Here is a 55,683-nt window from a genome sequence, read left to right as displayed (position 1 = left end):
ATGCCTTTGAGCAGCGCCACGATCTCGTCGCCGGTCAGGGTCTCGTATTCAAGCAGGCCCTTGGCCAGCGTTTCGAGGTCGGTGCGCTTCTCGGTCAGGATGGTCCGCGCCCGCTCGTAGCATTCGTCGATGATACGGCGGATTTCGGAGTCGATCTTCTGCGCGGTTGCTTCCGAAACGTTCTGCTGACGCGCCACCGAATGACCGAGGAAGACCTCTTCCTGGTTTTCGGCGAACTCGATCGGGCCTAACGCATCGGAGAAGCCGTAGCGTGTCACCATGTTGCGGACCATCCGCGTCGCCTGACGGATGTCGGAGATCGCGCCGGTCGTGACTTGGTCGTAGCCAAAGATGATCTCTTCGGCGAGACGGCCGCCAAAGGCTACCGCGATATCGGCGTACATCTTCTGGCGCGTCACCGAGAGCTGATCGTGCTCCGGCAACCGCATCACCATGCCAAGGGCACGGCCGCGCGGAATGATGGTCGCTTTGTGAATCGGATCGGAGCCAATCACATTGAGCGCCACGATGGCGTGACCGGCTTCGTGATAGGCGGTGTTCTTCTTTTCCTCTTCGCGCATGACGAGGGAGCGCCGTTCGGCACCCATCATCACCTTGTCCTTGGCGTCCTCGAGTTCGCTCATCGACACCACGCGCTTGCCGCGACGAGCTGCCAAGAGAGCCGCCTCGTTGACGAGATTGGCAAGATCGGCACCGGAGAAGCCCGGCGTGCCGCGCGCAATCACTTTGGGATCGACATCCGGCGCCAGCGGGACCTTGCGCATATGCACGCGCAGAATCTTCTCGCGACCGGCGAGATCAGGATTGGGCACGACGATTTCGCGGTCGAAACGACCAGGACGCAGCAGCGCCGGATCGAGCACGTCAGGACGGTTGGTAGCGGCAATCAGGATGACGCCTTCGTTGGCCTCGAAGCCATCCATCTCGACCAGCAATTGGTTCAGGGTTTGCTCGCGCTCGTCATTGCCGCCGCCGAGACCGGCGCCGCGATGACGGCCCACCGCGTCGATTTCGTCGATGAAGACGAGACACGGGGCATTCTTCTTGGCCTGCTCGAACATATCGCGGACGCGGCTGGCACCGACGCCGACAAACATTTCGACGAAATCCGAGCCGGAAATGGTGAAGAACGGCACATTGGCTTCACCGGCGATGGCGCGCGCAAGCAAAGTCTTGCCGGTACCCGGCGGGCCGACGAGCAGAACACCCTTCGGAATGCGGCCGCCCAGGCGCTGAAATTTCTGCGGGTCCTTCAGGAAGTCGACGATTTCCTTGAGATCTTCCTTGGCTTCATCGACGCCGGCGACGTCTTCGAACGTCACCCGGCCCTGGCGCTCGGTCAAAAGCTTGGCGCGCGACTTGCCGAAGCCCATCGCCTTGCCGCCGCCCGACTGCATCTGCCTGAGGAAGAACACCCACACCGCAATCAGCAGCAGCATCGGGAACCACGACACCAGCACATTCAGAAGCGGCGACATGCCGTCGTCCGGCTTGGCGACTGTGACGTTGACATCGTGCTCCTTGAGCGTGGTCCACATCGTCTGGTCGTTGGGCGGCACCATGCTGTTGAACTGGGTGCCGTTGCGCAGCTCGCCTTTCACCTCGTCACCCGACAAGGTGATCTTCTGCACATTGCCCTTGACGACTTCCTGGGTGAAAGCCGTGTAGCTCAGTTGCTGGGCCTGAGTGCTCTTGTTCGACCCCTGGAACAGATTGAACAGGAGGACCAAGAGAAGCGCGATGAGGATCCACAGCGCCAGATTGCGGAGATTATTCAAGGCGGTCCTTTCTCGGTGGCCATGCGGCCTCGACAAGACGGAAAAACACTATCCTATAGATAGGCCGTTTTTTCGTCCTTGCCAGATTTAGAAACGGTAAGGAATTTAACCGGCTGGGGCAAGATTATGCCGCAAGCCCTTTAAGAACCTATTTGGCCCCGGAGCGAGGTTTTCCAAGCCCGCTGCGGCCTTTTTCCGCTTCGACCAGCAGGGTTCCCGGCCCGAAAAGCCGCGCCGCCTTAGGCGCCGGCCCGACGCGGCACCCATGCAAAGTCCGCCCTCCACCAAGGGAATTCCCCGTAATTGCCGCCAACAAGGCCGACAGCCGGTCGAACCGAGGACGGTACGGATTGCGGCTCACGGTCATTAAGATTTTAGCAAGCGCCCGAAGCCCCAGTTCCAGCGGAGCACTGGCGAGCGCCGCGGAATCCACCGCAAATCCCCCGCGGCAGGGCTGACAGGCACGCGTGAGAACCGCCTGGGAGACAATCTCAAGGGATTCTCGTGCACGGGCGAGGTGGATCGCCGTCTCGGCCAGACGCTCCGGCGTCAACCCCAGCGGGGCGAGCTGCGGCCATGCCAGCCTGACACGTACCCGCGCAAAGCGGGCATCGGCATTCATGGGGTCCTCGATCCACGTTTGCCGGCGGGCGAGCAAAAGATCGCGCAAGGCGTGACGCTGGATGCCCAGCAGTGGCCGGACCACCGAGACCGCCGCGAAATCCGGATCGGGGTAAGGTGCCAATGGCCGCATACCGGCCAAACCGTCGACGCCGCTGCCGCGCGCCAATCGCATCAGGATGGTCTCGGCCTGATCGTCGCGGGTGTGGGCGACATATACGGCTGCGAGCTTTTTTTTGCGGCAGAACGCGCCGATCAGCCGGTACCGCAATTTGCGCGCGGAAGCTTCGATATCGGCAATCGGCGGCGGCGCCTCGGACGCGAGAACATGGGCCTGAAGGCCGCACTTCCGAGCCCACCGCACGACCTTTTTGGCTTCCACAGCTGCCTCGGGCCTCAGACCGTGATCGACGGTGACAACCACCGGCGGCGCCAACGCCCTCGCCTTGGCCCAGTCGCGCAGCAAATGCATCAGCGCGAGGGAATCCGAACCGCCAGACACCGCGACAGCCGCGGGCCATGGCGCGCCCGATGCGGTCATGGCATCGGCAAACGCCGTGGTCAGATCGTCACTGGCCCTTGCAGGACTTGGCGCGGACCGTTTGCGCCTGGCTGAGGATGCCTGCCGGGGCTTGCTTGTATTTGCCTTTGATCGCGCCAAGCGTGACGCAGCCTTTCTCTTTTTCCCCCAGAGCGATCAGCGACTGACCGAGTTTGAGCATGCTCTCGGCGCCCTGCGGGTTGGAGGGATATTTCTTGATCTGCTCGGCAAATGCCACCGCAGCGGCCGAATAATCCTTCTGCACGAAGGCGATGTTGCCCACCCAATAGACGGCCTGCGCGGCCATCGGGTCCTTCGGGTTGGCATCGGCAAAAGCACGGAACGCGGCGCGCGCTTCGTCGTAGCGGGCACGAGCCAGAAGGTTCATGGCTTCGTCGTACTGACTGCGCGAAGCCGGCGCTGCCGGGGCAGGCCCGGCCCCCGACTGTCCGACCGGAAGCGATCCCAGCGTGCCGCCGTGGCCCGGCGCCGCAAGCGTGGCAACCGCCGCGTTCGGATCGCAGGGAAGACTATTGCCTGAGCCATCAGCCGCCGTGCTGGCGCCCAGCTGCTGGGCGGCCAAGGTGCACAGCTTGTAGTCGAAGTCTTTCTGCTGGCGGTCGATGCGCAGGGATAGTTCCTGGATCTGATGCGCCAGAACTTCGTTTTGGCCGGTCGACTGGCGCAACGCGTTTTCGAGATCGCTGATGCGCTGGCGCATTTCGGCAATACCCGAGTCCTGATCGTTCTCACGCTGCTCGGCCTTGAGCCGGGCGGCCTTTTCCTCGTCGCTCTCGCCGAACAGGCCGCGCACCTCGATCGGATGCAGATAGCCGTAGCTCGCCGCGCCCGCGGGACACAGGACCACCATCAATGCCGCCGCGGCGGCGCTCAATCGCCAATTCATTTCGCTCTCCCGAACCGGGACATCTTAAAGCATAAATGGGGCACGGGAAAAATTACGCCCGCGAAACCCTCAAAATACAAAGGGGCGCCGTCGCCGGCGCCCCTGATACACGCGCTCGCAAGAAGCTTACGAGTTCGCGCCGGACGCGATGATCGTCACGCCGCGACGATTCTGCGACCAGCAATCTTCCGTCGAATCCGTGCAGACCGGACGTTCCTTGCCGTACGACACCGTGTCGACGCGCGCAGCGGAAACGCCGAGGCTGACGAGATATTCCTTCACGGCGTTGGCGCGCTTCGCACCCAGCGCGATGTTGTATTCGCGGGTGCCGCGCTCGTCGGCATGACCTTCGACCGTGACCTTGATGTTCGGCCACTTCGCGAGCCACGCAGCCTGACGCTGCAGGGTCGCCTTGTCCTGCTCGAGAACGGCGTATTTGTCGTACTCGAAGTGGACGGTGTCACCAACGTTGACCTTCAGATCCTGCGCCGAGCCGGGCACGATCGAAGGAGCCGGCGGCGGGGCCGGCTGAACAGCCGGAGGAGGCGGCGGAGGCGGCGGAGCCTTCGTCGCGCAACCCGCGACAAACAGCGACAAAGCGACGACGGCCATCGGGCCGACAACAAAATTCTTCATGGTTATCCCAACTCCTCAAGCAAAAGCGCGTGCCGACTGCGAGAACTCCGCGCTCCGATTTTTTCGCACCTACCCCAATACGCCCTCGGTCGACGGATTGTAAGGAGAATACACCTACTGGATCAAGGGCGACCATGCCGGATCCGATGCATCTCCCGGTGTGGAAACACGTCTTTGGTTGCGACCTGTGACATCGATAGACCATATCTGAGAGCCGCGACCGCCTTGGGCGGTGCGAGTGAACATCAGAACTCGTCCATTCGGGGCCCATGTAGGACCTTCGTCCTGCCAGCCATTGGACAGCAGTCTTTCGCCACCGCCATCCGGGCGCATGACACCAATGCGGAACTGGGCGCTCATGACACTGGTGAAGGCGATCAAATCCCCGCGAGGCGACCACACCGGGGTGCCGTGTCGGCCCTCCCCGAAACTGATGCGGTGCGGGTTGGATCCATCGACATTCATCACATAGATCTGCTGGCTGCCGCCGCGATCTGACTCGAACACGATCTGCTTGCCGTCCGGCGAGAACGACGGTGCCGTATCGACCGCCGGATCATACGTCAGCCGGCGCGTCTGCCGCGTGCGTAAGTCCATGATGTAGATATCGGAATTGCCCCCGCTTTCGAGCGACATGGCAACCAAATTGCCATCCGGCGAAAACCGCGGCGAGAACGTCATATTGGGAAAGTCGCCGAGTTTCTCCTGTCGGCCGGTTTCGAGATCGAACAGAAATACGCGCGGCTTGCCCGTGGCGTAGGACATATAAGCGATCATTTGCGCGGAAGGGTTGAACCTCGGGGTCAGCACCAGAAAGCCGTTGGTCAGGAACGACGAATTCCAGCCGTCCTCGTCCATGATGGCGAGCCGCTTCTGGCGATGCAGGGCCGGTCCCGATTCCGAGATGAAAACAATGCGGGTATCGAAATAACCCTTTTCGCCGGTGATACGCTGGTAAATGGCGTCCGAGATCATGTGGGCGACCCGCCGCCAAGTGGCCGGCTGGGTTGTGAACTGCAGACCCAGCATCTGGCTTTCGCCGTAGACGTCCCAGAGACGGAAATCGACCCGGAGCCGGCCGTCCGGCTGCAGCGTGGCCTGCCCGGTCACCAGACCCTGGGCGTTGATGACCCGCCAGTTCTGGAAGTTGGGTGCAACATTGATGTTGCTGATGTGCTCGATGAACGACTTCGGATCCAGCGGCTTGAACAAGCCCGAGCGCTCCAAGTCGGCGCGCACGACCTGCGCGATGTTCGGAATCGCGGCGGTGTTGGCGGGCCCTGCAGCAGGGGCACCTGACACCGAAATGAAATCGGGAATGGCGATCGGCAGAGGCTGAAGATTGCCCTGGTTGACGTCAACCTGCAGCGCGGCGAATGCGGGATGGCTCAACACCAGCCCTACAACGGCCACGACCATCAGACTCAGTCTTTTCATCGCCATTCTCCGACCTGCTATTCGACGGGGCTTCGTGGATCGAACGTAAACACAATATCACGCCATAAATTGTACCGGTCCGCCGGCAAGCGGTACGGGGCACATTGGTAAATGGCTCGCCGCCCTGCGTCTGCCGCCGCCCGCATATACGGATCGCCCGCCGCAGCGGCCGCCGATTCTGGCATCAATTTTGGCGCCTGTGCGACAGAACCGTCGCGATTGAGAAACAGCTCGTAGCGGACGATCAGCCGTTCCGGATGCGGGCCGTAGTCCGGCCGGGTCCAGCAGCGGTTGATCTCGCTTTGCAGCAAGGTGATCAGATCGACGGTCATCGCCGTACCGGCACCAATGCCTTGTACGGTACGCTGGGCGACCTTGGCGTTGGCGGGCTTCTTCTTGGCCAGCAGCTTTTCGATGTCGTTGATGTCGAACTTTTCGCTGTCGGTCTTTTTTTCCGGCTTCGGCTTCGGCGTGACGTCAGGAGCAATATCGATTTTGGGCGGCGCCACATCAGGCGTCGGCTCCGGCTCCTGTTGCTTAACGTCGGGAGGAGTGACGTCCTCCTTTTTGACCGTCGGTGCAACGTTGTTCTGGTCGGCAACGGTAACGAGATCGACCGGCACGATCGAGACCATGTCGGACGGCATATCGAGCTTCTTCGAAAACGACACAAAAAGAGCGACGACCAGCCCGGCATGGAGCAGGATCGAAACCAGGATACCAAGGCGAGGAGCCGCCCGTTCCGCTGTCGCCCTATTTGGTCTCATTGGGATTCTGTTTCGGCGGTCCGGTCACCAATCCGACCTTGGTGAACCCCGCCGCATTGAGGATGCCCATAACCTCGATTACCCGGCCATAGGGAACGGCGGTGTCGCCGCGCACGTAGATGCGCTCCTCGACGCCGTTCTCGGCGATGGCTTTCAGGCGCACCACGAGATCTTCGGCCGCGATCGGCTTGTCCATGAGATAGATGCGGCCGTCCTTCTTGATGGTGACCGACAAGGGTTCGCGATTTTCGCTGACCGGCTGGGCCTTGGAATGAGGAAGATCGACCGGAATGGCCGGATTAAGCAGCGGCGCCGTCACCATGAAGATGATCAGGAGCACCAGCATCACGTCGACGAACGGCGTGACGTTGATTTCGGCCAGCGGCCGGCGTTTGCCGCCGCGTCGGCCACCTCCTGGCGAGGGAATAACCGCCCCCATCTCAGCGCGCCTTCTCGTCGAGCTGACGCGACAGGATGGCCGACAGTTCGTCGGAGAAAGCGTAGAGCCGGTTGGCGTAGCGCCCGACCTCGTTGACGTACCGGTTGTAGAAAACCGCAGCCGGAATGGCCGCGAGCAGGCCCATCGCCGTCGCGAACAAGGCTTCGGCGATGCCCGGCGCCACCACGGCGAGCGAGGTGTTGTGCATGCCGGCGATGGCGGTGAACGAATTCATGATGCCCCAAACCGTGCCGAACAGACCGACGAACGGCGAGGTGGAAGCGACCGTGGCCAGGAAGCCGAGGCTCTTTTCGATCGCATCGGTCTCGCGGCTGATCGTGACGCTCATGGCCTTCTCGACGCGGTCCTTCGTGCCCGACAGAACCGCAAGACCCGGTGCGCCATGTTCGAACGCCCGGCGCCATTCGCGGACACCCGAAACGAACACCGCGGTCAGCGGATGATCGTTGGTGCCGGCAAACTGCTGGAACAGTTCATCGAGCGATTTGCCCGACCAGAAAACCTTCTCGAACCGGCCCGCTTTGCGTTCCAGGGCGGAGAGCGCCAATCCCTTGTTGATGATGATGACCCACGACCAGATGCTGGCGAGCAGGAGGACGATGAACACGCCCTTCACCAGCGGATCGGCGCGCATGAACATGTCGATGATCGAAACCCCGCGCGCATTCGGCACGATGGCGGTGGTCGACACGTCGACGCTCTGCGTCGGAGCGGCCAGCGGCGCGCTCTCGGCCGGAGCACCAGTGGGCGCGGCTCGCGGAACCTCCTGCGCTACGGCGACCGAAACCGGCGCCGTCACGCCGATCGCCAGGACCACCACAAATGCGGACAGCAAACCCCTCAACACTTTCATGGAACGCGTTCCTTTGGGCTCCCCCGGTTATTATGCCGGGCGCGGCAGGAAAATGCTCAGCAAATTTGCGGCAATCCTTACGCAGGCAATGTTAAGCCACTGTTTCAGATAGGAAAGGCAGAATTTTGTCACGAATTTCCGGCGGGATGCGTTTGGGCTTTCCTGACAAAGAAATAATGCAAGCTTGAACGAGCCCTCGCGTGAGTTGTTCCGACCCGCGCCAGATCGATTGATCGGCATCGAGCCGGACACCCGAGAGATTCACAACTCTGGTGCGTACTTCAATGACATCATCCATTTTTGCGGGACGGAGGAATTCGACTGCGGCCTTGCGCAGCGCCCAAGCGGCCGGATCGTCCGCTTCGAGGTAGGACGCCTTCAAACCGATACTGCGGAAGAATTCCGTCCGGGCGCGCTCCATATAGCGCAAATAATTCGCATGATAGACGATGCCGGAAAGATCTGTGTCTTCGTAATAAATCCGCACCGGCCAGATGAAGGTTTTGCCTTCAACACGCGCTTCAAGCATCGCCATCCTCGTCCGTAAACAGACCAATCTGGGACGGATCGCGGGCCGGCGCCGGCAATCCCAAATGGGTAAACGCGTTGGCGGTCAGAATCCGGCCGCGCGGACTCCGTTGCACGAACCCCTGCTGCAGCAGATACGGCTCGATGGTCTCTTCGATGGCGTCACGCGCTTCGCCGAGTGCCGCGGCAATTGTTTCGACACCGACCGGCCCGCCCCCGAAGCTTTCGGCGATCAGCTTCAGATAGCGCCGGTCGAAGGCATCCAGGCCGCGGCGGTCGACTTCGAGCCGGGTCAGGGCCGCATCGGCGATCTTGGCATCCACCACCGGATGCTTGGCCACAGCCGCAAAATCGCGCACCCGCTTGAGCAAGCGCCCGGCAATACGGGGCGTACCGCGGGCCCTCCCGGCAATCTCACGGGCGCCGTCGGTGGTGAGTTCAAGGCCCAGAACACGGGCGCCGCGCTCGACAATCGCGAGCAGTTCGTCGGCGGTATAGAAATTGAGCCGCACCGGGATGCCGAAACGGTCGCGCAATGGCGTGGTGATGAGTCCGGACCGCGTGGTGGCGCCGACCAGAGTGAAGGGCGCCAGCGTGATCTTCACCGAGCGCGCCGACGGCCCCTCACCGATGACGAGATCGAGTTCATAATCCTCCATCGCAGGATAAAGGATTTCCTCGACCGCCGGATTGAGCCGGTGGATTTCGTCGATGAAGAGAACGTCGCGCGGTTCGAGATTGGTCAGAATGGCGGCGAGATCGCCCGCCTTGGCCAGCACCGGACCGGAGGTCGAGCGGAAGTTCACGCCCAATTCGCGCGCCACGATCTGGGCGAGAGTCGTCTTGCCGAGGCCGGGCGGCCCTGAAAACAGCACATGATCGAGCGCTTCGCCGCGCGCCTTGGCCGCTTCGATGAAGATCGCGAGGTTTTCGCGCGCCTGGGCCTGTCCCGTAAACTCGGCAAGCCGTTTCGGCCGCAACGAGGATTCGAGCGCGTCGTCTTCGGACCGCTCGGGGGCGACATAGCGTTTGGTCTCGGTAATGGGGGGCGGCTTGGCCATTTATCGACCCATAGCCCTCAAGGCTTCGCGGATCAACGCATCCAGCGCGGCACCCTCGCCCAGATGCTGGCCGGCCCTGGCCACCGCTTCAGCCGCCACGCTTTGCGAATAACCGAGTTTCGTCAGAGCCATAACAGCATCGGCCTCGGGGCCATGAGACGCCGGAACGGCGAGCGTTTCACCCGGCTCCTGGCGCAGGATGACGTTTGGTGCCTTGTCCTTCAGTTCGGTCACGATGCGGGTCGCAAGCTTGGGACCGACACCTTGTGCCTGCCCGATCATCGCTTTGTCGCCGAGCGCAATCGCCCGACCGATAGCTTTGGGCGACAGCGTCGATAGGATGTTGAGCGCCACTTTGGCGCCGACGCTTTGCACGCTCTGTAACAGCCTGAACCACTCCCGCTCTTCGCCGGTAACGAACCCGAACAGGCGGATGGCATCTTCCGAAACCCGCATTTCGATCAGCAGCGAGGCACGCTCGCCAACCGTGAGCTTTCCCAATGTCGAAGACGGGCACTGCACCAGATAGCCAACTCCGCCGACATCGAGGATCACATGATCCTCAGCCACGGTGTCTACGATACCTGTCAGTTTGCCGATCATCGGTTTTGTTCCGCTACGTCAAAGCCGCCAGGATGCGCGCCCGCGTTCCTGCGAGAGACGCATGCGCGATGGCCGCGGCGAGCGCATCGGCCGCATCGGCCTGCTCGACACCGCATGCCGGTAAAAGGCGCTTGACCATCGCCTGGACCTGCTCCTTGCCGGCGTGCCCAACACCCACCACCGACTTCTTGATGTGATTGGGGGCGTATTCGGCGATGTCGAGCCCGGCTTGCGCCGCCGCCAGCAGCGCCACCGCCCGAGCATGCCCCAATTTCAGCGCCGCTGACGGATCCTTGGCCACGAAGGCCTGTTCGACGGCGATGGCCTGCGGGCGGTATTGCGCGATGATCCGGGCGACTTCGGTATGCAGCGCCAAGAGCCTCAGCCCTAGGGTTTCGGCGGGTTTGGTGACGATCACGCCGTGGGCCACGTGCGTCAGCTTGGTGCCAGCACAATCGATCGCGCCCCAGCCCATGCGGCTAAGGCCGGGATCAAGCCCAAGAATGCGGACGATCTGCATGTCCAACCCGAACGAATCGCGAAGGAAAGTTTCGCGGATCGGGCGCGGCGAGTCCAACCGAAGGCCGTAATTTCCTCCGATTACTGTCCTAGCGGCACGCTTGCGTCGTGCCATGCGACACCGCTCCAATGGGAGAACATCGGCAAGGACCTGAGAATGCAGGAAATACGGCTTGGCACCAGTGGTCCCGCAGTCTCCCGCGTCGGGCTCGGCTGCATGGGCATGAGCGATTTCTATGGACCGGCGGACGAGGCAGAGAGCATCGCCACCATCCACGCCGCCCTCGAGGCCGGCATCACGCTCCTCGATACCGGCGACTTCTACGGCATGGGCCACAACGAAATGCTGCTGCGTGACGCCTTGAAGGGCGGCAAGCGCGACCGTGCGGTGCTGAGCGTCAAATTCGGTGCGATGCGCTCGGTCGAAGGCGCCTTCCTCGGCTATGCCCTCAAGCCCGCCCAGATCCAGACCTGGCTCGCTTACAGCCTGAAGCGGCTCGGCACCGATCATATCGATGTCTACCGTCCGGCACGGCTCGATCCCGAGGTGCCGATCGAGGATGTCGCGGGCACGGTAAAAGACCTGATCGACAAGGGCTATGTGCGGCATCTCGGCTTGTCGGAAGCCTCGGCCGATACGGTGCTGCGCGCCCACGCGGTAACGCCGGTCTCCGACCTGCAGATCGAATACTCGCTGATGAGCCGCGGCATCGAAGCCGACACCTTGCCGAAGCTGCGCAGCGCGGGAATTGGCATCACGGCCTATGGCATCCTGTCGCGCGGACTGATCAGCAGCACCGCCCTCAACGGCCAGCTCGGCACCGGCCACCGCACCGTCTTCCCGCGATTGGCTGGAGAAAACCTGTCACGCAATCTGCAATTGGTCGAAGCCTTGGCGAAGGTCGCCGAGCAGCGCGGCGCCACACCGGCCCAACTCGCCATCGCCTGGGTACTGCACCGGGGCGAGGACATCGTGCCGCTGATCGGCGCACGCAAGCGCACCCAATTAGCGGAATCGGTCGGGGCGCTGAATGTGCGCTTGTCGGATGGCGAGCGAACGGCGATCGAAGCGGCGATCCCGGTGGAGGCCGTCCAGGGCACGCGCTACCTGCCCGATCAGATGGCGCATCTCGACAGCGAGAAAAACGGCTGAGCGTTATTCGCCCAACTTCGCCAGCAAGGCTTCCGACAGCTCGTAATTGCCGGTGACGCGCTGGACGTCGTCATTGTCTTCGAGGACTTCGATCAGCTTGACCAGCGTTTCGCCGACATTGTCGGGAACGACATTAGCCGCCTGCGGGCGGAAGAAGATGCCCGACGACGCAGCCGGACCGAGTTTTGCCTCCAGCGCATCGCGCACCGCGGTGAAGTTTTCCGGCGAGCAGAGGAATTCGTGTTCCTCTTCATCGGTGTCGACTTCATCGGCGCCGACTTCCAGGGCCAGCTCCAGCATGTCGTCGGCGCTGCCCTTGTCGAGGGGATAGGTGATGACGCCGTTGCGGTCGAACATGAAGCCGACCGAACCGGTCTCGCCAAGCTGACCGCCGAACTTCGAAAAGGCGGCGCGGACATCGGCTGCCGTACGGGTGCGGTTGTCGGTCAAGCACTCGACGATGAGCGCCACGCCGCCGGGGCCATATCCCTCGTAACGAATTTCGTCATAGCTCTCGGCATCACCGCCTTGGCCCTTCTTGATAGCGCGCTCGATGACGTCCTTGGGCATCGACTGGCTCTTGGCGGCGATCACAGCGGCGCGGAGCCGCGCATTATGGTCGGGGTCGGGCAAGCCCATCTTCGAAGCGACGATGATTTCGCGCGCAAGTTTCGAGAAGAGCTTGGAACGCGCCGCGTTCGCCTTGGTCTTCTTGAACATGACGTTGTGGGCGTGGGAATGGCCGGCCATTGGAAATTCTTCTTTGCAGGACGTGGATTTGGGGCGCTGAGATAGCCGGGGCGAGTGGAGGCTGGCAAGGGCTCGCTCTGCCGCTGCTCCCTCCCCCGGGGATTACATTGCTCCGGTCAAGGCGATTTCGGCAATATAATTGTTCGGATTTTCGAGGGGGAGGGGGGCCCCCCTCCTCCAAACCTGCCCGCCATTCGGCGACTTATACCCTCATATGGGATGGGAAACGGTGCCGGACAAGGGCCCCGAATTAGCTTCCGCTCCGCACACGCGAGCGGCCTTTACCGCTGAGGCCGGTCGGAGGCACAGGGGACCGGGTCAAACCCTCCGGTCAGCACCGTAATGCGGCGGCTCTGGGCGCGTTCGCGCTCGGCGGCTTCCTGGCGGTTATTGTCCTTCCAGGCGGCATAAACGAATTGCAGCCCGACGCCGATCACCGCTGCGACGGTCTGTACCACCACATTGGCCCCAGTCAGGACCCAGGTCACGGCCGTGATGCTCGAAAGCAGCGCGCCGAACGAGAACACCTGGAGCGAGAACCGGCCGCATTTCAGCACCGGCTGGCACCAGCGGTTGGCGCTGAACACGCCGTTGGCCGGTACGAGGTGCCGCACGATGATCGCCAGGGAGAAGAAGCTGACCAGCCGCAACGCGCCGAGCGAGGTCTTGTCGAGCATGGCTGTGTTGGGACGCATCGAATGCAGCCAGCCGATATAATGGCTGAGGGTATCGGTCGCCTGGATGCAGGCCGCCGGGATCGCCACCGCCACGGCACCCACCAGCAGCCACTTCGAGTTGACGAAGCCGAACTTGCCCTCGTTGGCGGGATGGCCGAACACCGCGCCGATCACGAACAGGAACTGCCACGCAAAGGGATTGAAGAACCAGCGGTCGCCGTTGGTGGTCCACAGCGTCAGGCCGGTCGTCTGCACCGCAAGCCACAACAGGAAGGACGGCACCAGCACCACCCAGATGTTCCGGTTCAGTCCCCACAACACCGCCGGGAACAGTGCGAGCAGCACGACATACGCCGGCAGGATGTCGAGATAGCCGGGCTGATAGTGCATCGTCAGGGCGGGCAGGAAATAAGCGAGCGGATCGTCGAACACCCACTGGATGCGGAAGATCCAGCGATAGGTCTCGTCGCCGGTGGCGTGCAGGAACACCCACACCATCGCGAGCACGGTCCCCATCAGGAACATTTGCGCGCCGTAGACGACAGCCGCCCGGCGCCAGACCTTGCGGGTGGCGGCAACGAAACCGGTCTTCAGCATGGCGCGCCCGTAGACCAGCGCCGCGACGTAACCCGAGATGAAAAAGAACACTTCCGCCGCATCGCAGAACGCGAACGTGTGCAGCGTCATGGGTTCGAAAAGATTTTTGGGAACGTGATCGATGAAGATCACCAGAAGGGCGAGGCCCCTCAGGAAATCGAAGCGGTCGTCGCGTCGGGATTGGCCCCGAAACGCCATCTCAACTCTCCCATGCGCGCTCCCGCGATCCACGGCTATAACTCTCCCATGAGGGCGAAACTAGGGCGATCGGCAGCCGTTGCGCAATCTGACAAAACCTTCACGGCCTGCTGTTTCCACAAAGCCGCAAGCCGTCCGATTCCGTCGCCAATCGCGGGTTATTTCCGGTTAATGTGCCGCCAGCGGGAGAGGTTCCGCTCAGCGCAAATCCAGGAAAAAGCTATCCGCCAGAACCGGTTTCCCGGCGCGAGTTACCTGGTAGCGGGCGGTATACCGGCCAGGCGCGAAGCCGTTGGGCGGACGTTTCTTACCGCCGAACAACATCCACTGTGCCTTATTGGCATCGAGCGGGGCGTTTTTTTGTGCCACCAGCACGCCGCCGCCCGGCGCCAGAATGGTCAATTCCTGAACATCTCCGGCCTTGAGTGCGATGGTGCGAACATAGGCGACCAGCGCGGCGCTTTGCCCATCGGGCGGCGCAATCGGGCCGCTCTCGATCTGGTCCATGCTGACGGGGGCGCCAGCAAAACCCGTATTGATGATCTGGGGGGCGCGATAGGCGAGCGTCGCTTTCGCCTTGGCCGACCATAGCGACGCGCCCTTGCCGCAGGAGGCCTCGGTGGCGAAGGGATCGAGCTTGGCGCCGTCGTGGCGCACCGAGAAGTGCAGGTGCGGAAACGCAGCATCGCCGGACTCGCCGATGCGTCCGAGTACGGTTCCCGCCGCAACCCGATCGCCCACCTTGGCCCGCACGGAGCCGTTCGCCATATGGCAGTATTGCGTCTCCCAGCCACCGTCATGGGCGATCACCACGCCGTTGCCGCACTCCCGCCCCTTGACCGACGCCGCTCCGGCGAGGCGCACATCGGCATCCTGCATGCCGTCACGAACGCCCTTCACCACACCCGGCGCCGCGGCGAGAACGTCGACGCCCTGGCGCATCGCCGCTTGCGTCGGCAGGCGGATGTCGACGCCATCGTGGCCGTCGTAGCTCTTGACCCCGCAGGTGTAATCGGTCGCGCCGGGGCCGGGATCGTGGTCGAAGTACTGCTGGATGAAACAGGTCTTCCCGACCGCACAAGCAACCGGCAGATCGAACGCGATCGTGTCGGCGGCAAAAACCGGGACGGCGGCGGCGGCAAAAAGGGCGATCCAGCGCATGTCGCCACTATGCCACGCGCGGGAGCGGCTGTCAGGGCTGGTGCGTTGCGGTTTCGCGCCGGAATGATTAGCTGAAGATCGAACCCAAGCGGGAAATTCCATGCACGGCCCCTCCCCCACCGATCCGCATCCGATGGCGGGCTTTCCGCAAGTCTGTTTCATCAAAAACACGGTGAAGAACCCGGCCATCGTGATCGGCGATTACACCTATTACGACGATCCCGAGAACTCGGAGGATTTCGAGCGCAACGTGCTCTATCTCTTCCCCTTCATCGGCGACAAGCTGGTGATCGGAAAGTTCTGCGCCATCGCCCGCGGCGTCCGCTTCATCATGAACGGCGCCAATCACAAACTGACCGGGCTTTCGACTTATCCGTTCGGGATTTTCGGCCAGGGCTGGCAAGCGGCCATTCCCAAGCCGGGAGAATTGAAGATCAAGGGCGACACAGTGATCGGCAACGACGTCTGGCTCGGCTACGAGGCGGTCATCATGCCTGGGGTGAAGATCGGCAACGGCGCCATCGTGGCGGCGAAGAGCGTGGTCACCCGCGACGTGCCCGCCTATGGCATCGTCGGCGGCAATCCGGCCAAGCTGATCAAGAAACGCTTCGACGACGACACCATCGTCGCCTTGCAGACGCTGGCGTGGTGGGACTGGCCGGTGGAAAAGATCACCGCCGCCATTCCCGCCATCATCGGTGCCGACATCGAAGCCTTGAAGCGTTGCCGCTAATCAGCCCATCACCACGACGACAGCATTCTCATCCTTCAGCTTGTCGGCTGGGATGACATTGCCCGGCAGCACTTCGCCGTTGAGGGTGAGCGACTTCACGCCCTTCTCGACGCCGTTCGGGTTCTGCACATCGATCTTCACCGTCTTGCCGCGGAAGCGGCGCGTGGCCGAGAAGCCTTTCCAGGCGGCCGGAATGCACGGATCGACGACAAGGCCCTGCCAGTCGGCGCGGATGCCGAGGACGTATTGCGTACCGGCGACGTAAGCCCACGCCGCCGAGCCCGACAGCCACGGCACGCGGGAGGCACCGGCGCGCGGGCTCATCGGCGCGTTGGTGAACTGGCAATAGACGTAGGGCTCGATCTCACGCGTTTCGGCGCGATCGTTCCAGGCCGCCGGCATGCTGGCGCGATAGTAGCGGTACGCCTTGCTGCCATGCCCCAGCATGGTCTCGGCAATCACCGCCCAGCCCTGGGTATGCGTGAAGATGGAGCCGTTCTCTTTCATGCCCGGCACGAATAGCACCGCGCGCATCACCTTCATCGAGGTTTCGACAAACGGCGGCGTGCACAGCATGACACCATGATCGGTGGCGAGATGCTTTTCGACGGAGGCCATCGCCTGGCCCGCGCGCGCACCCGTGGCATGACCGGACAGCACCGCCCAGGTCTGGGTGTTGAGGAAGATGCGGCCTTCCTTCTGTTCGGCGGAACCGTATTTGATGCCGTCGTCGCCGAAACCGCGCAGATACCATTCGCCGTCCCAGGCGCTGGCTTCGAGCAGCGGATCGAAACGCGCCAGCGCGGCGTCGGCCCACGCCTTCTCGCCCGCCTCGCCGATCAGCGCGCAAATTTCCGCGTAGGTCTTGAGGGCAAAGCGCAGCTGGAAGGCGACCATGACGGTTTCGCCTTTGGCGCCGAGGCGGATGCAATCGTTCCAGTCGGCGGACAAGCCGCACGGCAACCCGTGGGCGCCACAGCGTTCGAGATTGAACTCGATGGCGCGGCGCAAATGCCCGAGCACGCTCGCCTCACCTTTGTCGGCGTAGGGGAGCACCTTTTTCAGGAATGCGAAATCGCCGGATTCCTTGATGTAGGCCGGCACCGTGAGGAACAGCCACATACCGTCGTCGGAACGCAATTCGGTGTCCGGCGGTACGCTCTCATGGCCAGGGCGATGGGCAAACTGCTTGACCACCGGCATGCAGCCGCCGGTCGAAAGCTGGCCCGTCAGCATCAGTTCGAGACGCTTCAACGCTTCGGATGGGATGGCATGCATCACGCCGAGCATATCCTGCACGGTGTCGCGATAGCCGAGCCCATCGCGTTCGCCGGCATAGATCAGCGAAGCGGCGCGCGACCAGGCATAAGTGATGAGACAGTTGAACGGCCCCCACATCGCCAGCATCGAATTGAACGCCGGATCGGGCGTCGTGGCGGTGAGGCCTTCGAGGCGGCCGTGCCAATAGGCTTTGAGCTTGGCAAGCTCTTCCTCGACGCGCGCGGGATTGCCGAACTCCTTCGCCGCTGCCTTGCCCTCGGCGCCGGCGCGGCCGACGCCCATCAGCACCACAAACTCCTTGGTCTCGCCCGGCGCGAGCGTCACTTCGGCCTGCAGCACGCCGCAGACATTGTCGCCTGCCGCCAGCGAATTGGTGCAGCGACCGGTCTCGAGAATGTGCGGCTTGGCATAAGTGCCGTAAGGCCCGAGGAACGCGGTGCGGTCGGTGTCGTAACCCGCGATGGGAGCGCCGACGAGCGCGAGAAACGAATGGCGGCCCTGGTCGGCGTTCTCGAAATTATCCGGATCGGCCGGGATATGGACGTTGGTGCCGTGATCGATGATGCCGTCTTCCACGCCCATCGTCGCGATGAACTGGCTGTATTGCAGATTGACCAGATCGTTCACCGACGACCAGTTGTTGGCATACTCGACATAGGTGAAAGCGCCGAGCCGCCGCGGCGTCTTGCCGGTGTTGGTCAGCTTGACCCGCCAGACCTCCATGGCATGGCCGAGCGGCACGAAATAGGTCGTCTCCGAGCGGATGCCGGAATACTCCGACGTAATGACGGTATAGGCCGTGCCGTGGCGGCATTCGGATTTGTATTCGTCGAGCGGCTTGCCGACCGGCTGCCAAGCGGCACTCCAGAAGTCGCCGGACTCCGCATCGCGCAGATAGATCGTGCGGCCCGGCTGATCGACCGGCACGTTGTTGAACCGCACCCGGAGGAAGCGGCCTTGCGCCGCCGACTTGTAGAACGAATAGCCGCCGGCATTGTTGGTGATGATGGCGCCGTATTCGGTCGAGCCGAGATAGTTCGACCACGAGCGCGGCGTATCCGGCCGCGTGATCACGTATTCGCGCGCGGCGTCGTCGAAGGTGCCGTATTGCATCTCAGCTTTCCGTAGCGTTGGCCGCGCGCTTGGCCGCGAGTTCGGCCGAGATTTGCGGCATTTTGGATTCGAGCTTGTAGAACAGCATGCCGAAGCCGCAGGCAAGCGCGCCGATTGCCGGCACCACTGCCATCAACAGGCGAATGCCTTCCTGAGCGTGGGCCGTCTGCGCCACATTGGCCTGATAGCCGTAAGCGGCCAGAAGGCTGAGCGCCAGCGCGCCGCCGATCGCCCAGCCGAGCTTGTTCGACATGCCGGAGGCGGAGAACACCAGACCCGTCGCCCGCCGTCCGGTCTTCCACTCGGACCAGTCGGCGCTGTCGGCAAACATCGCCCAGAGCAAGGCCGCGGTCGGGCCGGTGAAAATCGAATAGAGGAAGTGGAAGCCGTAAAGCAGCAACAGCTGATCGGGGCGTACCCAGAACGAGGCGATCAGCGATATCGCACCCAGCACCATGCAGCCGATGAACGCGTTCTTGCGGCCGGTATAGGGCGTCACATACTGGATGAGGAAGGTCGCCACCATCGAGGTGAGCGTACCCATGACGATGAACGGCCCGGTGCCGAGCGCGCCGCCGAGATGGATCGTCCAGCCGAACGGTCCGGCAAAGGTCGCGTCGTTCATATAGTACTTGAAATAGTAGATCATCGACGAGCCGCGGATCGCGACGAAGAACACCTGCAGGATGCCGAGCGCGCAAAGGATCTGCCAGTGCCAGTTGTGCGCCAGATCGATGAGATCCTGCTTGCTCGAGGTCTTCTGCTTCGGCGGCGGGACGACGCGCTCGCGCGTGGTGGCGAAGGTGCCGAGGAACATCAGCACCGCGACGATCGAAAACAGCCCCACCGTCAGGACATAGCCATTACGGTCGTTGCCCTGGCCCAGGGTGGCGACCAGCGGCATGGCCAGCATGGCGACGACGAATCCGGCGCCTTGAGCGAAGCTAAAGCGATACGCGGACAGCGCCGTGCGCTCCTGCGGATCGGGCGAGATCACGCCCATCAGCGCGCCGTACGGAACATTGATCGCCGAATAGGCCAGCATCAAAAGCGTCAGCGTGACATAGGCGCTGATCAGCTTGCCGGTGTCCCCGAACGGCGGCGTGGTGAAGGCAAGCGTCGCGACAATGCCGAACGGCAGCGCCATCCACAAAAGGAAGGGGCGGAATTTGCCCCAGCGCGTCTGGGTGCGGTCGGCAATCATGCCGATAATGACGTCGACGAAAATGTCCCAGGTGCGGGTCACCAGAAGCATGGTGCCGGCGGCGGCCGCCGCCAGTCCGTAGACGTCGGTGTAGAAGTTCAACTGATAGTAGATGAAAATCATCCAGATCAGGTTGGATGCGCCGTCGCCGAAGCCGTAACCGATCTTCTCGATTACACTGATTTTGCCGTTTTTCATGGTCGTCCCCCAGGGTCGCGACAGCGCTTACCTTTTGGCGGAGCCTAACCTGTCTCAGAGGGCATGACCATGCCCTGGACGCCGCACGGGTCAGGCAGCCTGCTCCAGAGAAACCGCCGCCGCCTTGGCCGCCGGACTGCCATGGCGCCGCGACCACACCTTGGTGATTTCCGCCCCGAGCAGGAAGACCTGCGCCGAATAGTAGAGCCAGATCAGGATTGCCATCGCGCCGCCGGCAGACCCGTAGCGATGGCTGAGCGCCGTCTCGGCCAGATAAAAGGCAATGGCATACTCGCCCAGAAGGATCAGGACTGAAGTGATGATCGCGCCGGCAATCACGTCGCGCCACTCAAGCGGGCGGTTCGGCAGCACGCGGTAGATCGCGGCGAACAGGAACGTGATGAGGCCGGCCGAAAAGGCCGCATTTAGCAGCCAGACCAAACCGCCGCCGATCCCGATCAGCGCCTCGAAATAGGTGCCGAAAGCCCGCACCAGCGTGTTGACCATCAGCGATACGCATAAAAGCAGCCCCAACCCGCCGACCAAGGCGAGCGACAGCAGATAGCTTTTCACAGCCCCCCACCAGGAAAACGGCGGCGTGGGGGTTTTCCAGATGCAGTTGAGGGCGGACTGGACCTCGACGAATACGCCGCCCGCGGTGAACACCAGCACCGCCACCCCCGCAAGCGTGCCGAGCAAGCCGCCCTGAAGATGACCCGCAGCAGCAATGGCAGCTTGCAGCATGGTAGCCGTGTCGTACCCGATGACCCGGCGGACTTCATAAAGAAGGTGGGTATGGGCGGCTTTCGCGCCGAGAAAAATCCCGGCCACCCAAGCCCCGATATAGAGCACCGGACCCATTGCCGTCATGGCGTAGAAGCTGATGGCGGCGCCACGGCTGTAGGCGGCGTCCTCGAAGAACTCTTCGACGCCCTCCCGGATTAGCAACCAAAACTCCCGAAGCCTGTCCACGGACGCAAAAACCACAGCGCTGCAGACACGCAACGCGGCATCGGCGGAAAAGGTCCGTGTGCGTCAGGTCATTCGTCGCTGAAACCGTCGGCGTCCGGCAGGAGCGCGATGATCCCGAACAGGCAGGCGATGATGCCGACGGCTAATCCGATCATGCCCGGAGCATCCGCGCATCCACGGCAAAAGGAAACCGCTTCGCTGTGACTTTCGGAGGAAATCGTACGCGATACGATCAAATGCTGCCGCGCGCCGCCGCGTGAGGCGCGGATTTCATCACTGCCTCTTTGCCGGGCAGCGCTTTACGTCAGGGACTCTTCCATCGGACGCATCTGAATTTGGATGATGCGTGCCAGTTTCGGCTGGGTGCAGGCGAACAGGATGGCTTGCGCGACGTCGGCCGGGTCGAGCATGCCGGATGCCGCCACCTCGTCTTCGGTGCGGCCCTTGCCGATGGCGAATTCGGTCTTCACGCCGCCGGGGTTGATGGTGCCCACCTTGATGCCGTGCGGCCTCAGCTCCTTATCGAGACCTTGCGCGAAGCCGACCTGGGCAAACTTGGTGGCACAATAGGTGGCTTCGCCGGCAAAGCCGTAAACGCCGGCCATCGAGGAGACGAGGAGAATGAGGCCGTCCTTCTGGGCAATCATCACCGGCACGGTATGGCGGGCGATGATCCAGGACGACTTCATGTTGCCGTCCATCATGTCGTCGTATTCGGCGACGGAGGTATCGACCAGGTCCTTGTAATTGCCGACACCGGCGTTGGCGACGAGGATATCGATCCGGCCGAACTCCTTTTGCGCGGCGTCGACGGCAGCGATGGCGGTCGCCTCGTCCCGCATGTCGCCGGGCACCGCAATCGCCTTGACGCCGAACTTGGCGACGTCTGCCGCAAGCGCTTCAAGCCGTTCGGCGCGGCGTGCGGTGACGACGAGATTGGCACCTTCCGACGCCAGAGCCAGCGCGGCGGCATGACCAATTCCAGCGCTCGCACCCGTAATCAGCGCAACTTTTCCCGTCAGCTTGGCCATGACCGTCTCCTATGAATGATACGGGTCACGTAACCCTGCTCCCGCAGGCGACGCAAGATGGCATCGACCAAAGCCGACCACTAAGGCCGACGGAATTCCGTGAACAGACTGGCGTTGAGGAGGATGTGAACCGCGATCCCCACCGCATAGCCGATCGCCACCGCCCAAATCCATTTGAGATGCGAGCCGAACGTATAGCGTCCGTTGCTGGCCCCCATCAGCGCGACGCCCGCAGCCGATCCGATCGACAACAGCGAACCGCCGGTGCCGGCCGTGAGGGTCACCAGCAGCCATTCGCCATGGCTCATGCTCGGCTCCATCAACAGGACGGCATAGGTCAGGGGAATGTTGTCGACCACCGCCGACAGGATGCCAATGATGATATTGGCGACCGTGGGACCGAGGTCGCTATAGAGCAATGTCGACAGACCGTGCAGATAGCCGACGGCCGCCAATCCTCCGACGCACAGCATGATGCCGTAAAAGAACAAGAGCGTGTCCCATTCGATCTTGGCGAAAATGCTGAAGATGTTGAACGGCTCACGATCATCATCGGAGCAAAGGACGCGCGTTTCCCAGCCGTGCAGAAAATAACCGTAGAGGTTCAAGGCACCAAGCCCCGTCATCATGCCGAGGAAGGGCGGCAGATGCAGGGTGTGATCGAGCGTCACCGTCAGCGCGATGGTGCACAAGAACATTCCGGCGATCACATATCCACCCTGACGGACCTTGACCTCAGCGGTGCCGCCTTCGATCTGGCTTCGGGGCAGGAAAAGGCTCATGAGCAGCGCCGGCACCAGCCAGTTGAGAACCGACGGCACGAAAAGATCGAGAAACTCGAAGAATTCGACTTTGCCCTTCTGCCAGACCATCAAGGTGGTGATGTCGCCGAACGGCGAGAAGGCGCCACCGGCATTGGCCGCAATCACGATCGAAACCAGCGTGACGACCACCGCCTTTTTGTGATGCCCAAGCGCGGCGAGCGCCACGGTCCCCATGACCAGCGCCGTGGTCAGATTGTCGGCGACAGGCGAGAGGAAAAACGCCGCCGAACCGGTCAGCCAGAAAATGCCGCGCACCGATATGCGTGCCGCGGTGAGCCGGGCTCTGAGGGCATCGAACAATTGGCGCTCGACCAGCGCGTTGACGAAACTCATGGCCGACAACAGGAACAGCAACAGTTCGGCATATTCGAGCACGACGTGCCGGATGCTCTCCGTCACCTCGGGCCCGCGGCCTTCGCTGACAAAGCCGGCCGCGACCAAAATCCAGATCAGTCCGGCCGCCACCATCACCGGCTTGGACTTGCGCAGATGCAGCTTTTCCTCCGCAAAGACGAAGGCGTAAGCGATGCAGAACACGGCCAGTACGGCCGGTGCGGCGAAGGTCATCGAAGAGCCCCGTTGACGGCGTCCTCAACAGGTAGCGCGGAACCCGTTCTCAATCAAACGCGTAAGCATCCATTCTGAGCGAGCCGAACGTGGCACTCTTGTGCAGACGGCGGGAGGTTTCGCCAGCGCCGTAAGCGACGAACAGCGGCAGGATATGATCTTCGGAAGGATGGGCGCGGGACGCCTCGGGCGCGCGGGTGCGATAGTGAACGAGATCGTCGTCACGCCGCTCGGTCAGCGCCGCATCCATCCATCCGGAAAAGCGCGCCGACCAGTCGGGCTCTGCACCACCCTCCCAATCGAGGGCCATCAGATTGTGGACGAAGCCGCCGCTGGCCAGGATCAATCCGCCTTCCCGGAACGGACGCAACGCCTTACCGAGCGCGATGTGATGGGCAACGCCAAGACGCGGCTGGATCGAAAGCTGCACGACCGGAATATCGGCAGCCGGAACCATCAGCATCAACGGCACCCAGGCACCGTGATCGATCCCACGCCGTTCGTTGAGGCTCGCCGGAATGCCGGCCCGCTCGAGGCTCTGCGCCAGACGGGCCGCAATGTCCGGCGCGCCGGGGGTGTCATAACGAAGATCATAAAGCGGTTTCGGAAAACCGCGAAAATCGTGAATGGTGGTATTGCGCGGAGCCGCCGTGAACGCGGGACGCTCGGTCTCCCAATGCGCCGAAACCGCCAGAATCGCTTTAGGCCGCGGCAGGCTTTGGCCGAGGTCGCGGAGAAAATCGCGCGCAGGCGCATCGTCGAGCGGCAGCGTCGGGGCACCATGGGAAACGAACAGGGCAGGAAACATCGCCGGCCTCCTTTTGACAGGAATCTGGCGATGCGCCCCGGATCATTCAATGGAAAAGATCGTCTTCCATCGTTTCCGAATTTTTACCTACGGCTTATAGGAAACGAACGCGAACGTGCTGGAATCCGGCGACCAGGACGGGACGTTCAGCGTGCCCTGCCCGCCGAACACGTTCGCGATGATCTGCGGTTTGCCGCCCTCGAGCGGGATCAGGCGCAAAGTGATGTCCTTGTTGGCGGGATGATCGTTCACCGCGACGTCGGTACCGAACGCGACGTAGACGATCCATTTGCCGTCCGGCGAGGAATGCGGAAACCAGTCGCGGGTATCGTCCTCGAACGTGATCTGGGTCGGGTCGCTGCCGTCGGCGCCGATGCGCCAGAGTTTCATGTTGCCGCTGCGCGTCGAGTTGAAGAAGACGAACCGGCCATCGGGCGAATAATCGGGGCCGTCATCCATCCAGTCGCCTTGCGTAAGCCGCCGCTCCGCCCCGCCTGCCGCCGGGCAGGCCCACAGGTTCAAGATCCGGTCTCCGCGCGCAGCCACATAGGCGAGCGTCGCGCCATCCGGCGACCAGCCATGCCAATAGGAGGGACCGTTCGGCGTGACGAGACGCGGCGTACCGCCTTCGGCCGGCAGGATCGAGACGCGCGACAGGCCATCGGCCTCGCTCTTGTCCGAAATCACGATCCATTTGCCGTCGGGCGACAGACCGTGGTCGTTGTTAAGGCGATTGAGGGTGCCGGTGTTGATCTTTGCAGGCACGCCGCCGTTGACCGGCAGACGATACAGCAGTCCCTCGCGGTTGAAGATGAGATGAGCGCCATTCTTCGACCAGTTGGGCGCTTCGATCAGACGGTCGGTACGATAGACGACACGCCGCTTGCCGGTCGCGATCTCCATCACTTCGAGAATGGATTCCACTGCCGCCTCTCCCGCTTGATTCGCGGCACCAGAAAACGCGGGAAGCCCGGCTTTTTCAAGTCGGCGCTTGCGCAAATGGTGCGAAAGAGGCAAACCAAAGGCCAGAGGGGATGGGCGCCGCCTTGATTCACTGCGGGCGGCGCTCTTTTCATTCGACCCCGAAAATCACGCCCTCCAGCGCTTCGGTGAGAGCCTTCGGCTGCTCCAGCCAGATGATGTGGCCTGCCTTGGCAATCTTGATCATCCGGGTCGCCGGAAACACGCGCAGATATTTCTCCGCTTCGGCAGAGGCGATGTAATCGGACTCGGCGCGTACGACGATGCCGGGCGTGCGGTTGCCCGCCAGTCTCTTCTGTACCGGGAAGGGATGGGTCGACAGATCCCAATTGGTCATGAGATACGACCACCACCCCATGCCATGCATCGCGAGTTTGCTCGCTTGCGCCGGATCGTGGACGGTTTCGCCGCGCACGGCGACATTGACGAAGTCGTCGAGTATCGGATCCATTTCGGCATCGGGAGCCAGCGCGTAAGCGGCGTGAACATCCTTCGCCAAAAGGCGATCCAGTTCCTCGTAATGGCGCATCGCTCCCGGACGGGTGGCGCGCAGGAACGCCATGATGTCATCGGGCATGCCGAGACGGGGAATGGCTTCGGTGCGATCGATCGGGCCGGGCGATACGAAGGCGACCCGCACCACCACACCGGGATGGGCCGCCATGTAGTTCGCGGCCAACGTCGAACCCCAGGACTCGCCGATCAACACCATATGCTCGGCCTTGATCCGCTGGCGGATCGCATCGAGGTCGTCGACATGGCGCTTGGCGGTATACTGGGTGGGATCGCGAAGGCGCGCCGACAATCCGCTGCCGATCTGGTCGTAGACGTAGATGTCGGCCCCGCGAGACCCGAGACGCTGCCACCAATCCGGATGGTCGCGGACCGCGGTCACAAAATCGGCGCCCGGCCCACCGTGAAGATAGATCACCGGCGCCGGATTTCGGCCCACCCCGAAATGAACGATGGCAATATGCGAGCCGGTCGGCAGATCCCAATATTGCAGCGGCGGCGCAGCCGATCTCTGCTCCGCGGCGCCCGCAGCAGCCGCTGCGACGATAAAGACAGCAGCCATAGCCGTCCTGAACAGTCCCATGTCCGGCCCCTCGCTTACCCGCGGAACGGGAGATTAAGCCGACACGGGCCGGGTATGCCGCTCACATTGCTGCGATTTCTCGCCGGACGTTTACGGCCAATACGAACTCCCCCTTTGCCAGGATCATTCCTTAAATGAGTTCTAGAACAGTCCCGGTTCTGCCGCGGCGGCAGTGTGGAACTTGACACTTTGTTGCCGTTCTGGCATGAATACTTTTGCGAATGGCTCGCAACTAGACAGGTCCAAAAATGCTCCGTGAAAGTCCGCCGGTCACATCTCAGCGCACGCCGCTCGGCCGCGCGCACCCCGGATTCCGCGGCCGCATCGATGCGATCGACGCCACCGGCAATGCCAGCGGCCTCTCCTCGGAAGAGCTGGAACGTCGCCTGATCGAACTCGGCTTCGTCGAGGGCGCGTCGGTCGAAATCCTGCACGAGGGGGCCATCGGACGCGATCCGATCGCCGTTCGCGTAGACAGCGCCACCGTTGCGCTTCGCCGCCGCGAAGCCATGGCCGTTCTCGTCGTCTAATACCCTGGAGGGGACTTTCCACTGATGAACGCGATGACCGACGCCGGGATCATTCGCTGTGCCCTGGTCGGTACGCCGAATTGCGGCAAGACCGCTCTGTTCAATGCCCTGACCGGCAGCCGCCAGAAGGTCGCCAATTATCCCGGCGTGACCGTCGAGCGCAAAGCCGGCGTTGTCCATACGCCCGCAGGGCTCTGTTATTCCGTCATCGACCTGCCCGGCACCTATTCCCTGCGCGCCCGCAGCCCGGACGAAGAGATCACCCGCGACGTGGTGCTCGACCGGCTGGCCTCGGAAACAGCCCCCGACTTTCTCATCTGCGTTGCCGATGCCACCAATCTGCGTCTGGCTCTTCGTCTGGTGCTGGAACTGAAGCGCGTCGGCCGGCCGATGATGCTGGTCCTCAACATGATGGACATCGCCAAGCGGCGCGGCATCGAGATCGACGTCCAAAAACTGTCCGCCGCACTCGAAATGCCGGTGGTTACCGCCATCTCAGTCCGCAAGGGCGGCATCGACGCGGTGATGGCCGAGCTCGACCGCTTCGTGCTGTCGGCAGCCACCGACTGCGCCTGGACGGTGCCGTCGGCCGCCAATCTCAGAGCCGATCAGCGCGACGCCGATGCCATCATCCGTGCCGTCGTGAAGATGCCCTTGCGGCCCGATACGCTGACATCGCGGCTGGACGCGGTGCTGCTTCATCCGGTGGCGGGCCTCATCTGCCTGTTTGCGATCCTGTTCGTGATGTTCCAGGCGGTATTCACCTGGGCGCAGCCGCTGATGAACCTCATCGAGCAAGGCTTCGCCGTGCTCGGCACCACCGCCCACGATCTGTTGCCGGCCGGGATCGTCCAGAGCTTCATCACCGACGGCGTGATCGGCGGCGTCGGCAGCGTGCTGGTGTTCCTGCCGCAAATCCTGATCCTGTTCCTGTTCATCCTGCTCTTGGAAGACCTCGGCTACATGGCGCGAGCGGCGTTCCTGATGGACAAGATCATGGGCGGCGCCGGACTGCACGGGCGGGCCTTCATTCCGCTGCTGTCGAGTTTCGCCTGCGCCATTCCCGGCATCATGGCGACGCGCGTGATCGACAACAGAAAGGACCGGCTCACCACCATTCTGGTGGCGCCCCTGATGACCTGCTCGGCGCGCATCCCGGTCTATACCCTCATCATCGCCGCCTTCATCCCCGACACGACGGTGGGGGGCGTGCTCTCGCTGCAGGGCTTGGTGATGTTCGGGCTTTACGCGGCCGGCATCCTGTCGGCGCTTGGCGTATCGGCGGTGGCCAAGTTCCTCTTCTGGAGCCAGGAGATGAGCCCGCCTTTCATGCTGGAGATGCCGGACTACAAGCTGCCCGATCCCAAGAGCGTGCTGTTCGGCCTGTTCACCCGCGCCAAGGCGTTTCTCTATCGCGCCGGCACCACCATCTTCGCCATGACCGTGCTGATCTGGTTCCTGGCGAGTTTCCCCTCCGCCCCGGCCGGTGCCACCGCTCCGGCGATCGAGTACAGCTTCGCCGCCATGATCGGCCATGCCATCGCGCCGGTGCTGGCCCCGATCGGTTTCAACTGGCAGATCGCGATCGCACTGATCCCCGGCATGGCGGCGCGCGAAGTGGCGGTGGCCGCCCTCGGCACCGTCTATTCGATTTCGGGCGGCGCCGAAAATCAGATCGGCCACATGCTGGCTGCACAATGGAGCCTGGCCACGGCGCTCGCCTTCCTGGTCTGGTATATTTTCGCGCCGCAATGCGCCTCCACGCTCGCCGTCATCAAGCGCGAAACCCAGAGCTGGAAGTGGATGTGGATTACCTTCGGCTACATGCTGGGTCTTGCCTACCTTGGAGCCTTTGCGACCTTCCACATCGCGCGCGCACTGGGCGGCTGAGAGACTGTCAGCGGCGCTTACAGATTCCGCCCTGCGGAACGCCGCGGAAGCGTTCCAAGCCGTTGAACTTGCGCGGCGCCGTCATTTGGCGCGCGAGTTGCACACTTCCCGCCAAACTGGACGTGAATTGCGGGAGGGTTCGACATGCGATGGCTCAAGGCACTTATCGTAGCGGCAGCGATTACGGTACCGGCAGCGGCCAACGTCATCACCTTTGAGACGGCCCCGACAGGGGTCTTCACCGGTCCCATCACCGAAAGCGGGTTCACCTATGAACTCGGCATCGGCAACATCGTCGTCAACACCCCCGGTCATCCCGGCCAGGACCTTGAAGCCGTCTCGGACGGCGGCGGCGTGCTGATCATCCGGCGCGCCGACGGCGGCCTGTTCCAGTTCGACAGTGTCGACTTCGCCGCCTACAACCGTCCCGGCACGGGGACGCAAGACTTGATCGTCGCCGGTGGCATCGGCGGCGGCTTCATCGGCTTCGATGTCTTTACCCTGGCCAACACGGCCGACCAGCCCTATTCCAACTGGACGACCGAAACCGCCTTGGGTTTGCACGGCATCCTTGTGGACACGCTGCTCGTGCTCCTGGGCGGCGGCACGGACTCGGAGCCTTACAACAGCGCCATCGACAATGTGACCCTGACGCCCGATGTGCCCGAACCGGCGAGCCTCGCGCTTCTGGCGGGCGGCCTCGTGCTCCTGCGGCGGCGGCGCCGCATCTGACGCATTGGTTGGAGTCCCTTGCGGGTGCAATGTGCGCCCGCATTTTCACGCGGGGATTTCCATGACCGGCAAAACCACAGGCATCGTTCTCGGAGCCATGATCGCAGGCGTTTCGGCAGGCGCTGCGCCGGCCGATCACTACACGGTCGGCGATCTCGCCAAGGCCATGGAGGCGCTGAAGGCCAAAGCCGCCGCGACCGGCGGGGCCGCCGATACGCTGGCGACCTACAACAACCATCACACCATGCTGTCCTATCGCACCAAGGACGGCACGGCCGAGATTCACGCCCGCTACGCCGACATGTTCTACATCGTGCGCGGCAAGGCGACGCTTGTCACCGAAGGCACGCTGGAAGGCGGCCACGAAGAAAGCCCCGGCGAAGTGCGCGGCAGCAGGGTGGCAGGCGGCAAGACGACGATGCTCGGCGAAGGCGACGTGGTGCACATTCCCGCCGGCACGCCGCACCAGCTTCTGATCGCACCCGGCGAAGAGCTGCTCTACTTCGTCATCAAGATCAAAGAGCACGACTGACATACCAGAAGCGGGCCTTCCGATTTTGGAAGACCCGCTCCGGTGGATACTCGGCGAGGTCGGAGCGGATTGGAATTCGCTCCGACCTTATTTCTTATTGACCCAGATGACGGTCGAAGAACTTCACGATCACGTCATAGCAATCGCGCGATTCCGGAACATCGGGATTGTAGAAGAAGCCGTGGAACATCCCTTCCCAAACATGCAGGTCGGCCTCGACGCCCGCCTTTACGAGCTGCGAGTGCGAATATACGGCGTTGCTCAGTTCGAAGCCGCGCGTTCCGGTGATCACCAGCGTCGGCGGGAACTTCGCCAAAACCTCCGCTGACATCGCCGGCGACACCAGCGGATCCGACAGATTGGCAGCCGCCAGATAATAATTCATCGGCATGCCTTTCTTGTTGTTGCGGAAGCCCGGCGTCGGAGCCCGCGGGGGCATGCCTTCGCCGAGCGGCGTCGACATGTAGGAAGCATCACCGCCGAAACCGCCTGGCGGGTTCATCAGACCGGCGCAGAATACGCCGGCAGCCGCCGGACGCGGCAGACCGTGCTTCTGGAACCACGCGAGCGACATGCCCGTCAGACGGCCACCCGCCGAACAGCCGTAAATACCGATGTTCTCAGGACGATAGGTTTTGAGCAGTTCGCGATAAACGGCAGCAACGTCTTCGCTTGCCGCGGGGAATTGCGCCTTGGGTGCCTGACGGTAATCGATACTCACGACCTTGATCTGACCAAGCGCGGCGACCGGAATCGACTCCGCTTCGGCGCAGCCGGGGAAGCAGCCCTGGAATCCGCCGCCATGCAGATTGATCAAAACCCGCTTCTCGTTCTTCGCCGCGATCCCGGTCTTCGGCGTGTAGATATAGGTATGAACCCCGGCCACCGAAGTGTCCTGCCGGTCGACCGGATAAAGGGTATGCAGCCGTTCGATATAGGGCTTCATGAACCGCGGCACACCCTGATCCTGCACCAGCTTCGGCGGGTTCTGCATGTCGCGCAGATGATCGGCCATATAGGCCTTGGCTTCCGGCGTAGAGAATTCCGACAACGGCACGGCCATCGCGGGCACGTGCACCGTGCCGTCGACATCGAGCTTCAGCGGCACCGGCTGGTCTTGCGCAGAGGCTGCCGTGAGCGTCAGCCCCAGAGCCAATGCCGCGACGCCCGCCTTCAGACCACTGGTGTACCGACGGGCCTTGTTCGTTTCTGCCATGCTACCCTCCTGGTGTTTTTCCGGCGGGTGTCATGCATCATCTCGGTGCGAAGCTTGCCGCCAGTGCTTTCCGACTATGCAATCGTTTGCATGCAGCCCTGGACAAATCAAGGCTCATCTTCCGTGCTTCATCGCATGGGACGCAGGCAGCCTGCTTTCATAATTGCGAATACGTCGCATACTCAAATTTGAGGGAGTAAAATCAAGGCCTTGTATTTAGAATTGGTCAAAATTGCCGCAGGTGTCAGTTTGGTTTTGACAACAGTTTAGAGTTATTCTAATTTAAGCGCAGTCACTCACCGAGACATTCAAGGAGATACCCCGTGCTGACCGTTGGCGACAAGTTTCCCGCTTTTTCCGTGAAGGGCGTCGTTTCGACCGATCCCAAGACCGCCTTTGCCGATTTCACCGAGGCTTCGGATGCCGGCAAGTGGAAGGTCGTGTTCTTCTGGCCGAAGGATTTCACCTTCGTATGTCCCACGGAGATCGCCGGCTTCGGCAAGGTCAACGGCGACTTCAAGGATCGCGATACCGTCGTCTACGGCGTATCGGTCGACTCCGAATTCGTCCACCTCGCCTGGCGCAACAATCACGCCGACCTGAAGGATCTGCCCTTCGCCATGCTGTCCGACGTCAACCGCAAGCTCTCGACCGCGCTCGGCGTGCTCGATGAGGAAGCGGGCGTCGCCAAGCGCGCGACCTTCATCGTCGATCCCGAAGGCATCATCCGCTTCGCCTACGTCACCGACATGAGCGTCGGCCGCAATCCGCAGGAAGTGCTGCGCGTGCTCGATGCTCTGCAGACGGACGAACTCTGCCCCTGCAACTGGCACAAGGGCGAAGAGGTCATCAAGGCCTGATCTCAGGCCGACTGTACACTCGCGGGTCATGGCTGATGTCCCCCCTCCCTTCGGCCGGACCCTAAAGTGAGCCCCGCCGGCGCTCCCCCCCTCCACGCCGGCGGGGTTTCCTTCTCCCAGCACCAAGGTCACCCCGCCATGTCTATCGAAACGCTGAAGGATCTGCTGCCCGAATACGCGCGCGATCTGAAGCTCAACCTCTCCAGCCTCGCCACCGAGACGCTCTTGAGCGAGCAGCAGCGCGCCGGCACCTTCATCGCCTGCGCCCTCGCCAGCCGCAACAAGACGACCACCAACGCCCTGTTCAGCGAGTTCGCGCCGAAGCTTGCGCCCGAAGCGCTGACTGCCGCCCGCGCCGCCGCGGCGATCATGGGCATGAACAACATCTATTACCGCTTCACCCATCTTGCCTCCGCCCCGGACTACAAGACGCTGCCGGCGCGGCTGCGCATGAACGTCATCGGCAAGCCCGGCGTCGACAAGGCCGATTTCGAGCTGTGGTGCCTCGCTGTTTCCGCCATCAACGGCTGCGGCGTCTGCATCGACAGCCATGAAAAGGTGCTGCGCAACGCCGGCATGACCGCCGAACAGGTTCAGGCCGCGGTACGCATTGCCGCCACCGTGCATGCGGTCGCTGCCGTGCTCGAGGGCGAAGACGCCGAGCCGAGCGTGGCTCAAGGCGGCTGAGTTTCTTTGTTTTTCTCTGCCTGTTGAAACTGAAGGCGCGGGATTCCTCCTCCCGCGCTCTTTTTTTGGTCGCGCGCCCCGCACACCCCCTCCGTCGCCTGCGGCGCCACCTTCCCCGCACTTTCGAAATCGTGCGGCGCGTGCATTTGCATCCGCGGGGGAGGAACGAATCCGTCTACACCGGCGGCGGATTGCGGGAGAACTGGCGCTGGTGCCAATAGGGATAGGCCGGCATCACCGCGCTGGCGGCATCGAGCCTGGCGATTTGATCCTTGGTCAGCGCCCAGCCGACTGCGCCGAGATTGTCGCGCAGCTGCTGCTCGTTGCGGGCGCCGATGATGAGCGTCGCCACGCCGGGCCGCTGCAACAGCCAATTAAGGGCCACCTGCGGTACCGTCTTGCCGATCTCGGCCGCGACGCCGTCGAGCGCATCGACCACCTTGAAGAGGTGTTCGTCGCCGACATGCGGACCGATGTCGTTCTGCTTCTGGTCGCGGCGGCGGCTGGTTTCCGGCAACGGCGCGCCGCGGCGGATCTTGCCGGTCAAGCGGCCCCAACCGAGCGGGCTCCACACCACCGCGCCGACGCCCTCGGCAAGTCCGAGCGGCATCAACTCCCATTCGTAATCGCGCCCGACCAGCGAGTAATAAGCTTGGTGCGCCACATAACGCGCATAGCCGTAACGGTCCGAGACGCCGAGCGCCTTCATCAGATGCCAGCCGGAAAAATTCGACACGCCGATGTAACGCAGCTTGCCCGCCTTGATCAGGGTGTCGAGCGTCGACAGCACCTCCTCGTGCGGAGTCTCGGCGTCGTAACCGTGGAGCTGCAACAGGTCGATGTAATCGGTGCCGAGACGCTTCAGCGAGGCCTCGACGGCGCGGATGAGATAGTGACGCGAGGAGCCGCAATCGTTGGGGCCGCGACCGGTCGGAAACGTCACCTTGGTCGAGATCAGCACGGAATCGCGCCGGCCGGCGACCGCCGCCCCCAGCACGCGCTCGGATTCGCCGCGCGAATAGATGTCGGCGCTGTCGAACATCGTGAGCCCGGATTCGAGGCAGATGTCGACGAGGCGGCGCGCTTCCTCGGGCCCGGTGGTTCCCCACGACGAAAATCCGCCGACCCCGCCGAACGTGCCGGTGCCGAGCGTGAGCACGGGAACTTTCAAACCGGAGCGGCCGAGAGAGCGGTATTCCATGGGATGCCTCGCACAAGAACGCGCGCGACGTTAGCGCGGCGATCCCAACCTGTCATCCCGGACGCCGCCTAGAGTTCCGGCAGTGCCTGCTGCAGCCTTCCGCCGACGCGGATCATGTCGATGCGGGTGGCGAGGCCTTTTTCGTTGGTCTCGACGAAGGCGCCGCACAGCGTCGCCGGGCCCATCGCCGGCGTGAAGCGGCTGCCGTGCATCTTGCGGATGAAGCGCTGCACCGGCTCGTATTTGTCCATGCCGATGACGGAATCGTAGTCGCAGCAGCCGCCGGCATCGGTGAGATAGGCGGTGCCGCCTGGCAAGACCTGCGCGTCGGCGGTCGGGATATGCGAATGGGTGCCGATCACCGCGGAGGCGCGGCCGTCGCAGAAGTGACCCATCGCCATTTTCTCCGACGTGGCTTCGGCGTGCATGTCGATGATGATCGCATCGGCGGCTTCGCCCAACGGACAGGCGCCGAGCTCATGTTCGGCGGCGGCGAACGGATCGTCGAGCGCATCCATGAAGACGCGGCCCATCAGGTTGACGACCAGAACATGCTGGCCGGACCGGGTCTCGTAGAACCCCGCGCCCTTGCCCGGCACGCCGGCGGGATAATTGCGCGGACGCAGGATGCGGTCTTCGTCGTCGATGAAAGTCAGAATCTCGCGCTGATCGGCCCAGTGATTGCCGGTGGTGAGGCAATCGACCCCGGCGCCGAACAGATCGTCGGCGATGGCGCGCGTGACGCCGAAACCGCCGGCCGCGTTCTCGCCGTTGGCGACCACGAAGTCGGGCTTCAACAAATCCTTGAGCCGGGGCAGTTCGGCCGCCACCACATCCCGTCCGGGCCGGCCGATGATGTCGCCGATAAAGAGAATGCGCATGGCGCCGTCATAGCATATTAGAGGCCGCGAGCCAGCCTTTTGCGGCCATTACCGGGGGGAGCCATGATCGCCAAACTGATACTGCAATTTGCCGCGATTACCGCTTTGCTGGCGGGCCTGTTGTTCGGGCTGGCGGGAACCTTGGCCTGGACCGGCGCCTATGTTTTGTGCGGATCCCTTCTCGGCGGCGGCGCGGCGATGTCGGTCTGGCTGGCGCGTCGCGATCCGGCTTTGCTCAAGGAGCGCATGGGACGCGGCCGTCGCGACAAGCCGGCCTTCGATCGCATCCTGTTGCCGCTCTCCAATCTCGTGCTGTTCGGCTGGATCGGCGCGATGGGGCTCGATGCGCGCTGGCACGGCACCGCCCAATGCCCGCTGTGGCTCAACCTGATCGGCGGAGTGCTGGTCCTTTTGGCGTTCGCCCTCGTCATCCGCGTGATGGCCGAGAACACCTTCGCCACCGCCATCGTGCGGGCGCAACCGGAGCGCGGCCAGCATGTGATCTCTACCGGGCCTTACCGGTTCGTGCGCCATCCGATGTACAGCGCCGCGGTCATCGCCTACGCCGCCATTCCGCTGGCCCTGGGCTCGCGCCTGGGTTTGCTCGGCATCCCGCTGCCGATCCTCGTGCTCGGGGTGCGGGTATTGTTCGAAGAAGGCTTGCTTCGGCGAGAGCTTCCCGGCTACTGCGACTATATGGCGAGGGTGCGCTACAGATTTGTCCCATTTGTCTGGTAATCGCCGCGCCACCAGACGGGAAGAGTTCATGCAAGCCATCGTCTTCGACTTTTTCGGTGTGATTTGTTCCGAGATCACGCCTTTCGTGTTGCCGCGCTACATGTCGGCGGAGGCGGCCGTCGCCTACAAGGCGAGCGTGGTGGAACGCGCCGACCTGGGCGAGATCGACCTCGCCGAAGTGCTGGATCATTTGTCGGCGCTGACCGGCGCGGTGCCCGCCGCCCTCGAAGCCGAATTCTGGGCCTGCGTGAAGATCGATCCCGAGGTCGTGGCACTGATCGAACGGCTGAAGACGCGCTACCGGACGGCGCTGCTCTCGAACGCGATGCGGCCGTTCCTGCGCCAGATCCTGGAGAAGCACGATCTGCCGCGTCTGTTCGACGAGATGGTCATCAGTTGCGAAGAGCACGTCACCAAGCCGAACCCCGCGATTTACCGGCTGATGACCGGGCGGCTCGGTCTTGCTCCGTCGGAATGCTTCTTCACCGACGACAATCCGGCCAATGTCCGCGCGGCGCGCGGGGTCGGGATGCAGGCGGCGCAGTTCACCGGCGTCGAGACGCTGAAGCGCGATCTTCTCGCCGCGGGCGTCACGCTGTAAGCATCACGAACCAAATCGGTTGAGCCCGTTTTCGGTCAGCACCGCATCGAGACGCTGGTCGTGCGCGCCGTGCGGCACGTCGGTGCGCAACTGGCCGGCATAGGCGATGCCGACGGCGTAAACCGGCCGCACCGCGCGCAACGCCTCCAGCGTGCGGTCGTAGAACCCGCCGCCATAGCCCAGCCGGTAACCTTCTGCGTCGAACGCCAGCAGCGGTACCAGCAGCACGTCGGGAACCACCACCGGACAATCGGGATGCGGCTCGCGGACGCCGTAGGGATGCTCGACCAGGGCGTCGGTCTCGCACCAGGCATGAAACCGCAGCGGCTGCGCCTTCGCCACCATGACGGGAAGCGCCAGTCCATGACCGCGGGCGGCGAGCGCCAGCATCAAGGCTTTGGGATCGGCCTCGTCGCGAAAGGCGGCGTAACCGGCAACGACGACGCCGGGCGTCAGCGCCAAGGCCTCCGCATACTCCGCCAGCACAGCGGCGTGCCCCGGCACGACCAGCGTCTTGCGATGCGCCTCAGCAAGACGGCGCAAATCCCGTTTTTCCATCATGAATGCACGATAGCCTCCTGCGGACGGCGCCGAAACCTTCGTTTTCTCGGGGGAAGCGGACAGGACCGCCAACGCCGTTGGAATTGGATCCTCACGGGCCTGCAGTGCAGGTGGGCGCCATATGTCCGAGGCCACGGCCTCGGTCAGGGACAGCTCCCGGTGAGTAACATTAAGGCCCCTGGGCATCGCTATCCTGACGCACGAGGCAGTACCTGTCCAAGACTGAACTTAAGGGTGCGCACCCGTTCCTACAAGCCGGGATCGTTCCAATTCTCAAAAAGGCAGGAAAACGGACAAATCAGGGCCTGCGCACGCAACTGGTGAATCCGGCGATAACCAGAAGCACAAGCATTACGGCGGCCAAACCTGCGTGCGCGGGCAACATCGCCGGTCCATGCAATGCGATCTCGGTGAAGAAACCGGTCCAGCCATAAGTGAGGAGCGCGCCTGCCGCGGCGGCGTAGATCTGTGCCGGCGTCCAGCCGGAGCGGCGATGGGAAACGAATACCGCTGCGAGCATCAGGACCAGCAGCAACACCATGCCGAGCGCCACCGCCTGCCACGGCCAGATGCGCACGCCCAGCCCGTAAAGCTGAACGAAGGCGGAGGTCGCGGCGAAACTCGCGACACCCACCAGCCACGGGCGCGGTCCTGCTCCTGCCGGTTTCGGCTGGGGACGCGGCAGCATGAAAGCGGCCACCACGAAGACAACGGCCGCAGCGGCCGAGGCCGCGATCTGGGCCGGTGGCGCAAAGAATGTCTTGGCGAAGAACAGCGTGATCAGCGCTACGCCGCCGGCATAGAAAAACGCGGCGACAGCCACGCCGACCCGCCCCGTCCACGGCTCGCGTCGAATGCTGGGGAACAGACTTTCGGCGAGCGCGATCGGCACCATGATGCTCCAGATGACGTGGATGGCGAGGACGTAGAGCGTCCACGGCACGCCGATGCCGAGGGCCGGGAGGAAGCCCGGATCGAGAAGGCGCAGACCTTCGAAATTAGGATTGAACAGCGACTGGTCGGCGATCCCCTCTTCCACCAGCGCATAGGCCAGGCCCAGGAGCAGGATGGACGGCCAGCCGCGGCCGCTGCGCCGTACGGTTTCGCGGATCAAGACCGCGCCGCCGCCGTACATCGCCAGCATCACCGGCATCGCGGCGATCTCGGCCAGCGACAGGCTGCCGCTCAGATATTCGGCGATCAGAGGCGACAGCAACGCCAGCGTGACCACGGCCGCGATCCGTTTCATTCCAGCCATCCTTTCGCGAACTTTCGCCAGAAGACTAGCGCCGGCGGCCGATATTGTCTATTATTAGACGATCTAATGGTAACCGATTTACCCATGCCGCCGCCCGCCCCCCGCACCGACCGCCCCAGCCGGGAAACCCCGTCGCTGACCAGCATCGGATTTCTGCTGCATCTGGCGCAAAGCCGACTCTATGCGGGCGTCATGGCGGCGATCGAAGGCAGCGGCCTGCACGGCGGGCAACTCGCGATCCTCGGCGCGCTGGCGGACAAAGGCCCGATGAGCCAGCGGCAACTGGGCGAGGTCGCTCAGATCGAAAAGTCTTCGCTGGTGCTGTTTCTCGATGCCTTGGAAGACGGCGGCTGGGTCAAGCGCGACGCCAATCCCGCCGACCGCCGCTCGCATTGCGTCCGCCTGACCGCGAAGGGCGCCGCCAAATTCCACCGCCTCGGCCCGCCCTTGAAGGCGGTGCAAGACCAGTTCCTCGCCCCTCTTACCGCCGCCGAAACGCGCCAGCTTGTCGACCTGTTGCAGCGCTTGGCGGAAGGAGTGCGCTGAATGTTGGTATACATGCCTTACGCCACCGCAGAAACTGTCGCAAAGCGATCTTGCTCAGCGCTGCGCTAGCGCGCATATTTTCGCGAGGGGGCAACATGAACAGATTCACACGACTTATCGTTGCCGCTGCAATTTTTGCCACGCCTTTGACTGCGGCCGGTGTTCCATCCGGTCTGGAAGTTCGCGCCCCGACCGCTCTGGAGCCGTGGGATGGCAACGCCAAAATTTTCTGGCGCAAATCCGAATATCCCGAACTTTATCAGCCGACCATTCGCCTGCGCGGGTTCCGGGTGCCCGGCGCCGCACACTCCGATTTCGCGGTTGCACTTGAAGAGCGTTCCGGCCGGTACATTCTGATCGCCATCGAACGATCCTCCGTTGCTCAGATGTTTCAACGCGAACAAAAAGGCATGGAAACAGCAGGGTCGCGCGCGTCCGGACGAAAGGCGCCGGAAAAAACGTGGGGGCGCCGCTGCACGATCGGGCTGCACCGCAACATCGCCGAGAAGCTGATCGAAATCTGGACCAGAATGCTGCGCGATGTGCGCCCAATGGATAGCGATTGGGTCGTGTTGGATGGCAGCACAGACTATTTCTGGGTGGCACTCAACGACAAGAGCCTGGCAGGAAGCACGTTTGCCCCAAGGGACGACACCAATCCCGGCATGCAGTCTGAAATACTCGCGGCGTTGCCCGGCTATTGCCAATCCGGGACCGCCAATCTCAACGGCATCCAGACGGTGGACAAAGCCCGTGCGGATCGGAACAGGATCGAGGCGTTGGCCGACCACCTGTTGGCGAGACTTCGCGACAAAGCCATTCCATAGCGATCTCTTCCGCGCCACAAGATTTTGTTTTCGCGGCCAATGCGGAGCAACGCGACCTGGGTCGCCCGCAGTCGCTGGCGATGACACCGAAGGAGTAGCAGCGGACGCGATAGCCCTGCCCCAATCGGTTCCGATACCGCTTTTGGAACATGGCGCCTTCGGCGGCGTATGAACAAGGATCAACCTCAAAACCGGCACCGGCCGGCGAGAAGCGCACAGGACACGAACCATGAGCGAAACCCTGGACGGCGCCTGCCATTGCGGACAAGTGCGCTTCACCGTCAAGCTGCTCGACGGGTTCATGTCCATACGCCGCTGCACCTGCTCGTATTGCCGAATGCGCGGCGCCGTTGCCGTTTCGGCGCGGGTCGACGACCTTGTCGTGACCGCGGGCGCCGAGGCGTTGACGCTCTATCGCTTCAACACCGGCGTGGCGGAACACTATTTTTGCTCAAAATGCGGCATCTATACCCACCACCGCCGCCGCTCCGATCCGACCCAATACGGGGTCAATGTCGCGTGCCTGGCCGGCGTGAGCCCGTTCGATTTTCCGGACGTTCCCGTGGTCGATGGCGTCAATCATCCGAACGATGGCGGCCGCGCGGGGATCATTGGCCACCTGCGGTTCATTCCCGACTAAGCGGCCAGGCAAAATAGGCGTTCGGACGTGATGCCTATGCCGCCTTCAGCTTCGCGGCGATGTCTTCGATGCGTTTGACGGCGTTCTCCAGCACGTCGGCGGCGATGCTTTCGGAGTGTTCCATCCGGTCGCTGGCTTCGACCTGCGCCGCCTTGGCGGCGGCGAGTTCCTGTTTGGCCGTTTCGAGATGGGCGGTGGCGACGTGCAGTTCGTCGGCGAGCAGGAGCGCGGCCATCAGGATCAGACGCTGATCGCCGACCTGGCCGACCGACCCGAGCAGCTCGCTGACCTTGGAATCGACTTCGCTCGCCAGCGCCTTCAGATGGTCTTCTTCGCCTTCATCGCAGGCGATCGTGTAGGCCCGTCCGTTCACCATCACATTGACGAGGGGCATGCAAACCTCCGAATCGAAGCGAAATCAGCGTTCCAAGCGGCCGGTGTCAGCCGGAAGTGACAAGTTTGAGTCCGAAGCGCTTCCAGGATGTCGGCCAGGAAGCCCCGCCATCCAAAGCTATCTCCCGAGCGCGGCACGGATTTCGGCGATGGCGCCGTCGAGCCGGCCTTCCACTTCCTCGGTCAGACCGGTGAGAGAGCGGGCATCCTCTTCGAGAGCGGCAACACGCGCCACCAGTTCGTCGCGTTCCGAGTCGAGATGGGCGATCCGGGCCTCGGCGGCCGCGGCGGATTCGCGCGCCTTGACCAGCGGTTCCGCCGCTTCTTCCAGCGCGGCCAGAGCCTTGGCCAGCCGCTCCGCGGCCAATTCCAATCTGCTCATGACGCCTCCTCTGTTCGCTACGCCAAATCCATTAACTATCGCGCTTTTCGGGTGGAAAAACCGGCGGCTTACGCTGTCGCTAACGGCCCACCTTTCCGGAATGCGCTCTAACGCGGTCAAGGCCTTAACCGACCTTAGCCACGCCGTCGAACGGGGGTCAACGCGGAGTCCGATAGTTCCTGTGGGAAGAACGAGGCCGGTTTGGTAAAAATCCGGCGCCGCGCCGGTGTCGTGCGCGCGCAAATGGCCGATTTGCCTTTCGGGCCAATACTGGTATTTGTCTGACAAGTTCTCCGTCAGTGCCTGTTGCCGGAAGTCCGGCGATCCGCCTTTTGGGGCGGCATGGTTGCAGTTGCGGTCGCATCCGGGACCGGGCATGACGGTTTTACGTTGAATTTCAGAGAATGGCCGCTACGGTAACGCTACCATAAACAGCCCGAACGGCACCAAACGACGACCAGAGAAGGTACTCCCGATGAGCAGCACTCCCAGTTTCCAGGACCATACGCGCCTCCTTGCCAACGCCATCCGCGTCCTTGCCATGGACGGCGTCCAGGCCGCCAATTCCGGTCACCCCGGCCTGCCGCTGGGCATGGCCGATGTCGCCACCGTGCTGTTCTCGAAGTTCCTGAAATTCGACGCCGCCGACCCGCAGTGGCCGGATCGCGACCGCTTCATCCTGTCGGGCGGCCACGGCTCGATGCTGCTCTATTCGCTGCTCTATCTGAACGGCTATCCCAAGATCGTCCTCGACGACCTTAAGGGCTTCCGCAAGCTCACGAGCCACTGCGCCGGCCATCCGGAATACGGCATGCTGCCGGGCATCGAGACCACCACTGGCCCGCTCGGCCAGGGTCTGGCCAATGCCGTCGGCTTCGCCATGGGCGAGCGCATCATGGCGGCCCGCTATGGCGACGAACTCGTCAACCACAAGACCTATGTGTTCTGCGGCGACGGCGACCTGATGGAAGGCATCAGCCACGAAGCCATCACGCTGGCCGGCCATCTGAAACTGAACAAGCTCATCGTGCTCTACGATGACAACCACATCACCATCGACGGCGCCACCTCGCTGTCGGATTCGACCGATCCGATCGCCCGCTTCGAAGCGGCCGGCTGGGCCACCCGCCGTGCCGATGGCCATAACGCCGACGACGTCGCTGCCGCCCTCGAATGGGCCCAGAATTCCGACAAGCCGGTGATGATCGCCTGCCGCACCAAGATCGGCTTCGGCTCGCCCAAAAAGGAAGGCACCTCCAAGGCCCACGGCGAACCGCTCGGCCCGGATGAAGTGCTCGCCACCAAGAAGAATCTCGGCTGGCCGTCGCTCGAACCCTTCTTCGTCCCCGACGAAATCCTCAAGGAATGGCGCAGCATCGGCACGCGCGGCAAGGACGCTCATAAGGAATGGGCCACCCGCTTCAACGCCTCGGCGAAGAAGGCCGAGTTCGAAGCCGCCCTCAAGGCCGACCTGCCGCAGGCGACCATCGACGCGCTGAACGCCGTGAAGAAGAAGGCCTCGGAAGAAAAGCCGGCCGTCGCCACTCGCAAGGCGTCGGAAATGGCGCTCGAAGCGATCAACGGCTCGTGGAACCTGACCATCGGCGGTTCGGCCGACCTGACGCCGTCGAACAACACCAAGACCAAGGACCTCAAGGACATCACGCCGGACGATTTCTCCGGCCGCTATATCCATTGGGGCATTCGCGAGCACGCCATGGCGGCGGGCCTCAACGGTCTCGCCCTGCACGGCGGCATCGTTCCGTACGCCGGCACGTTCCTGGTGTTCTCGGATTACTGCCGTCATTCCGTCCGCCTGTCGGCGCTGATGGGCATCCGCGTCCTTTATGTCTTCACCCATGACTCGATCGGCGTCGGCGAAGACGGCCCGACCCACCAGCCGGTGGAACACGTGGCCAGCCTGCGTGCCATTCCGGGCCTTCGCGTCTATCGCCCGGCCGACGTCGTCGAAACCGCCGAAGCCTGGGCCTCGGCGCTGGCCGACAAGAACCATCCGAGCGTGTTCGTGCTGTCGCGCCAGAACATGGCGACGTTCCGTACCGAGCACACCGAAGAAAATCTGACTGCCAAGGGCGGTTACGTGGCGGCCGACGCGCCGAACGCGAAAGTGACGCTGATGGCAACCGGCTCGGAAGTCGAAGTCGCGTTCAAGGCGCGCGACCTGCTCGCCGCCGAAGGAATCGCGGCCCGCGTGGTCTCGATGCCGTGCTGGGAACTGTTCGAGCAACAAAGCGCAACATACCGTGAAAGCGTGCTCGGACCGGGTACCGTAAAAGTGGCAATTGAGGCAGGATTGCGGTTCGGTTGGGATCGTTACATCGGCCGGGACGGCGAATTCGTAGGCATGTCGGGCTTCGGCGCCTCGGGTCCGGCCAAAGAAGTTTACAAGCACTTTGCCATTACCGCCGAACATGCGGCCGAGGCGGCAAAAAGTGCATTGAAACAGTAATGTTTCGAGCTTAAGTCAGCGCTGTCAAATGAAGGGATTCTAGGAGGTACACATGGCAATTCGTGTTGCTATCAACGGCTTCGGCCGTATCGGTCGGTTGGTACTGCGTTCTATCGTCAAGTCGGGTCGCCGCGACATCGAAGTCGTCGCGATCAACGATCTCGGCCCGGTCGCGACCAACGCGCACCTTCTCAAGTACGACTCGGTGCACGGCCGGCTCGACGCGCAAGTGTCGGTCGATGGCGACTACATGACGGTTGCCGGTCACAAGATCAAAGTGACGGCGATCAAGGATCCCACCCAGCTGCCGTGGAAAGACCTCGGTGTCGACATCGCGATGGAATGCACGGGCATCTTCTCGGCCCGCGAGAAAGCCGCGATGCATCTCGCCGCCGGCGCCAAGCGCGTGCTGGTCTCCGCTCCGTCGGACGGCGCCGACCTGACGGTCGTCTACGGCGTCAACCACGACAAGCTGACCAAGGATCATCTGGTCGTGTCGAATGCCTCCTGCACGACCAACGGCCTTGCCCCGGTCGCCAAGGTGCTGAACGACAACTTCGGCATCGAGAAGGGCATCATGACCACGATCCATTCCTACACCGGCGACCAGCCGACGTTGGATACGCTGCATAAGGATCTCTATCGCGCCCGCGCTGCGGCGTTGTCGATGATCCCGACCTCGACCGGCGCCGCCAAGGCCGTCGGCCTCGTGCTGCCGGAACTGAAGGGCAAGCTGGACGGCATCTCGGTGCGCGTCCCGACCCCGAACGTTTCGCTGGTCGACCTCAAGGTCGTGCTCAAGAAGAACGCCACGAAGGAAGAGATCAACGCCGCCATGAAGGCCGCGTCGGAAGGCTTCCTGAAGGGTATTCTCGACTACGTCGAAGATCCGCTGGTTTCGAGCGACTTCAATGGTTGCCCGGCCTCGTCGTCCTTCATGGCGCCGCAGACCAAGGTGATCGAAGGCAACATGGCCGCGGTCTACAGCTGGTACGACAACGAGTGGGGCTTCTCGAACCGCATGGTCGACACGGCCCTCTGCCTCGCGAAGTTCATCTGAATGTAATTCGAGGGGCGCTCCGGCGCCCCTTACCTTTCGGGCGCGCGAGGCTTCCATCAGCTTCACGCGCCTTTTTCTTTCGTCCCGCACGCCCATGACGGTGTGCCTGTAGCACTTGGCAGGCCCTGACGGCCGCCGTATTCAAGAAGGACCTCTTCCCATGGCCACCACGTTCCGCACCATCGACGACCTCGACGTCGCCGGCAAGCGCGTGCTCGTCCGCGCCGACCTCAACGTGCCGATGAAGGACGGCGTCGTCACCTCGACGACCCGCATCGAGCGCCAGGCGCCCACCATCCGCGATCTCTGCGCCAAGGGCGCCAAGGTCATCGTCTGCTCGCACTTCGACCGCCCGAAGGGCAAGGTCGTGCCCTCGATGAGCCTGAAGCCCGTCGCCGAACCGCTGGCGAAGATCGTCGGCAAGCCGGTTGCGTTCGCCGAAGACTGCGTCGGCCCGGTCGCCGAAGCCGCCGTCGCCAAGCTGAAGGACGGCGAAGTCCTGCTGCTCGAAAACACCCGCTTCCATGCCGGCGAAGAGAAGAACGATCCCGAACTCGCCAAGCAGATGGCGGCGCTGGCCGATATCTATGTCAACGACGCGTTCTCCTCGGCCCACCGCGCCCATGCCTCGACCGAGGGTGTCGCCCACCTGCTGCCGAACGCCGCCGGCCGTTCGATGCAGGCCGAACTGACCGCGCTGTCGAAGGCGCTGGAAGAGCCGGTGCGTCCGGTGATGGCGGTCGTCGGCGGCGCCAAGATCTCCTCGAAGATCGGTGTCCTCGAGAACCTCCTGAAGCGCGTCGACATCCTCGTCATCGGCGGCGCCATGGCCAACACCTTCCTGGCCGCTCAGGGCACGAAGGTCGGCAAGTCGCTGAAGGAAGACGATCAGTTCCCGACCGCACTGAAGACCCTCGAAGCCGCCAAGGCCGCCGGCAAAAAGATCGTGCTGCCGGTCGACGCCGCGTTGGCCAAGGAATTCAAGGCCGGTGCCGAATGCCGGATCGCCTCGGTCAATGACATTCATGACGACGAAATGATGCTCGACGTCGGCCCGGCGTCGATTGAAGAGTTCAAGAAGATCCTCGCCACCACCAAGACGGTGGTGTGGAACGGCCCGTTCGGCGCCTTCGAAATCCCGCCGTTCGACAAGGGCACGGTCGGCGCGGCCACCGCGGTAGCGGAAGCCACCCAGGCCGGCAAGCTCCTGTCGGTTGCGGGCGGCGGCGACACCGTGTCGGCGCTCAACACCGCCAAGGTCGGCAACAAGTTCAGTTACGTCTCGACCGCGGGCGGCGCGTTCCTCGAATGGCTGGAAGGCCTGGAACTACCCGGCGTCGTGGCGCTGGCCGTGAAATAACTTTCAAGAATTCGCTCTTCGCAACCGAAGGGCGAGAGTCTTAAAGTGAGCCCCTGTTCCCACCGGAACGGGGGCTTTCTTTTTGAGGTGCGATGATGAGTGATGCCGTCGAGAAAATCCTGAGCTGGTACGAGAGCGACAATCCGGGCGTGAAGACCAATCTCGCCAGGATGCTCTACCACGGCAAACTTGGCGGCACCGGCAAGCTCGTGATCCTGCCGGTCGATCAGGGCTTCGAGCACGGCCCCGATCGCTGCTTCGTGCCCAATCCGCCGGCCTACGATCCGCATTACCATTTCCAGCTCGCGATCGGCGCGGGCCTGTCGGCGTTTGCTTCGCCGCTCGGCATGCTGGAAGCGGGCGCAGCGACCTTCGCCGGACGCATTCCGCTGATCCTGAAAGTGAACTCTGCGAACCTGCTCTATCCGAAAGAAGGCCCCAAGACGCAGGCGGTGACCGCAACGGTGCACGATGCGCTCCGGCTCGGCTGCTCAGCCGTCGGCCTCACCATCTATCCGGGCTCGCTCAAGTCGTACGACATGTTCGAGACCGCGCGCGAATTCGTTGCCGAAGCCAAAGACGTCGGCCTGCCGACGGTGATCTGGTCCTACCCGCGCGGCGAGGATCTGACCAAGGAAGGCGAAACCGCGATCGATATCGCCACCTACGCGACCCAGATGGCGGCTCTGCTCGGCGCGCACATCATCAAAGTGAAACTGCCGACCAGTTTTGTCGAAGCGCACGATGTCGAGGAGCTGTATCACAAGGGCAATGTGCCGATCGCAACCCTGACCGACCGCATCAAGCTGATCATGAAAGCCGCGCTCGGCGGACGGCGGATCGTGGTGTTCTCGGGCGGCGCCAAGGCGGACGAGGCCGGCATCATCGAGCAGGCCAAGGCGATCAAAGCCGGCGGCGGCAACGGCTCGATCATCGGCCGCAATTCTTTCCAGCGGTCGAAGGATGACGCGATGAAACTGCTGGGCGCTTTGGTGGACGTGTATCGGTCCTAATCACCTCCCCATTATGGGGGCCGGAGTATGTGATTGCACCGTCCCCCACCCCGGATCGCTTCGCTCTCCGACCTCCCCACAAGGGGGAGGTGATTTGAAATGCGCAAATTGGACCTCCCCACAAGGGGGAGGTAAAAGAAACGCATGACCACACCCTGCCGCCTTTACATCATCACCCCGCCCTCGCTGGACCCCAAGCCGTTCGCCGAGACGCTGAAAGCCGCGCTCGATGCCGGCGACGTCGCCTGCCTGCAGCTTCGCCTCAAGGATGTTCCGGAGGACGAGATCGCGCGGGCGGCGGATGTGCTGATGCCCATCGCCCAAAGCCATGATGTCGCGTTCATCCTCAACGACCGGCCCGATCTGGCGGCCAAGCTCGGCGCGGACGGTGTCCACGTCGGACAAGAGGACACCCCATACGTAGAAGCCCGTAGGCTGGTCGGCAAAGACCGCATCGTTGGTGTTACCTGTCACAACTCGCGCCACCTCGCGATGGAAGCGGGCGAGGCCGGGGCCGATTACGTCGCTTTCGGCGCCTTCTACCCCACCACCACCAAGGATCCGAAAACATCGTGTGAAATCGAGGTGTTGCAGTGGTGGGCCGAAGTGATGACGGTTCCCTGCGTGGCGATCGGTGGGATTACAGTCGAAAACGCTCCGCCCCTGGTCGCGGCCGGTGCCGATTTTTTGGCCGTTTCGAACGGAATCTGGGCGTACAAGGACGGTCCCGCGGCCGCCGTACGGGCCTTTAATGCTTTGTTTTAGCTGATTATCTTTGACGCACATCGCTGGCGTTGTTTTGCCGCAATCACGCGGCTATTTAAGCCCCGAAACGATGATGAGGACGATATGACCGTCAAGCTGAAGCCCGGCGTCGTGACCGGCAAGGAATACCGCCAACTGATCGCCGCCGCGAAAGAAGGGGGTTATGCCCTTCCGGCCGTGAACGTGGTCTCCACCAACGTCCTCAACGCGGTGCTCGAAGGCGCAGCCAAGTACAAGTCCGACGTCATCATCCAGATGTCGAACGGCGGCGCCCGCTTCTTCGCCGGCGAAGGCGCTCCCGATGCGCACCGCGCGCGCGTTGCGGGCTCGACCTCGATCGCCCAGCACGTCCATCTGCTCGCCGAGGAATACGGCGTCTGCGTCGCGCTGCACACCGACCACGCCAACCGCAAGCTCTTGCCGTGGGTCGACGGCCTGATCGACGTCTCGGAGAAGTATTTCGAGAAGCACGGCAAGCCGCTCTACTCCTCGCACATGGTCGACCTCTCCAGCGAGCCGCTGGAAGACAACCTCAAGGAATGCGCCCGCATCCTGAAGCGCCTGGCCCCGCTCGGCATGAGCCTTGAAATCGAACTCGGCGTCACCGGCGGCGAGGAAGACGGCATCGGCGCCGAACTCGAAGAAGGCGATGTCGGCAATCCCAAGCTCTATACCCAGCCGGAAGACGTGCTGCGCGCCTATGAAGTGTTGTCGCCGATCGGCAACTTCTCGGTCGCCGCGTCGTTCGGCAACGTCCACGGCGTCTATGCGCCGGGCAACGTCAAGCTGCGCCCGATCATCCTCAAGAACTCGCAGGATCTGGTCGCCAAGAAGCACGACCTCAACAAGAACCCGCTCGACCTCGTCTTCCACGGCGGCTCGGGCTCGGAAAAGCACCTGATCAAGGAAGCGGTCGGCTACGGCGTGTTCAAGATGAACATCGACACCGACATGCAGTTCGCCTTCGCCGAAGCAGTCGGCAAGGAAGTCGACGCCAATCCGAAGGCCTTCAAGTACCAAGTCGATCCGGAAACCCACACGCCGTACAAGAAGCTCTACGATCCGCGCAAGTGGCTGCGCGCCGGCGAGCTGGGCATCATCGCCCGCCTGGAAGAATGCATGCAGGACCTCGGCTCGATCGGAAAGTCGGTCGCCCAGTAAGGCCGTCCGATACTCTGGAAAGGCGCTCCGGTTTCCGGGGCGCCTTTTTTGTTGGGTGCGTGCTTTCGCCGTGGCGGGCCGGCAAGTCTTCTTTCCTTTCCCGCGGTGCCGTACCATCCGAACCGCAAAATGGAAGGATAGCGGGGGGAGGAAAGAGTGCCGGTAACCACGCTTGCGAACAGGCGCGACCGTACCGGCCTCGTCGTGGCGCTGATCGCGCTGGCCGCCCTGATCTTCTATGTCGGCACCTATCTGGCGCTGTCGCACCCGCCGCGCGATCAGTACGGCCACGTCATCGGCCGCGATTTCGTCAACACCTGGATGGGCGCGCGCGCCGTCCTCGCGGGGAACCTTCATGCGCTTCTGAATGTCGATCTGCACAATCAGATGCTGACGGCCGTGCTCGGCCATATGCCGCCGCACAACTGGTCTTATCCGCCGGCGCTGCTCTTGTTCATCTGGCCGCTGGGTTTTCTGCCTTATATGGCGGCGTTGGCGGCGTGGTCGCTGGCGGGCCTTGCGGCCTATCTCGGCGCATCGGCGACGCATCACCGTTCGGCGAAGTTCCTGTTGTTCGTGGCGGCGGCGCCCGCGATTGCGGTCAATCTCCACAGCGGCCAGACCGGCTTCTTCACCGCCGCGATCCTGATCCTGTTTTTCCGCTTCCTCGACGAGCGGCCGATCCTGGCCGGCGCGCTGCTCGGCGTAATGCTGTGCAAGCCGCACCTCGTGGTGCTGTTCCCGCTGGCGCTGGCGCTCTCGGGACGCTGGCGCGTGTTTGCGGCGGCGACCGTCACGGTGGTGGTTCTGATCGCCGCGACCGCCCTCGCCTTCGGCGCCGACATCTGGAGCGAGTATTTCCGCCTGGTGGTTCCGGTCCAGCGCGGCGTGCTCGATACCGGCACCGGCTTCCTTTCCATGATGCCGACCGGTTTCATGCACGCGCGCATGCTGGGCGCCTCCAACGCCACCGCCTGGATGGTGCAGACCCCGTTCACGGTGCTGGCGCTCGCCGCGGTGATATGGACCTTCGCCAAAAGGCGCGACCCGCTGCTGTCGGCCGGGGTGCTGCTGACGGCCTCGGTCGTCGTCAGCCCCTACGCCTTCGCCTACGACATGGTGGTGTTCGGCTGGCTCGTCGCCATGCTGTGGCCGCGATTACCCGCCTGGGGCGACCGGGTATTGCTCCTGGCGGTGTGGACGCTGCCGGTTACCATGCTCGTCCTGGGCGACCTGATGCTCCCTGCCGCAGCCCCGGTTTTGGCCCTGTTCCTGATCCGGCTGGCGGTCCTGGCGCGGCCGCAATTGCCCTCTTAGGGCATCCCTGCTATCACCCGCGCGCTCTTTCTCACGACCTGAAATCATCGCGCCGAGAGCGATCCCGGAGGTCCGGTCTCGAACGAGACCGACCGCCAGAAAACGAGGAAATTCCATGGCCAAGATCGCCGGTAATGAAATCCGTCCGGGCACGCTCGTCGAGTTCGACGGCGGCTTGTGGATCGCGGTGAAAACCCAGGCCGTCAAGCCCGGCAAGGGCGGCGCCTACAACCAGGTCGAGCTCAAGAACATCATCACCGGCACCAAGCTGAACCAGCGTTTCCGCTCGGACGAGACCGTCGATGAAGTCTATTTCGAGAAGAAAGACTATCAGTTCCTCTATGCCGAAGGCGAAATGCTGGTGTTCATGGACACCGACACCTACGAGCAGATCGAACTGCAAAAGGATTTCGTCGGCGAGCGCGCCCAGTTCCTCACCGACGGCATGAAGGTCATGGTGACGAGCTACGAGGGCCGTCCGATCGGCGTGCAGATGCCGCTGCAGGTCGTGCTCACCGTTACCGAGGCCGATCCGGTGCTGCGCGGCGGCACCGCTGCGCCGTCCTACAAGAGCGCGATGCTCGAAAACGGCCTCAAGATCCAGGTGCCGCCGTTCATCGATGCGGGCACCAAAGTCGTCGTCTCCACCGAAGACGGCAGCTATGTGAAACGGGCCGAAATCTGAAGCCCGTCTGAAGGAATTCGTGATGCCTTATCTTTCTCCCGCTCTCAACGTCATGGTCGCCGCCGCCCGCAAGGCTGCGCGCCCCCTGATCCGCGATTTCGGCGAACTCGAAAACCTGCAGGTCAGCCACAAGGGACCGGCGGATTTCGTCTCCAATGCCGACGAGCGCACCGAGCGCATCCTCTACGAAGAACTGACCAAGGCCCGTCCCGGCTACGGCTTCCTCGGCGAGGAAGGCGGTTTTCGCGAAGGCCCGGACAAGACCCATCGCTTCATCATCGATCCGATCGACGGCACCACCAATTTCCTTCACGGCGTGCCGATCTTCGCCATCTCGATCGCGCTCGAGCGCGAGGGCCAGTTGCAGTCGGCGGTGATCTACAATCCGATCTCGGATGAACTCTACGTTGCCGAGAAGGGCCATGGCGCCTACCTCAACGACAAGCGGCTGCGCGTCGCCGCCCGCAAGAGCCTGCCCGAAACCCTGATGGCCACGGGCATTCCCTACATGGCCCGCGGCACCGACGAAGAACGCGAACGCAGCCTCGCCGAAGTGAAGGCGATCGTCTCGCGCACTTCGGGCATCCGGCGCTGCGGCGCGGCCTCGCTCGACCTCGCGTTTACCGCGGCGGGACGTTTTGACGCGTTCTGGGAACGCGGCCTCAATCCCTGGGACATTGCCGCCGGTATCCTCCTGGTGCGCGAAGCCGGCGGGCTGGTTACCAATCTCAACGGCTCGTCCGACCCGTTCTCGAACGGCGACGTTCTGGCCACCAACGAGACCCTGCATCCCCAGCTGATGGCGATTCTTCAAAATCCATTCAGTTGAGGCGCGACGTGGACGTGACTATGGTTATCTTCCGCACCGAGAGGATCGGCTGATTCCATGCGCATCGTCCCGTTCCTGATAGGCCTCGCCTTCGCCGTTCCCGCGGCCGCACAGAGCGACAGTGTCATCGTCGGCGGCGACGGCAGCGGCCAGACGCTGATCGACCCCGCCACCGGCCAAGGCCGCTACGTGCCGTCGCTGTTGCAGCCCTGGCAGGACGACGCCGTCCGGCTCAAGCCGCCCGGCCATCACCGCGTCCGCAAGGCGGCCGCGCCGGCCACGACCGCCATCCCGTCGAGCGAGCCGGACATCGCCGCCGCACCGCCGCCGCCGAAAAAGAAGCGCGTCGCGGCCGTGACGCCGGTGCAAACGCCGACGCCGGTGCAAACGCCCAAGCCGGCCGCACCCAAGCCCGCCGCTCAGCCGACGCCGAAATCTTCGATCAACGGCTTTGCCGATATCGACCTCATCACCGGGACCGGCCAGCAGGCTCGCCAGCCGCAAGCCGCGCCGCCGCCGCCCAAAGCCGCCAGCGTGCCGAAGCCGACCAAGACCGCCAGCATCGAAAAGCCGAAGGTCAAAACCCCGTCAGGTACCCGCAAGGATTCGATCACCTTCACGACGGGCGCGTCGGAGCCGTCCGGGTCTGCCGTAGCGTCGGTGCGGGCTATCGCTTCGTCGCTGAGCAACGCCATGGGCGAAAGTGCGCGCGTCCAGTTGATGGCCTATGCCGGCGGCAAAGGCGAAAAAACCTCGGATACGCGGCGTCTTTCGCTCAAGCGGGCACTGGTGGTGCGTCAGCTTCTGATCGACGACGGCATTCCGTCCGAACGCATCGACGTGTTCGCGCTGGGCGGCGCCGACGACGACGGTCCGCACGACCGGGTCGACGTCTTCCTCAAGAGCTGACCCGCAAAATCACACGTGACAGCGGCCACAGAACCTGCCTCTATTGGTTCTAAACTGCATCAGAGGTTCGTATGAAGCGTTTCGTGTGCGCCGCGCTGACCGCTGCCGTTATCGCCGGACCCGCAACCGCCAAAACCACCGAGACCCTGGGGACGGGACTTGCCGTCGCCCTGCCGGTGGTGGCCGGCGGCGTGACGCTTCTCAAAGAAGACTACACCGGCACGGCACAGCTTGCCGTCACCACGCTGCTCACGGTCGGTACGGCCTACGGTCTCAAGCATCTGGTGCGCGAGTGCCGTCCCTTCGCCGAACCGTGCACGCATGGCGGCTCCAACTGGGATTCGTTCCCGTCCGACACCAGTGCACTGGCCTTCGCACCGGCGGAATTCCTGCGCGAGCGTTACGGCTGGTCGTATGGTCTTCCCGCCTATGCCGCCGCGGGCTTCGTCGGCTGGAGCCGCGTCGATGCTGAGAAGCACCATTGGTACGACGTCGCCGCCAGTTTCGGCATTTCGCTGATGTACAACGAGCTCATCACCACGCGGTATCACAAGCCCTATGGGCTCTACAGCGATATCAAAGCCGATTCGCGCGGCGTGTATGCGTCGCTGGATTATAAGTTCTAGGCCTGCTCGACCTTCACGTCCTTGAGCCGGTCCACGGTCCTCAGCGGCGGGAACAGTTTCATCCACGTCCCCACCACGGCGAGCGTGCCGAGGCCGCCGACCACCACGGCAAGCACCGGCCCGAACAGCGCCGCGGTGATGCCGCTTTCGAATTCGCCGAGTTCGTTGGAGGCGCCGATGAACAGCATGTTCACCGCCCCGACGCGTCCGCGCATGTCGTCGGGCGTGGCGAAGGTGACCAGCGACTGGCGCACAAATACGCTGATCATGTCGGAGGCGCCGAGCACGAACAGCGCGCCCATCGACAGCCAGAAATCGGTCGAGACGCCGAACACGATGGTGGCGACGCCGAAAACCGCGACGGCGCCGAACATCTTGACGCCGATCTGCCGTTCTACCGGCCAGCGCGCCAGCATCAGCGCCACCACGGCAGCTCCGACCGCCGGTGCACTGCGCAACAGACCGAGGCCGACCGGAGTCGAATGCAGGATGTCGCGTGCATAGATCGGCAGCAGCGCGGTGGCACCGCCCAAAAGTACTGCAAACAAATCGAGCGAAATGGCGCCGAAGATCACCGGCCGGTTCCGCACGAAACGGATGCCTTCCTTGACGCGATCGAGGCGGCTCATCTCGGTATCGGAATGCGGCGGTTTTCTGCGTCCGCCGAGAACGGCGATCAGCACGGCACAGACCAGAAGGTTCGCCATGCACAAACTGTACGTCACTTCGGGGCCGAAGACGTAGAGAAAGCCGCCCAGCGCCGGCCCTGCGATCACCGCCACCATGAAGACAGAGGAATTGAGCGCGATGGCGCGCGGCAAGCGCTCCGGCGGCACCAGGAACGGCAGCAACGACTGGCCCGACGGCGATGCGAAACCGCGCCCGACGCCGAACAGCACCAGAACCGCGTAATAGGCGAGCGCGCTCTTCACCGCGAAAATGCTGAGCACGAGGAACAGGCCGCTGCACAAACCCATCATTACCTGCGCGATGGCGAGGAGCTTGCGCTGGTCGAAGCGGTCGCTCATCTCGCCGGCGGGCAGCGTGAACAAAAACATCGGCACGAACTGGCAAAGCCCGACCAGGCCGAGCGCCAGCGGCGTCCGCTCCATGTCGTAGATCTGCCAGCCGATCGCCACCGACTGCACCATCATCGCGGTGGTGCCGAGAAAGCGGGCGATCGCGAAGAACAGAAAATCGCGGTGACGATAAACGGTAGAGTCGCTCATCCGCGGGCGAGCCACTCCGCGCGCGTGATGAACCAGACGTCGACCTTGAAGGTCTCGGCGCCGACGGTGAGATCCGCCTCTGGACCTTTCTGTTCGCCCAGCCTTTTCGCCACCGCTTGCGAAGCGGTATTGCCGGGATCGATGTTCGACACTACGCGGTCGACCGGCTGGGTGAGGAAGGCATAGCGCATCGCGGCGGCACCCGCTTCGGTGGCGTAGCCCTGCCCCCAATAGGAACGGCCCAAGGTCCAGCCGACTTCGAGACCGGTCCAGCCTTCGGGCTGCAACAGACCGACGCGGCCGATCAAAGCGCCGTCGCTTTTGCGCTCGACCGCCCACATGCCGTAACCCTTGAGCATCCAGTGGCCGAGCGTCGTCGCCATGGCGCGCCAAGCATTGGTGCGGACCATGGGGCCGCCGAGAAACCGCATGGTTTCCGGGTCGGCGTTAATCGCAGCCCAGGCATCCAGATCTTCCTCGCGGAAGGCCCTAAGGACGAGACGGTCGGTTTCGAGACGCGGGATCATGCCTTTGTCATACGCAATTTGCGGCGCACGGGCAATTCACGAAGATCGGAAGCGCTTTTCCCAGTCCGCGCGCGAGATCGCCCAGACATCGCAGGTGTAGACCGTGCCGCCGCCGACATCGATGTCCACGCGCGGGCCGTTGCTTTCGCCGATGTTCTTGGCGACGCCTTGGCTCGCTTTGTTGTCGGGATGGATGGTCGAGATCACCTCGGCGACCGGTTGGGTGAGGAAGGCGTAATCGCGCGAGGCCTTCGCCGCTTCGGTGGCGTAGCCCTTGCCCCAATAGGCGCGACCCAGCGTCCAGCCGATTTCGAGGCCCGGCCAACGGTCGGGATGAATGAGACCGATGCGGCCCATCACGGCGCCGTCGGATTTACGCTCTACCACCCAGGTGCCGTAGCCGCGCATCGTCCAGACGCCGATCATGCCGGTGACGAAACGCCAGGTATCCATGCGGCCCATCGGATGGCCGCCGGGCAGATAGCGCGCCACTTCGGGGTCGGCCATGATGTCGACGAACGTTTCGAAGTCTTCGGGGCGCCACTCGCGCAAGCGAAGGCGCTCGGTTTCCAGTCGCGGGATCATCATGGTTCGCCATTAGCGGGTAAGCTGCCGCTGCGCCAATCACATGATGTTCGCGACCTTTACCGAATGCGACGGCTTATTGCAGGCGGATGGTGATCTCGTTGTCGCCGTCGCCGACCGTAAACTTGGTGCGATCGAACGACGGCTGCGACAGGCGCGGCGCGGCATCGCGCGAGAAGCCGTAACGCTCAAGGGGAAGCCCCAGGAAATTCTGATCGAAACGGCCGTTGTTGTTGTAGTCCTGGAACAGTTTGATGCCGTAAACGCCGGGCTTGATGTCCTTGAGCGTCACGGTCGTGACCGGCATCGCCGCCGGCACATTGGCGCTGGCGATGGGTGTGTCGTCGTCCTTGTCCCAGCCGGCCTGATCGTAAAGCGACACCCGCAAGGTGCCGCCTTTCTTGTCGATCGCGGAAACGTGAACGGTAAGGGTCGCAGCCAGCCCGGATTGCACCGGCAGCGCCATCATCAGGAAGGCCGCTGCCAGGGCTTTCATGGCGTATCCTTTACCCCGCCAGACGCGGGTCCAGTTGCTTGCAGGCATCGATCAGAGTCTTGACCGAATCCGCCGACTTTTCCAACGCGGCTTTTTCTTC

59 protein-coding genes and 1 other RNA gene (2 of these 60 only partly in view) are annotated in these 55,683 nt (G+C 63.1%); 24 read left to right on the top strand and 36 right to left on the bottom strand.

Annotation, left to right across the window (positions count from 1 at the left end; all coding sequences use genetic code 11):
• The 12 genes from ftsH to ruvC form a co-directional block, all read right to left on the bottom strand.
• Nucleotides 1-1,799, bottom strand: partial view of an ATP-dependent zinc metalloprotease FtsH gene (ftsH, locus tag FHS84_RS17005; RefSeq protein ID WP_166936582.1) — the 5' portion only. It extends 124 nt beyond the left edge of the window; only the first 1,799 of its 1,923 coding nucleotides appear in the window; the start codon lies at nt 1,797-1,799; the stop codon falls past the left edge of the window.
• 148 nt (nt 1,800-1,947) lie between these two features.
• Nucleotides 1,948-2,961, bottom strand: a complete 1,014-nt coding sequence (tilS, locus tag FHS84_RS17000; protein WP_166936580.1) for a tRNA lysidine(34) synthetase TilS — start codon at nt 2,959-2,961, stop codon at nt 1,948-1,950.
• Nucleotides 2,962-2,989: 28 nt separating this feature from the next.
• Nucleotides 2,990-3,868, bottom strand: coding sequence for a tol-pal system protein YbgF (gene ybgF, locus FHS84_RS16995; protein WP_166936571.1), 879 nt, complete (start codon nt 3,866-3,868; stop codon nt 2,990-2,992).
• A gap of 126 nt (nt 3,869-3,994) precedes the next feature.
• Nucleotides 3,995-4,504: a peptidoglycan-associated lipoprotein Pal gene (gene pal / locus FHS84_RS16990; protein WP_166936569.1), complete on the bottom strand. Its 510-nt coding sequence runs from the start codon at nt 4,502-4,504 to the stop codon at nt 3,995-3,997.
• A 114-nt stretch (nt 4,505-4,618) separates the two neighbouring features.
• The gene (gene tolB / locus FHS84_RS16985; protein WP_208393923.1) at nt 4,619-5,941 is read right to left on the bottom strand and encodes a Tol-Pal system beta propeller repeat protein TolB; all 1,323 of its coding nucleotides are present in this window, start codon (nt 5,939-5,941) and stop codon (nt 4,619-4,621) included.
• A 17-nt stretch (nt 5,942-5,958) separates the two neighbouring features.
• Nucleotides 5,959-6,588: a hypothetical protein gene (locus FHS84_RS16980; protein ID WP_166936565.1), complete on the bottom strand. Its 630-nt coding sequence runs from the start codon at nt 6,586-6,588 to the stop codon at nt 5,959-5,961.
• Between the two features lie 106 nt (nt 6,589-6,694).
• Nucleotides 6,695-7,147, bottom strand: coding sequence for a protein TolR (tolR, locus tag FHS84_RS16975; RefSeq protein ID WP_166936563.1), 453 nt, complete (start codon nt 7,145-7,147; stop codon nt 6,695-6,697).
• A 1-nt stretch (nt 7,148) separates the two neighbouring features.
• The gene (gene tolQ, locus FHS84_RS16970; protein WP_166936561.1) at nt 7,149-8,021 is read right to left on the bottom strand and encodes a protein TolQ; all 873 of its coding nucleotides are present in this window, start codon (nt 8,019-8,021) and stop codon (nt 7,149-7,151) included.
• 91 nt (nt 8,022-8,112) lie between these two features.
• Entirely contained in the window at nt 8,113-8,550 is a 438-nt protein-coding gene (gene ybgC, locus FHS84_RS16965; protein WP_166936559.1) for a tol-pal system-associated acyl-CoA thioesterase, read from the bottom strand.
• Nucleotides 8,543-9,610 carry a Holliday junction branch migration DNA helicase RuvB gene (gene ruvB, locus FHS84_RS16960; protein ID WP_166936555.1) on the bottom strand — a complete coding sequence of 356 codons (1,068 nt, stop codon included), beginning with the start codon at nt 9,608-9,610 and terminating at the stop codon, nt 8,543-8,545. Before ruvB ends, ybgC begins: the two co-directional genes overlap by 8 nt.
• Nucleotides 9,611-10,213 carry a Holliday junction branch migration protein RuvA gene (gene ruvA, locus FHS84_RS16955; protein WP_166936552.1) on the bottom strand — a complete coding sequence of 201 codons (603 nt, stop codon included), beginning with the start codon at nt 10,211-10,213 and terminating at the stop codon, nt 9,611-9,613.
• A 13-nt stretch (nt 10,214-10,226) separates the two neighbouring features.
• Entirely contained in the window at nt 10,227-10,733 is a 507-nt protein-coding gene (gene ruvC / locus FHS84_RS16950; RefSeq protein ID WP_166936550.1) for a crossover junction endodeoxyribonuclease RuvC, read from the bottom strand.
• Nucleotides 10,734-10,889: 156 nt separating this feature from the next.
• Here ruvC and FHS84_RS16945 point away from each other — a divergent pair, with 156 nt between their 5' ends.
• Nucleotides 10,890-11,885, top strand: a complete 996-nt coding sequence (locus FHS84_RS16945) for an aldo/keto reductase (protein ID WP_166936548.1) — start codon at nt 10,890-10,892, stop codon at nt 11,883-11,885.
• A gap of 3 nt (nt 11,886-11,888) precedes the next feature.
• Here the strand turns inward: FHS84_RS16945 and FHS84_RS16940 are convergent, their stop codons facing one another.
• From FHS84_RS16940 to FHS84_RS16930, 3 genes are all read right to left on the bottom strand, one after another.
• Nucleotides 11,889-12,635 carry a YebC/PmpR family DNA-binding transcriptional regulator gene (locus tag FHS84_RS16940; RefSeq protein WP_166936545.1) on the bottom strand — a complete coding sequence of 249 codons (747 nt, stop codon included), beginning with the start codon at nt 12,633-12,635 and terminating at the stop codon, nt 11,889-11,891.
• A 281-nt stretch (nt 12,636-12,916) separates the two neighbouring features.
• Entirely contained in the window at nt 12,917-14,107 is a 1,191-nt protein-coding gene (locus FHS84_RS16935) for an OpgC family protein (RefSeq protein ID WP_166936543.1), read from the bottom strand.
• 198 nt (nt 14,108-14,305) lie between these two features.
• On the bottom strand, nt 14,306-15,268 hold the full coding sequence (locus tag FHS84_RS16930; protein WP_166936541.1) for a M23 family metallopeptidase: 963 nt from the start codon (nt 15,266-15,268) through the stop codon (nt 14,306-14,308).
• Nucleotides 15,269-15,368: 100 nt separating this feature from the next.
• Between FHS84_RS16930 and FHS84_RS16925 the strand changes: the two genes are divergently transcribed.
• Nucleotides 15,369-16,001, top strand: a complete 633-nt coding sequence (locus tag FHS84_RS16925) for a Vat family streptogramin A O-acetyltransferase (protein WP_166936538.1) — start codon at nt 15,369-15,371, stop codon at nt 15,999-16,001.
• On the opposite strand, the gene FHS84_RS16920 is transcribed toward FHS84_RS16925, so the two are convergent.
• The 8 genes from FHS84_RS16920 to FHS84_RS16885 all read right to left on the bottom strand — a co-directional run bounded on the left by FHS84_RS16920 (nt 16,002) and on the right by FHS84_RS16885 (nt 26,076).
• Entirely contained in the window at nt 16,002-18,395 is a 2,394-nt protein-coding gene (locus tag FHS84_RS16920) for a glycoside hydrolase family 94 protein (protein WP_166936536.1), read from the bottom strand.
• A 1-nt stretch (nt 18,396) separates the two neighbouring features.
• Nucleotides 18,397-19,797: an MFS transporter gene (locus FHS84_RS16915; protein WP_166936533.1), complete on the bottom strand. Its 1,401-nt coding sequence runs from the start codon at nt 19,795-19,797 to the stop codon at nt 18,397-18,399.
• A 90-nt stretch (nt 19,798-19,887) separates the two neighbouring features.
• A complete protein-coding gene (locus tag FHS84_RS16910) occupies nt 19,888-20,745 on the bottom strand; it encodes a YihY/virulence factor BrkB family protein (protein WP_166936531.1) in 858 nt (285 codons plus the stop codon).
• Between the two features lie 323 nt (nt 20,746-21,068).
• Nucleotides 21,069-21,800: an SDR family oxidoreductase gene (locus FHS84_RS16905; RefSeq protein ID WP_166936529.1), complete on the bottom strand. Its 732-nt coding sequence runs from the start codon at nt 21,798-21,800 to the stop codon at nt 21,069-21,071.
• A gap of 80 nt (nt 21,801-21,880) precedes the next feature.
• Entirely contained in the window at nt 21,881-23,191 is a 1,311-nt protein-coding gene (gene nhaD / locus FHS84_RS16900) for a sodium:proton antiporter NhaD (RefSeq protein ID WP_166936526.1), read from the bottom strand.
• Nucleotides 23,192-23,240: 49 nt separating this feature from the next.
• Nucleotides 23,241-23,999 carry a DODA-type extradiol aromatic ring-opening family dioxygenase gene (locus tag FHS84_RS16895; RefSeq protein WP_166936524.1) on the bottom strand — a complete coding sequence of 253 codons (759 nt, stop codon included), beginning with the start codon at nt 23,997-23,999 and terminating at the stop codon, nt 23,241-23,243.
• 87 nt (nt 24,000-24,086) lie between these two features.
• Entirely contained in the window at nt 24,087-24,923 is an 837-nt protein-coding gene (locus FHS84_RS16890) for a TolB family protein (RefSeq protein WP_166936522.1), read from the bottom strand.
• 148 nt (nt 24,924-25,071) lie between these two features.
• Nucleotides 25,072-26,076 carry an alpha/beta fold hydrolase gene (locus FHS84_RS16885; protein ID WP_166936519.1) on the bottom strand — a complete coding sequence of 335 codons (1,005 nt, stop codon included), beginning with the start codon at nt 26,074-26,076 and terminating at the stop codon, nt 25,072-25,074.
• 248 nt (nt 26,077-26,324) lie between these two features.
• On the opposite strand from FHS84_RS16885, the gene FHS84_RS16880 reads away from it, so the two are divergent.
• The 4 genes from FHS84_RS16880 (at nt 26,325) to FHS84_RS16865 (ending at nt 29,760) form a co-directional block, all read left to right on the top strand.
• Nucleotides 26,325-26,606 (top strand): FeoA family protein, encoded by a 282-nt coding sequence (locus tag FHS84_RS16880; RefSeq protein ID WP_166936517.1) that lies wholly within the window; start codon nt 26,325-26,327, stop codon nt 26,604-26,606.
• A 24-nt stretch (nt 26,607-26,630) separates the two neighbouring features.
• Nucleotides 26,631-28,496 carry a ferrous iron transporter B gene (gene feoB, locus FHS84_RS16875; RefSeq protein WP_166936515.1) on the top strand — a complete coding sequence of 622 codons (1,866 nt, stop codon included), beginning with the start codon at nt 26,631-26,633 and terminating at the stop codon, nt 28,494-28,496.
• A gap of 144 nt (nt 28,497-28,640) precedes the next feature.
• Complete coding sequence (locus tag FHS84_RS16870; RefSeq protein ID WP_166936513.1) at nt 28,641-29,228, top strand: PEP-CTERM sorting domain-containing protein; 588 nt, start codon at nt 28,641-28,643, stop codon at nt 29,226-29,228.
• 61 nt (nt 29,229-29,289) lie between these two features.
• The gene (locus FHS84_RS16865) at nt 29,290-29,760 is read left to right on the top strand and encodes a cupin domain-containing protein (RefSeq protein WP_166936511.1); all 471 of its coding nucleotides are present in this window, start codon (nt 29,290-29,292) and stop codon (nt 29,758-29,760) included.
• 94 nt (nt 29,761-29,854) lie between these two features.
• Here FHS84_RS16865 and FHS84_RS16860 read toward each other — a convergent pair whose 3' ends face one another.
• A complete protein-coding gene (locus FHS84_RS16860; RefSeq protein WP_166936509.1) occupies nt 29,855-30,976 on the bottom strand; it encodes an alpha/beta hydrolase fold domain-containing protein in 1,122 nt (373 codons plus the stop codon).
• 323 nt (nt 30,977-31,299) lie between these two features.
• Between FHS84_RS16860 and FHS84_RS16855 the strand changes: the two genes are divergently transcribed.
• Both FHS84_RS16855 and ahpD read left to right on the top strand, forming a co-directional pair.
• Nucleotides 31,300-31,836, top strand: a complete 537-nt coding sequence (locus FHS84_RS16855; protein WP_166936507.1) for a redoxin domain-containing protein — start codon at nt 31,300-31,302, stop codon at nt 31,834-31,836.
• Between the two features lie 138 nt (nt 31,837-31,974).
• The gene (ahpD, locus tag FHS84_RS16850; RefSeq protein ID WP_166936505.1) at nt 31,975-32,523 is read left to right on the top strand and encodes an alkylhydroperoxidase, AhpD family; all 549 of its coding nucleotides are present in this window, start codon (nt 31,975-31,977) and stop codon (nt 32,521-32,523) included.
• 175 nt (nt 32,524-32,698) lie between these two features.
• Here ahpD and FHS84_RS16845 read toward each other — a convergent pair whose 3' ends face one another.
• Together FHS84_RS16845 and FHS84_RS16840 are read right to left on the bottom strand one after the other, a co-directional pair.
• Complete coding sequence (locus tag FHS84_RS16845) at nt 32,699-33,724, bottom strand: aldo/keto reductase (RefSeq protein ID WP_166936503.1); 1,026 nt, start codon at nt 33,722-33,724, stop codon at nt 32,699-32,701.
• Between the two features lie 68 nt (nt 33,725-33,792).
• Complete coding sequence (locus FHS84_RS16840; RefSeq protein WP_166936500.1) at nt 33,793-34,605, bottom strand: TIGR00282 family metallophosphoesterase; 813 nt, start codon at nt 34,603-34,605, stop codon at nt 33,793-33,795.
• A gap of 63 nt (nt 34,606-34,668) precedes the next feature.
• On the opposite strand from FHS84_RS16840, the gene FHS84_RS16835 reads away from it, so the two are divergent.
• Nucleotides 34,669-35,343 (top strand): methyltransferase family protein, encoded by a 675-nt coding sequence (locus FHS84_RS16835; RefSeq protein ID WP_166936497.1) that lies wholly within the window; start codon nt 34,669-34,671, stop codon nt 35,341-35,343.
• 28 nt (nt 35,344-35,371) lie between these two features.
• Nucleotides 35,372-35,944 carry an HAD family hydrolase gene (locus tag FHS84_RS16830; RefSeq protein ID WP_166936495.1) on the top strand — a complete coding sequence of 191 codons (573 nt, stop codon included), beginning with the start codon at nt 35,372-35,374 and terminating at the stop codon, nt 35,942-35,944.
• Between the two features lie 3 nt (nt 35,945-35,947).
• Here FHS84_RS16830 and FHS84_RS16825 read toward each other — a convergent pair whose 3' ends face one another.
• The 3 genes from FHS84_RS16825 to FHS84_RS16815 form a co-directional block, all read right to left on the bottom strand.
• Nucleotides 35,948-36,505, bottom strand: a complete 558-nt coding sequence (locus FHS84_RS16825; RefSeq protein ID WP_166936493.1) for a 5-formyltetrahydrofolate cyclo-ligase — start codon at nt 36,503-36,505, stop codon at nt 35,948-35,950.
• Between the two features lie 58 nt (nt 36,506-36,563).
• Nucleotides 36,564-36,720, bottom strand: a non-coding RNA gene (gene ssrS, locus FHS84_RS16820) — 6S RNA.
• 83 nt (nt 36,721-36,803) lie between these two features.
• Nucleotides 36,804-37,754 (bottom strand): hypothetical protein, encoded by a 951-nt coding sequence (locus FHS84_RS16815; protein ID WP_166936477.1) that lies wholly within the window; start codon nt 37,752-37,754, stop codon nt 36,804-36,806.
• Between the two features lie 93 nt (nt 37,755-37,847).
• Between FHS84_RS16815 and FHS84_RS16810 the strand changes: the two genes are divergently transcribed.
• The 3 genes from FHS84_RS16810 to FHS84_RS16800 all read left to right on the top strand — a co-directional run bounded on the left by FHS84_RS16810 (nt 37,848) and on the right by FHS84_RS16800 (nt 39,776).
• Nucleotides 37,848-38,309, top strand: a complete 462-nt coding sequence (locus tag FHS84_RS16810; protein WP_166936475.1) for a MarR family winged helix-turn-helix transcriptional regulator — start codon at nt 37,848-37,850, stop codon at nt 38,307-38,309.
• A 95-nt stretch (nt 38,310-38,404) separates the two neighbouring features.
• Complete coding sequence (locus FHS84_RS16805) at nt 38,405-39,136, top strand: hypothetical protein (RefSeq protein ID WP_166936473.1); 732 nt, start codon at nt 38,405-38,407, stop codon at nt 39,134-39,136.
• A gap of 229 nt (nt 39,137-39,365) precedes the next feature.
• Nucleotides 39,366-39,776: a GFA family protein gene (locus FHS84_RS16800; protein WP_166936471.1), complete on the top strand. Its 411-nt coding sequence runs from the start codon at nt 39,366-39,368 to the stop codon at nt 39,774-39,776.
• A 34-nt stretch (nt 39,777-39,810) separates the two neighbouring features.
• On the opposite strand, the gene FHS84_RS16795 is transcribed toward FHS84_RS16800, so the two are convergent.
• Nucleotides 39,811-40,170, bottom strand: a complete 360-nt coding sequence (locus FHS84_RS16795; RefSeq protein WP_166936468.1) for a cell division protein ZapA — start codon at nt 40,168-40,170, stop codon at nt 39,811-39,813.
• 117 nt (nt 40,171-40,287) lie between these two features.
• The gene (locus tag FHS84_RS16790; protein WP_166936466.1) at nt 40,288-40,551 is read right to left on the bottom strand and encodes a DUF4164 family protein; all 264 of its coding nucleotides are present in this window, start codon (nt 40,549-40,551) and stop codon (nt 40,288-40,290) included.
• A gap of 475 nt (nt 40,552-41,026) precedes the next feature.
• Between FHS84_RS16790 and tkt the strand changes: the two genes are divergently transcribed.
• From tkt to FHS84_RS16735, 11 genes are all read left to right on the top strand, one after another.
• On the top strand, nt 41,027-43,021 hold the full coding sequence (gene tkt, locus FHS84_RS16785; protein ID WP_166936464.1) for a transketolase: 1,995 nt from the start codon (nt 41,027-41,029) through the stop codon (nt 43,019-43,021).
• A 52-nt stretch (nt 43,022-43,073) separates the two neighbouring features.
• Nucleotides 43,074-44,081 (top strand): type I glyceraldehyde-3-phosphate dehydrogenase, encoded by a 1,008-nt coding sequence (gene gap / locus FHS84_RS16780; RefSeq protein ID WP_166936462.1) that lies wholly within the window; start codon nt 43,074-43,076, stop codon nt 44,079-44,081.
• Between the two features lie 160 nt (nt 44,082-44,241).
• Complete coding sequence (locus FHS84_RS16775) at nt 44,242-45,441, top strand: phosphoglycerate kinase (RefSeq protein ID WP_166936460.1); 1,200 nt, start codon at nt 44,242-44,244, stop codon at nt 45,439-45,441.
• A 95-nt stretch (nt 45,442-45,536) separates the two neighbouring features.
• Nucleotides 45,537-46,454, top strand: coding sequence for a class I fructose-bisphosphate aldolase (locus FHS84_RS16770; protein ID WP_208393921.1), 918 nt, complete (start codon nt 45,537-45,539; stop codon nt 46,452-46,454).
• 144 nt (nt 46,455-46,598) lie between these two features.
• On the top strand, nt 46,599-47,219 hold the full coding sequence (gene thiE / locus FHS84_RS16765; protein WP_166936456.1) for a thiamine phosphate synthase: 621 nt from the start codon (nt 46,599-46,601) through the stop codon (nt 47,217-47,219).
• A gap of 84 nt (nt 47,220-47,303) precedes the next feature.
• Nucleotides 47,304-48,380, top strand: a complete 1,077-nt coding sequence (fbaA, locus tag FHS84_RS16760; RefSeq protein WP_166936454.1) for a class II fructose-bisphosphate aldolase — start codon at nt 47,304-47,306, stop codon at nt 48,378-48,380.
• Nucleotides 48,381-48,536: 156 nt separating this feature from the next.
• Nucleotides 48,537-49,697 (top strand): glycosyltransferase 87 family protein, encoded by a 1,161-nt coding sequence (locus FHS84_RS16755; RefSeq protein ID WP_166936452.1) that lies wholly within the window; start codon nt 48,537-48,539, stop codon nt 49,695-49,697.
• A gap of 115 nt (nt 49,698-49,812) precedes the next feature.
• On the top strand, nt 49,813-50,382 hold the full coding sequence (efp, locus tag FHS84_RS16750; protein ID WP_166936450.1) for an elongation factor P: 570 nt from the start codon (nt 49,813-49,815) through the stop codon (nt 50,380-50,382).
• A 22-nt stretch (nt 50,383-50,404) separates the two neighbouring features.
• A complete protein-coding gene (locus FHS84_RS16745; protein ID WP_166936448.1) occupies nt 50,405-51,211 on the top strand; it encodes an inositol monophosphatase family protein in 807 nt (268 codons plus the stop codon).
• A 57-nt stretch (nt 51,212-51,268) separates the two neighbouring features.
• Nucleotides 51,269-52,120 (top strand): OmpA family protein, encoded by an 852-nt coding sequence (locus FHS84_RS16740; protein WP_166936446.1) that lies wholly within the window; start codon nt 51,269-51,271, stop codon nt 52,118-52,120.
• 71 nt (nt 52,121-52,191) lie between these two features.
• Nucleotides 52,192-52,746 (top strand): phosphatase PAP2 family protein, encoded by a 555-nt coding sequence (locus tag FHS84_RS16735; protein WP_166936443.1) that lies wholly within the window; start codon nt 52,192-52,194, stop codon nt 52,744-52,746.
• Here FHS84_RS16735 and FHS84_RS16730 read toward each other — a convergent pair.
• The 5 genes from FHS84_RS16730 to mdh form a co-directional block, all read right to left on the bottom strand.
• Complete coding sequence (locus tag FHS84_RS16730; RefSeq protein ID WP_166936441.1) at nt 52,743-53,975, bottom strand: MFS transporter; 1,233 nt, start codon at nt 53,973-53,975, stop codon at nt 52,743-52,745. The two genes, FHS84_RS16735 and FHS84_RS16730, sit on opposite strands and share 4 nt — an antisense overlap.
• A complete protein-coding gene (locus FHS84_RS16725) occupies nt 53,972-54,502 on the bottom strand; it encodes a GNAT family N-acetyltransferase (protein ID WP_166936439.1) in 531 nt (176 codons plus the stop codon). The genes FHS84_RS16730 and FHS84_RS16725 overlap by 4 nt, the downstream gene beginning before the upstream one ends.
• A gap of 36 nt (nt 54,503-54,538) precedes the next feature.
• On the bottom strand, nt 54,539-55,087 hold the full coding sequence (locus FHS84_RS16720) for a GNAT family N-acetyltransferase (protein WP_166936437.1): 549 nt from the start codon (nt 55,085-55,087) through the stop codon (nt 54,539-54,541).
• A gap of 76 nt (nt 55,088-55,163) precedes the next feature.
• Nucleotides 55,164-55,583 carry a DUF2141 domain-containing protein gene (locus FHS84_RS16715; RefSeq protein WP_166936435.1) on the bottom strand — a complete coding sequence of 140 codons (420 nt, stop codon included), beginning with the start codon at nt 55,581-55,583 and terminating at the stop codon, nt 55,164-55,166.
• Between the two features lie 10 nt (nt 55,584-55,593).
• Nucleotides 55,594-55,683, bottom strand: partial view of a malate dehydrogenase gene (gene mdh, locus FHS84_RS16710; protein WP_166936433.1) — the 3' portion only. Its footprint extends 876 nt past the window's final position; the window shows 90 of its 966 coding nt (coding positions 877-966); its start codon lies off the right edge, out of view; it ends in the stop codon at nt 55,594-55,596.

This window comes from Rhizomicrobium electricum (assembly GCF_011762045.1).
Lineage (GTDB): Bacteria > Pseudomonadota > Alphaproteobacteria > Micropepsales > Micropepsaceae > Rhizomicrobium > Rhizomicrobium electricum.
Note: the sequence above shows the minus strand (reverse complement) of the source record. Positions and strands in the feature narration are given on the sequence as shown.

Bases quoted from the DNA above. Each gene is read 5' to 3' on its own strand.
- tilS (WP_166936580.1), bottom strand. From the start codon at position 2,961: ATGACCGCATCGGGCGCGCCATGGCCCGCGGCTGTCGCGGTGTCTGGC.
- ybgF (WP_166936571.1), bottom strand. From the start codon at position 3,868: ATGAATTGGCGATTGAGCGCCGCCGCGGCGGCATTGATGGTGGTCCTG.
- pal (WP_166936569.1), bottom strand. From the start codon at position 4,504: ATGAAGAATTTTGTTGTCGGCCCGATGGCCGTCGTCGCTTTGTCGCTG.
- tolB (WP_208393923.1), bottom strand. From the start codon at position 5,941: ATGAAAAGACTGAGTCTGATGGTCGTGGCCGTTGTAGGGCTGGTGTTG.
- FHS84_RS16980 (WP_166936565.1), bottom strand. From the start codon at position 6,588: ATGCCGTCCGACATGGTCTCGATCGTGCCGGTCGATCTCGTTACCGTT.
- tolR (WP_166936563.1), bottom strand. From the start codon at position 7,147: ATGGGGGCGGTTATTCCCTCGCCAGGAGGTGGCCGACGCGGCGGCAAA.
- tolQ (WP_166936561.1), bottom strand. From the start codon at position 8,021: ATGAAAGTGTTGAGGGGTTTGCTGTCCGCATTTGTGGTGGTCCTGGCG.
- ybgC (WP_166936559.1), bottom strand. From the start codon at position 8,550: ATGCTTGAAGCGCGTGTTGAAGGCAAAACCTTCATCTGGCCGGTGCGG.
- ruvB (WP_166936555.1), bottom strand. From the start codon at position 9,610: ATGGCCAAGCCGCCCCCCATTACCGAGACCAAACGCTATGTCGCCCCC.
- ruvA (WP_166936552.1), bottom strand. From the start codon at position 10,213: ATGATCGGCAAACTGACAGGTATCGTAGACACCGTGGCTGAGGATCAT.
- ruvC (WP_166936550.1), bottom strand. From the start codon at position 10,733: ATGCAGATCGTCCGCATTCTTGGGCTTGATCCCGGCCTTAGCCGCATG.
- FHS84_RS16945 (WP_166936548.1), top strand. From the start codon at position 10,890: ATGCAGGAAATACGGCTTGGCACCAGTGGTCCCGCAGTCTCCCGCGTC.
- FHS84_RS16940 (WP_166936545.1), bottom strand. From the start codon at position 12,635: ATGGCCGGCCATTCCCACGCCCACAACGTCATGTTCAAGAAGACCAAG.
- FHS84_RS16935 (WP_166936543.1), bottom strand. From the start codon at position 14,107: ATGGCGTTTCGGGGCCAATCCCGACGCGACGACCGCTTCGATTTCCTG.
- FHS84_RS16930 (WP_166936541.1), bottom strand. From the start codon at position 15,268: ATGCGCTGGATCGCCCTTTTTGCCGCCGCCGCCGTCCCGGTTTTTGCC.
- FHS84_RS16925 (WP_166936538.1), top strand. From the start codon at position 15,369: ATGCACGGCCCCTCCCCCACCGATCCGCATCCGATGGCGGGCTTTCCG.
- FHS84_RS16920 (WP_166936536.1), bottom strand. From the start codon at position 18,395: ATGCAATACGGCACCTTCGACGACGCCGCGCGCGAATACGTGATCACG.
- FHS84_RS16915 (WP_166936533.1), bottom strand. From the start codon at position 19,797: ATGAAAAACGGCAAAATCAGTGTAATCGAGAAGATCGGTTACGGCTTC.
- FHS84_RS16905 (WP_166936529.1), bottom strand. From the start codon at position 21,800: ATGGCCAAGCTGACGGGAAAAGTTGCGCTGATTACGGGTGCGAGCGCT.
- nhaD (WP_166936526.1), bottom strand. From the start codon at position 23,191: ATGACCTTCGCCGCACCGGCCGTACTGGCCGTGTTCTGCATCGCTTAC.
- FHS84_RS16895 (WP_166936524.1), bottom strand. From the start codon at position 23,999: ATGTTTCCTGCCCTGTTCGTTTCCCATGGTGCCCCGACGCTGCCGCTC.
- FHS84_RS16885 (WP_166936519.1), bottom strand. From the start codon at position 26,076: ATGGGACTGTTCAGGACGGCTATGGCTGCTGTCTTTATCGTCGCAGCG.
- FHS84_RS16880 (WP_166936517.1), top strand. From the start codon at position 26,325: ATGCTCCGTGAAAGTCCGCCGGTCACATCTCAGCGCACGCCGCTCGGC.
- feoB (WP_166936515.1), top strand. From the start codon at position 26,631: ATGAACGCGATGACCGACGCCGGGATCATTCGCTGTGCCCTGGTCGGT.
- FHS84_RS16870 (WP_166936513.1), top strand. From the start codon at position 28,641: ATGCGATGGCTCAAGGCACTTATCGTAGCGGCAGCGATTACGGTACCG.
- FHS84_RS16865 (WP_166936511.1), top strand. From the start codon at position 29,290: ATGACCGGCAAAACCACAGGCATCGTTCTCGGAGCCATGATCGCAGGC.
- FHS84_RS16860 (WP_166936509.1), bottom strand. From the start codon at position 30,976: ATGGCAGAAACGAACAAGGCCCGTCGGTACACCAGTGGTCTGAAGGCG.
- ahpD (WP_166936505.1), top strand. From the start codon at position 31,975: ATGTCTATCGAAACGCTGAAGGATCTGCTGCCCGAATACGCGCGCGAT.
- FHS84_RS16845 (WP_166936503.1), bottom strand. From the start codon at position 33,724: ATGGAATACCGCTCTCTCGGCCGCTCCGGTTTGAAAGTTCCCGTGCTC.
- FHS84_RS16840 (WP_166936500.1), bottom strand. From the start codon at position 34,605: ATGCGCATTCTCTTTATCGGCGACATCATCGGCCGGCCCGGACGGGAT.
- FHS84_RS16835 (WP_166936497.1), top strand. From the start codon at position 34,669: ATGATCGCCAAACTGATACTGCAATTTGCCGCGATTACCGCTTTGCTG.
- FHS84_RS16830 (WP_166936495.1), top strand. From the start codon at position 35,372: ATGCAAGCCATCGTCTTCGACTTTTTCGGTGTGATTTGTTCCGAGATC.
- FHS84_RS16825 (WP_166936493.1), bottom strand. From the start codon at position 36,505: ATGATGGAAAAACGGGATTTGCGCCGTCTTGCTGAGGCGCATCGCAAG.
- FHS84_RS16815 (WP_166936477.1), bottom strand. From the start codon at position 37,754: ATGAAACGGATCGCGGCCGTGGTCACGCTGGCGTTGCTGTCGCCTCTG.
- FHS84_RS16810 (WP_166936475.1), top strand. From the start codon at position 37,848: ATGCCGCCGCCCGCCCCCCGCACCGACCGCCCCAGCCGGGAAACCCCG.
- FHS84_RS16805 (WP_166936473.1), top strand. From the start codon at position 38,405: ATGAACAGATTCACACGACTTATCGTTGCCGCTGCAATTTTTGCCACG.
- FHS84_RS16800 (WP_166936471.1), top strand. From the start codon at position 39,366: ATGAGCGAAACCCTGGACGGCGCCTGCCATTGCGGACAAGTGCGCTTC.
- FHS84_RS16795 (WP_166936468.1), bottom strand. From the start codon at position 40,170: ATGCCCCTCGTCAATGTGATGGTGAACGGACGGGCCTACACGATCGCC.
- FHS84_RS16790 (WP_166936466.1), bottom strand. From the start codon at position 40,551: ATGAGCAGATTGGAATTGGCCGCGGAGCGGCTGGCCAAGGCTCTGGCC.
- tkt (WP_166936464.1), top strand. From the start codon at position 41,027: ATGAGCAGCACTCCCAGTTTCCAGGACCATACGCGCCTCCTTGCCAAC.
- gap (WP_166936462.1), top strand. From the start codon at position 43,074: ATGGCAATTCGTGTTGCTATCAACGGCTTCGGCCGTATCGGTCGGTTG.
- FHS84_RS16775 (WP_166936460.1), top strand. From the start codon at position 44,242: ATGGCCACCACGTTCCGCACCATCGACGACCTCGACGTCGCCGGCAAG.
- FHS84_RS16770 (WP_208393921.1), top strand. From the start codon at position 45,537: ATGAGTGATGCCGTCGAGAAAATCCTGAGCTGGTACGAGAGCGACAAT.
- thiE (WP_166936456.1), top strand. From the start codon at position 46,599: ATGACCACACCCTGCCGCCTTTACATCATCACCCCGCCCTCGCTGGAC.
- fbaA (WP_166936454.1), top strand. From the start codon at position 47,304: ATGACCGTCAAGCTGAAGCCCGGCGTCGTGACCGGCAAGGAATACCGC.
- efp (WP_166936450.1), top strand. From the start codon at position 49,813: ATGGCCAAGATCGCCGGTAATGAAATCCGTCCGGGCACGCTCGTCGAG.
- FHS84_RS16745 (WP_166936448.1), top strand. From the start codon at position 50,405: ATGCCTTATCTTTCTCCCGCTCTCAACGTCATGGTCGCCGCCGCCCGC.
- FHS84_RS16740 (WP_166936446.1), top strand. From the start codon at position 51,269: ATGCGCATCGTCCCGTTCCTGATAGGCCTCGCCTTCGCCGTTCCCGCG.
- FHS84_RS16735 (WP_166936443.1), top strand. From the start codon at position 52,192: ATGAAGCGTTTCGTGTGCGCCGCGCTGACCGCTGCCGTTATCGCCGGA.
- FHS84_RS16730 (WP_166936441.1), bottom strand. From the start codon at position 53,975: ATGAGCGACTCTACCGTTTATCGTCACCGCGATTTTCTGTTCTTCGCG.
- FHS84_RS16725 (WP_166936439.1), bottom strand. From the start codon at position 54,502: ATGATCCCGCGTCTCGAAACCGACCGTCTCGTCCTTAGGGCCTTCCGC.
- FHS84_RS16720 (WP_166936437.1), bottom strand. From the start codon at position 55,087: ATGATCCCGCGACTGGAAACCGAGCGCCTTCGCTTGCGCGAGTGGCGC.
- FHS84_RS16715 (WP_166936435.1), bottom strand. From the start codon at position 55,583: ATGAAAGCCCTGGCAGCGGCCTTCCTGATGATGGCGCTGCCGGTGCAA.